This is a genomic window from Streptomyces sp. NPDC058665 (genome assembly GCF_042714995.1).
In the GTDB taxonomy this organism is placed as follows: Bacteria; Actinomycetota; Actinomycetes; order Streptomycetales; family Streptomycetaceae; genus Streptomyces.
Genome location: NZ_JBHXRX010000005.1, coordinates 172283 through 213215, shown reverse-complemented (window position 1 = coordinate 213215; position 40933 = coordinate 172283). Strand labels below are relative to the sequence as shown.

40 protein-coding genes, 2 pseudogenes and 1 riboswitch (1 of these 43 only partly in view) are annotated in these 40933 nt (G+C 70.0%); of the genes and pseudogenes, 22 read left to right on the top strand and 20 right to left on the bottom strand.

Going from position 1 to position 40933, the window contains the following annotated elements; translation table 11 throughout:
- Window positions 1–89 precede the first annotated feature (89 nt).
- The 8 genes from ACFWV8_RS05065 to ACFWV8_RS05030 form a co-directional block, all read right to left on the bottom strand.
- A complete protein-coding gene (locus tag ACFWV8_RS05065; protein WP_384198063.1) occupies window positions 90–1370 on the bottom strand; it encodes an MFS transporter in 1281 nt (426 codons plus the stop codon).
- A gap of 108 nt (window positions 1371–1478) precedes the next feature.
- On the bottom strand, window positions 1479–1709 hold the full coding sequence (locus tag ACFWV8_RS05060; protein WP_384198061.1) for a Scr1 family TA system antitoxin-like transcriptional regulator: 231 nt from the start codon (window positions 1707–1709) through the stop codon (window positions 1479–1481).
- 58 nt (window positions 1710–1767) lie between these two features.
- The gene (locus tag ACFWV8_RS05055) at window positions 1768–2787 is read right to left on the bottom strand and encodes a ribonucleotide-diphosphate reductase subunit beta (protein ID WP_329381813.1); all 1020 of its coding nucleotides are present in this window, start codon (window positions 2785–2787) and stop codon (window positions 1768–1770) included.
- Window positions 2787–5183, bottom strand: a complete 2397-nt coding sequence (locus tag ACFWV8_RS05050; protein ID WP_384198059.1) for a ribonucleoside-diphosphate reductase subunit alpha — start codon at window positions 5181–5183, stop codon at window positions 2787–2789. Before ACFWV8_RS05050 ends, ACFWV8_RS05055 begins: the two co-directional genes overlap by 1 nt.
- Window positions 5184–5328: 145 nt before the next feature.
- Window positions 5329–5461: riboswitch (cobalamin riboswitch) on the bottom strand.
- A 51-nt stretch (window positions 5462–5512) separates the two neighbouring features.
- Window positions 5513–6034 carry a GNAT family N-acetyltransferase gene (locus ACFWV8_RS05045; protein WP_384198058.1) on the bottom strand — a complete coding sequence of 174 codons (522 nt, stop codon included), beginning with the start codon at window positions 6032–6034 and terminating at the stop codon, window positions 5513–5515.
- Between the two features lie 103 nt (window positions 6035–6137).
- Window positions 6138–6344 carry a YbdD/YjiX family protein gene (locus tag ACFWV8_RS05040; RefSeq protein WP_384198056.1) on the bottom strand — a complete coding sequence of 69 codons (207 nt, stop codon included), beginning with the start codon at window positions 6342–6344 and terminating at the stop codon, window positions 6138–6140.
- Complete coding sequence (locus ACFWV8_RS05035; RefSeq protein WP_384198054.1) at window positions 6341–8596, bottom strand: carbon starvation CstA family protein; 2256 nt, start codon at window positions 8594–8596, stop codon at window positions 6341–6343. Before ACFWV8_RS05035 ends, ACFWV8_RS05040 begins: the two co-directional genes overlap by 4 nt.
- Before the next feature lie 165 nt (window positions 8597–8761).
- The gene (locus tag ACFWV8_RS05030; RefSeq protein WP_329392262.1) at window positions 8762–9526 is read right to left on the bottom strand and encodes a GntR family transcriptional regulator; all 765 of its coding nucleotides are present in this window, start codon (window positions 9524–9526) and stop codon (window positions 8762–8764) included.
- A 280-nt stretch (window positions 9527–9806) separates the two neighbouring features.
- On the opposite strand from ACFWV8_RS05030, the gene ACFWV8_RS05025 reads away from it, so the two are divergent.
- The 4 genes from ACFWV8_RS05025 to ACFWV8_RS05010 all read left to right on the top strand — a co-directional run bounded on the left by ACFWV8_RS05025 (window position 9807) and on the right by ACFWV8_RS05010 (window position 14728).
- Window positions 9807–11108: a sugar ABC transporter substrate-binding protein gene (locus tag ACFWV8_RS05025; protein WP_384198052.1), complete on the top strand. Its 1302-nt coding sequence runs from the start codon at window positions 9807–9809 to the stop codon at window positions 11106–11108.
- Between the two features lie 165 nt (window positions 11109–11273).
- Window positions 11274–12293, top strand: coding sequence for a carbohydrate ABC transporter permease (locus tag ACFWV8_RS05020; protein WP_384198050.1), 1020 nt, complete (start codon window positions 11274–11276; stop codon window positions 12291–12293).
- Window positions 12290–13189: a carbohydrate ABC transporter permease gene (locus ACFWV8_RS05015; protein ID WP_329381791.1), complete on the top strand. Its 900-nt coding sequence runs from the start codon at window positions 12290–12292 to the stop codon at window positions 13187–13189. Before ACFWV8_RS05020 ends, ACFWV8_RS05015 begins: the two co-directional genes overlap by 4 nt.
- A gap of 6 nt (window positions 13190–13195) precedes the next feature.
- The gene (locus ACFWV8_RS05010; protein WP_384198048.1) at window positions 13196–14728 is read left to right on the top strand and encodes a glycoside hydrolase family 3 protein; all 1533 of its coding nucleotides are present in this window, start codon (window positions 13196–13198) and stop codon (window positions 14726–14728) included.
- Window positions 14729–14806: 78 nt separating this feature from the next.
- On the opposite strand, the gene nagB is transcribed toward ACFWV8_RS05010, so the two are convergent.
- A complete protein-coding gene (gene nagB / locus ACFWV8_RS05005; RefSeq protein WP_384198046.1) occupies window positions 14807–15589 on the bottom strand; it encodes a glucosamine-6-phosphate deaminase in 783 nt (260 codons plus the stop codon).
- A 180-nt stretch (window positions 15590–15769) separates the two neighbouring features.
- On the opposite strand from nagB, the pseudogene ACFWV8_RS05000 reads away from it, so the two are divergent.
- Together ACFWV8_RS05000 and ACFWV8_RS04995 are read left to right on the top strand one after the other, a co-directional pair.
- Window positions 15770–16390, top strand: a pseudogene (locus tag ACFWV8_RS05000) (SIS domain-containing protein); the annotation flags it as partial.
- Window positions 16391–16724: 334 nt separating this feature from the next.
- Window positions 16725–18218: a histidine kinase N-terminal domain-containing protein gene (locus ACFWV8_RS04995; protein WP_329392261.1), complete on the top strand. Its 1494-nt coding sequence runs from the start codon at window positions 16725–16727 to the stop codon at window positions 18216–18218.
- A 173-nt stretch (window positions 18219–18391) separates the two neighbouring features.
- On the opposite strand, the gene ACFWV8_RS04990 is transcribed toward ACFWV8_RS04995, so the two are convergent.
- Window positions 18392–18649: a WhiB family transcriptional regulator gene (locus ACFWV8_RS04990; RefSeq protein ID WP_004937597.1), complete on the bottom strand. Its 258-nt coding sequence runs from the start codon at window positions 18647–18649 to the stop codon at window positions 18392–18394.
- A gap of 317 nt (window positions 18650–18966) precedes the next feature.
- Window positions 18967–19935 carry a diacylglycerol kinase family protein gene (locus ACFWV8_RS04985; protein WP_329381783.1) on the bottom strand — a complete coding sequence of 323 codons (969 nt, stop codon included), beginning with the start codon at window positions 19933–19935 and terminating at the stop codon, window positions 18967–18969.
- Window positions 19936–20038: 103 nt separating this feature from the next.
- Between ACFWV8_RS04985 and ACFWV8_RS04980 the strand changes: the two genes are divergently transcribed.
- The gene (locus ACFWV8_RS04980) at window positions 20039–20467 is read left to right on the top strand and encodes a hypothetical protein (protein ID WP_384198044.1); all 429 of its coding nucleotides are present in this window, start codon (window positions 20039–20041) and stop codon (window positions 20465–20467) included.
- A 74-nt stretch (window positions 20468–20541) separates the two neighbouring features.
- On the opposite strand, the gene ACFWV8_RS04975 is transcribed toward ACFWV8_RS04980, so the two are convergent.
- The 3 genes from ACFWV8_RS04975 to ACFWV8_RS04965 all read right to left on the bottom strand — a co-directional run bounded on the left by ACFWV8_RS04975 (window position 20542) and on the right by ACFWV8_RS04965 (window position 22437).
- Window positions 20542–21516, bottom strand: coding sequence for an RNA polymerase sigma factor SigF (locus ACFWV8_RS04975; protein WP_384198042.1), 975 nt, complete (start codon window positions 21514–21516; stop codon window positions 20542–20544).
- Entirely contained in the window at window positions 21513–21926 is a 414-nt protein-coding gene (locus ACFWV8_RS04970) for an anti-sigma regulatory factor (RefSeq protein ID WP_023538758.1), read from the bottom strand. The genes ACFWV8_RS04975 and ACFWV8_RS04970 overlap by 4 nt, the downstream gene beginning before the upstream one ends.
- 250 nt (window positions 21927–22176) lie before the next feature.
- Window positions 22177–22437, bottom strand: a complete 261-nt coding sequence (locus tag ACFWV8_RS04965) for a UBP-type zinc finger domain-containing protein (RefSeq protein WP_329381774.1) — start codon at window positions 22435–22437, stop codon at window positions 22177–22179.
- 36 nt (window positions 22438–22473) lie between these two features.
- Between ACFWV8_RS04965 and ACFWV8_RS04960 the strand changes: the two genes are divergently transcribed.
- Window positions 22474–24072: a Na+/H+ antiporter gene (locus ACFWV8_RS04960; protein ID WP_384198040.1), complete on the top strand. Its 1599-nt coding sequence runs from the start codon at window positions 22474–22476 to the stop codon at window positions 24070–24072.
- On the opposite strand, the gene ACFWV8_RS04955 is transcribed toward ACFWV8_RS04960, so the two are convergent.
- Together ACFWV8_RS04955 and ACFWV8_RS04950 are read right to left on the bottom strand one after the other, a co-directional pair.
- Window positions 24051–25031 carry a 1-aminocyclopropane-1-carboxylate deaminase/D-cysteine desulfhydrase gene (locus ACFWV8_RS04955; protein WP_384198038.1) on the bottom strand — a complete coding sequence of 327 codons (981 nt, stop codon included), beginning with the start codon at window positions 25029–25031 and terminating at the stop codon, window positions 24051–24053. The genes ACFWV8_RS04960 and ACFWV8_RS04955 overlap by 22 nt on opposite strands.
- A gap of 40 nt (window positions 25032–25071) precedes the next feature.
- Window positions 25072–25662, bottom strand: coding sequence for an N-acetylmuramoyl-L-alanine amidase (locus ACFWV8_RS04950; protein WP_384198036.1), 591 nt, complete (start codon window positions 25660–25662; stop codon window positions 25072–25074).
- A gap of 257 nt (window positions 25663–25919) precedes the next feature.
- Between ACFWV8_RS04950 and ACFWV8_RS04945 the strand changes: the two genes are divergently transcribed.
- The 6 genes from ACFWV8_RS04945 to ACFWV8_RS04920 all read left to right on the top strand — a co-directional run bounded on the left by ACFWV8_RS04945 (window position 25920) and on the right by ACFWV8_RS04920 (window position 31262).
- Window positions 25920–27326 (top strand): family 2B encapsulin nanocompartment shell protein, encoded by a 1407-nt coding sequence (locus ACFWV8_RS04945; RefSeq protein WP_384198034.1) that lies wholly within the window; start codon window positions 25920–25922, stop codon window positions 27324–27326.
- Between the two features lie 136 nt (window positions 27327–27462).
- Window positions 27463–28503, top strand: a complete 1041-nt coding sequence (locus ACFWV8_RS04940; RefSeq protein WP_384198032.1) for a family 2 encapsulin nanocompartment cargo protein polyprenyl transferase — start codon at window positions 27463–27465, stop codon at window positions 28501–28503.
- A gap of 158 nt (window positions 28504–28661) precedes the next feature.
- Window positions 28662–29240 carry a dihydrofolate reductase family protein gene (locus ACFWV8_RS04935; RefSeq protein ID WP_329381754.1) on the top strand — a complete coding sequence of 193 codons (579 nt, stop codon included), beginning with the start codon at window positions 28662–28664 and terminating at the stop codon, window positions 29238–29240.
- Window positions 29241–29341: 101 nt separating this feature from the next.
- On the top strand, window positions 29342–29782 hold the full coding sequence (locus tag ACFWV8_RS04930; protein WP_384198030.1) for a DUF6304 family protein: 441 nt from the start codon (window positions 29342–29344) through the stop codon (window positions 29780–29782).
- A 153-nt stretch (window positions 29783–29935) separates the two neighbouring features.
- Window positions 29936–30901, top strand: a complete 966-nt coding sequence (locus ACFWV8_RS04925) for a DUF1648 domain-containing protein (RefSeq protein ID WP_384198028.1) — start codon at window positions 29936–29938, stop codon at window positions 30899–30901.
- Window position 30902: 1 nt separating this feature from the next.
- Window positions 30903–31262 carry a GntR family transcriptional regulator gene (locus tag ACFWV8_RS04920; RefSeq protein WP_384198026.1) on the top strand — a complete coding sequence of 120 codons (360 nt, stop codon included), beginning with the start codon at window positions 30903–30905 and terminating at the stop codon, window positions 31260–31262.
- A gap of 162 nt (window positions 31263–31424) precedes the next feature.
- Here ACFWV8_RS04920 and snpA read toward each other — a convergent pair whose 3' ends face one another.
- Window positions 31425–32084 carry a snapalysin gene (gene snpA / locus ACFWV8_RS04915; protein WP_384198024.1) on the bottom strand — a complete coding sequence of 220 codons (660 nt, stop codon included), beginning with the start codon at window positions 32082–32084 and terminating at the stop codon, window positions 31425–31427.
- 203 nt (window positions 32085–32287) lie between these two features.
- On the opposite strand from snpA, the gene ACFWV8_RS04910 reads away from it, so the two are divergent.
- Together ACFWV8_RS04910 and ACFWV8_RS04905 are read left to right on the top strand one after the other, a co-directional pair.
- Window positions 32288–33313 carry a LysR family transcriptional regulator gene (locus ACFWV8_RS04910; protein ID WP_384198022.1) on the top strand — a complete coding sequence of 342 codons (1026 nt, stop codon included), beginning with the start codon at window positions 32288–32290 and terminating at the stop codon, window positions 33311–33313.
- 157 nt (window positions 33314–33470) lie between these two features.
- Window positions 33471–33605 (top strand): annotated as a pseudogene (locus ACFWV8_RS04905) (hypothetical protein); the annotation flags it as partial.
- A gap of 186 nt (window positions 33606–33791) precedes the next feature.
- Here the strand turns inward: ACFWV8_RS04905 and ACFWV8_RS04900 are convergent.
- Window positions 33792–34481 carry a TetR/AcrR family transcriptional regulator gene (locus tag ACFWV8_RS04900; RefSeq protein WP_384198020.1) on the bottom strand — a complete coding sequence of 230 codons (690 nt, stop codon included), beginning with the start codon at window positions 34479–34481 and terminating at the stop codon, window positions 33792–33794.
- Window positions 34482–34566: 85 nt separating this feature from the next.
- Between ACFWV8_RS04900 and ACFWV8_RS04895 the strand changes: the two genes are divergently transcribed.
- From ACFWV8_RS04895 to ACFWV8_RS04880, 4 genes are all read left to right on the top strand, one after another.
- Window positions 34567–35529: a DMT family transporter gene (locus ACFWV8_RS04895; RefSeq protein WP_384198019.1), complete on the top strand. Its 963-nt coding sequence runs from the start codon at window positions 34567–34569 to the stop codon at window positions 35527–35529.
- 37 nt (window positions 35530–35566) lie between these two features.
- Window positions 35567–36019, top strand: coding sequence for a RidA family protein (locus ACFWV8_RS04890; RefSeq protein WP_384198017.1), 453 nt, complete (start codon window positions 35567–35569; stop codon window positions 36017–36019).
- Window positions 36016–36984 (top strand): hypothetical protein, encoded by a 969-nt coding sequence (locus tag ACFWV8_RS04885; protein ID WP_384198015.1) that lies wholly within the window; start codon window positions 36016–36018, stop codon window positions 36982–36984. The genes ACFWV8_RS04890 and ACFWV8_RS04885 overlap by 4 nt, the downstream gene beginning before the upstream one ends.
- Before the next feature lie 73 nt (window positions 36985–37057).
- Window positions 37058–37471: a hypothetical protein gene (locus ACFWV8_RS04880; protein ID WP_384198013.1), complete on the top strand. Its 414-nt coding sequence runs from the start codon at window positions 37058–37060 to the stop codon at window positions 37469–37471.
- A 42-nt stretch (window positions 37472–37513) separates the two neighbouring features.
- Here ACFWV8_RS04880 and ACFWV8_RS04875 read toward each other — a convergent pair whose 3' ends face one another.
- Both ACFWV8_RS04875 and ACFWV8_RS04870 read right to left on the bottom strand, forming a co-directional pair.
- A complete protein-coding gene (locus ACFWV8_RS04875) occupies window positions 37514–38218 on the bottom strand; it encodes a response regulator (RefSeq protein WP_384198012.1) in 705 nt (234 codons plus the stop codon).
- Window positions 38215–39486, bottom strand: coding sequence for a sensor histidine kinase (locus tag ACFWV8_RS04870; protein WP_384198010.1), 1272 nt, complete (start codon window positions 39484–39486; stop codon window positions 38215–38217). The genes ACFWV8_RS04875 and ACFWV8_RS04870 overlap by 4 nt, the downstream gene beginning before the upstream one ends.
- Before the next feature lie 132 nt (window positions 39487–39618).
- Between ACFWV8_RS04870 and ACFWV8_RS04865 the strand changes: the two genes are divergently transcribed.
- A complete protein-coding gene (locus tag ACFWV8_RS04865) occupies window positions 39619–40563 on the top strand; it encodes an ATP-binding cassette domain-containing protein (RefSeq protein WP_384198008.1) in 945 nt (314 codons plus the stop codon).
- Window positions 40560–40933: the 5' portion of an ABC transporter permease gene (locus tag ACFWV8_RS04860; RefSeq protein WP_384198006.1), read on the top strand. The gene runs 487 nt beyond the window's last position; 374 of the gene's 861 nt are visible here — the first part of the coding sequence; its start codon is at window positions 40560–40562; its stop codon lies beyond the right edge, outside the window. Before ACFWV8_RS04865 ends, ACFWV8_RS04860 begins: the two co-directional genes overlap by 4 nt.

The window sequence follows — 40933 nt, the reverse complement described above, 5'->3', positions numbered from 1 at the left end:
CTCGTACTGGACGTACTTGAGCGACTCCGACAACGCCGCGAGCGCGCGTGCCAGGCGTCGCGGGCCAGGCGGGACTTTGAAGACACCCCCTAGGGGGTGTCTTCAACTGTCACGCCCACATCAGGGGCGACCGCCTGGCGTTCTACGCTCTTCAGGCCGCGCACAGCCGGGATCGCCAGCAGCAGTGCGCATGCGACGAGGGCCATGGACGCGGACACGTACAGCAGCGGCACGGTCCCCGCGACGAGCGCGAGCGGCCCGGCCGCCGCCTGCCCGACCGGCTTCATCACCAGCGAGCCGGCCGCGTCGTACGCGTGTACCCGGCCGAGGACATCCTGCGGGATGTGGGTCTGCACGCTCGTGTGGAACATGACGATCCAGAACGCCATGCCCACGCCGCTCACCCCGTAGCATCCGGCGATGAGCGGCGCGGGAAGGTCGAGCGCGACACCCAACGGCATGAACGCCCAAAGGATCATGGAGAGGGCGCCGGCCCGGAGAGGACGCCGCGGGCGGAGCCTGATCGCGACGAGCCCGCCCAGCACACTTCCCACTCCGAGTGACGACATGACCAGGCCGAACACCGATGCTCCGTGGTCGGTGACGAGCGTGCTGTTGCCCAGGGTCATAGCGGGGCCGGCTCCGGCCAGTTGCCAGAGCATGAAGACGACGATGACGCTCCACAACCAGGTCCTGGCCCGGAACTCGCGCCATCCCTCTACGAGATCGGCCCGGAACGAGGATGCGCCGGCCCGCTCGGCCGGGCCCATCGGGACCGAGCGAAGCCGGAGCAGACAGGCGCCACTGGCCGCATAGGTCAAAGCGTCGAGAGCGACCACCGCCGCAGGCGAGGAGACCGCCAGCAGCAGACCGGCCAGAGACGGTCCGATGATGACGGCGACGGACTCCGAGATACGGAGAGTGGCGTTGGCCTTCTGTACGTCCTGGGCTATGAGCGGGGTGATGCTGGCGACTCCCGGCTGGAAGATCGCGCTGCCCGCCCCGATCAGGGCCAGCAGCAACAGGATCTGCCACAACTGCGGCGTACCGAGCAGGAACAGCAGCGCGAGCACTCCCTGAGAGCACAGCCGGGCTGTGTCCGAAACGACCATCAGCCGCCGAGCACCGAAGCGGTCGGACATCACCCCGCCAAAGATGATCAGCGCTGCGAACGGCGCCACGAGCGCGGCAAGCGCATAGCCCACCCCACTCGCCCCGTACCCCGCCCGGATTACGGCGGCCGTGATCGCGACGGGGAGCATCGTGTCGCCCAGCAAAGAGGTCGTGCGGGCGGTGAAGAACAGCCGGAAATCCGCTGTCCACAGAGGCGGATCAGACGAGGTCTCCTTGACTTGCAGGTCACGGGTCATGTCCGAGCCAGCCACCGCTCACCGCCCCACTATGCCGTTGATTCCGACCAAGGCGACGATCTCACGCCTTGAGTGTCCTCGGTCAACGCCATTTTTTGGTCGGCACGTTCAGCGCGTGCGCGCGCTTGAAGACACCGCCTGGTGCAAGGGGTCAAGAACCTGCTTGCCGGCGACAGTCAGGCAGTGCGCCGAGAACAGTGCCCGCGCGTACTCCTCGGTCTGGAGCGACCCGGGAATGAGCAGGGGCCCGTAGCACATCCGGCTGATCGCCTCCGCCTCGATTCGAGCGAGTAGCCAACCGCCTCCGCGAGGGCCTCTTGCGTCAGGCCCACCATCCAACGCGGGCCGTGACCTCCCGGTCCCGGCCCGCGGGCCGTACAAGCCGCACCCGTACGGGTCAGAAGTCGTCGTCGAAGCCGACCGTTCCCTCCACCGCCACCTGGTACGCCGACGGGCGGCGTTCGAAGAAGTTCGTCAGTTCCTGGACGCCTTGCAACTCCATGAACGAGAACGGGTTCTCGGAGCCGTACACCGGCGCGAAGCCCAGGCGTTGGAGGCGCTGGTCCGCGACGCACTGGAGGTATTCGCGCATCGACTCCGTGTTCATGCCCGGCAGGCCGTCCCCGCACAGGTCGCGGCCGAACTGGAGCTCCGCCTCGACCGCCTCCTTCAGCATGTCGGTGACCTGCCGCTGGAGCGCGTCGTCGAAGAGGTCCGGCTCCTCCTTGCGGACGGTGTCCACGACCTCGAAGGCGAAGTTCATGTGCATCGTCTCGTCGCGGAACACCCAGTTGGTGCCGGTGGCCAGCCCGTGCAGGAGGCCCCGGGAGCGGAACCAGTAGACGTACGCGAACGCACCGTAGAAGAACAGGCCCTCGATACAGGCCGCGAAGCAGATCAGGTTCAGCAGGAAGCGGCGCCGGTCCGCCGCCGACTCCAGGCGGTCGATCTTCTCGACCGAGTCCATCCACTTGAAGCAGAACTGGGCCTTCTCGCGGATCGACGGGATCTCCTCGACCGCGTCGAACGCCGCCGCGCGGTCCGCCGGATCGGGCAGGTAGGTGTCGAGCAGCGTCAGATAGAACTGGACGTGCACGGCCTCCTCGAAGAGCTGGCGGGAGAGGTAGAGCCGTGCCTCGGGGGAGTTGATGTGCTTGTAGAGCGTCAGCACCAGATTGTTCGAGACGATCGAGTCGCCCGTCGCGAAGAACGCGACCAGCCGGCCGATCATGTGCTGTTCGCCGGGGGAGAGTTTCGCGAGGTCGGCGACGTCGGAGTGGAGGTCGACCTCCTCCACCGTCCAGGTGTTCTTGATCGCGTCGCGGTAGCGCTCGTAGAAGTCCGGATAGCGCATGGGGCGCAGCGTCAGTTCGAAGCCCGGGTCGAGCAGGTTCTTCTCAAGAGGGGTGGAGCTCATTACTGGCAGGCCTCGCAGGACTCGGGATTTTCCAGGGAACAGGCGATCGCCTCGGGGGCCGGCGTCGGCGCTGGAGCCGACCGCGCCGCGCGGGCGATCCGGGTCGCCGGGCGCGAGCGCAGGTAGTACGTGGTCTTCAGACCCTTCTTCCAGGCGTACGCGTACATCGAGCTGAGCTTCCCGATGGTCGGCGTCTGAAGGAACAGGTTCAGCGACTGGCTCTGGTCGAGGAACGGCGTGCGCGCCGCCGCCATGTCGATCAGGCCGCGCTGCGGGATCTCCCACGCCGTGCGGTACAGCTCGCGCACCTCGGCCGGGATCCAACTGAAGCCCGCCACCGAGCCGTTGGACTCGCGCAGCGCCTCGCGGGACTGCGCGTCCCATACGCCGAGGCGCTTCAGCTCCGCCACCAGATAGGCGTTGACCTGGAGGAACTCACCCGACAGCGTCTCGCGCTTGAAGAGGTTGGAGACCTGCGGCTCGATGCACTCGTAGACGCCCGCGATGGAGGCGATCGTCGCGGTGGGAGCGATGGCGAGCAGCAGGGAGTTGCGCATGCCGCTCTTCGCGACGCGCGCCCTGAGCGCGTCCCAGCGCTCCGGCCAGTTGAGCGACACGTCGTAGTGGTCGGGGTGCAGTACGCCGCGCGCCGCGCGGGTCCGCTCCCAGGCCGGCAGCGGGCCCTCGCGCTCGGCGAGGTCGCAGGACGCCTCGTACGCGGCGAGCATGATCCGCTCGGCGATCCGCGTGGAGAGCGCGGCGGCCTCGGGGGAGTCGAAGGGCAGCCGCTTCTTGAAGAAGACGTCCTGGAGGCCCATCACACCCAGGCCCACGGGGCGCCACTTGGCGTTGGAGCGGCCGGCCTGTTCGGTCGGGTAGAAGTTGATGTCCACGACCCGGTCGAGGAAGGTCACGGCGGTGCGGACGCTGTCGTCCAGCCGCTCCCAGTCCAGTTCGCCTCCCGGCTCGCTTCCCGGCTCGCCCGAATCGGTCACGAACGCGCCGACGTTGACCGAGCCTAGGTTGCAGACGGCCGTCTCACCGTCGTCCGTGACCTCCAGGATCTCGGTGCAGAGGTTCGAGGAGTGCACCACGGTGCCGGGCTCGGCGGTCTGGTTCGCCGTACGGTTCGAGGCGTCCTTGAAGGTCATCCAGCCGTTGCCGGTCTGCGCGAGGGTGCGCATCATGCGGCCGTACAGCTCGCGCGCCGGGATCGTTCTGCGGGCCTTGCCCGCCGCCTCTGCCGCCCGGTACGCGGCGTCGAAGTCGTCGCCCCACAGATCGACCAGCTCGGGCACGTCGGAGGGCGAGAAGAGCGACCAGACGCCGTCCGCGTCGACCCGGCGCATGAACTCGTCGGGGATCCAGTGCGCCAGGTTCAGATTGTGCGTACGGCGGGCGTCCTCGCCGGTGTTGTCGCGCAGCTCCAGGAACTCCTCGATGTCCGCGTGCCACGTCTCCAGATAGACGCAGGCCGCGCCCTTGCGCCGGCCGCCCTGGTTGACGGCTGCGACCGAGGAGTCCAGCGTCCGCAGGAACGGCACGATGCCGTTGGAGTGCCCGTTCGTGCCGCGGATCAGCGAACCGCGGGCGCGGATACGGGAGTACGAGAGGCCGATGCCGCCCGCGTGCTTCGAGAGGCGGGCCACCTGGTGGTAACGGTCGTAGATCGAGTCCAGCTCGTCCAGTGGGGAGTCCAGCAGATAGCAGGACGACATCTGGGGGTGGCGGGTGCCGGAGTTGAAGAGGGTGGGGGAGGAGGGCAGATAGTCGAGCCGGCTCATCAGGCCGTACAGCGCGGCCACTTCGTCCACGGCGGCCGGGGAGTCGTCCTTGGCGAGCCCGGAGGCGACGCGCAGCATGAAGTACTGCGGCGTCTCGATGACATCGCGGGTGATCGGGTGCCGGAGCAGATAGCGGCTGAAGAGCGTGCGCAGGCCGAAGTAGCCGAACCGGTCGTCGGCGGCGGGGTCGATCAGCGCGTCGAGGCGGGCGGCGTGGCGGGTGACGAACGCGGCCGTACGGTCGGCGATCAGGCCCTCCGCGTGGCCCACGGCGACCGAGGAGGAGAACGAGACGGCGCCCTGCCCCGCTGCCTCGTCCGCGATGGTGCGGGTGAGGAGGCGGGCGGCGAGGCGGGAGTACGCGGGGTCCTCGGAGATCAGCCCGGCCGCGGCCTCGGTGGCGAGTGCGCGCAACTCGGCGTCGTCCGAGGCGGCGTTGCGGCCACGGAGCGCGGCGGCGGCGACCTTGCCGGGGTCGGTGTCGGCCAGATCGGCGGTGAGGTCCGTGAGGACCCGCAGAAGGCCCGCCCCGGGGCCGTCGGCCGGCCCGGTGGTGTCTCGTTCCCGCTTCTCCCCGATCGCTGAAACCGGATCGGCTGGCGCGATGGTCACGTGGTGCTCTCCCTCGCTCGGCTCCGGGCCAGGGGGAGGGCATGACGGCGCACGCCCGCGTACGCCGGCCCGGAACCGGGCGGCGAGCGGTGCGGCGTCCGCCGGCCCAGCCTCGGAGCCCGGACGTCTCGGCACCCGGACCGGTCGATCCGGGTGCGCCGTCGGCAGGTGCTCGGACTCACGGGCACGACAAAGCGCACCACAGCACACCGTTGCGGGACAGTTCCGGATTCACACCGGATTCTCCTGCGGCGACAGCAGACTTGAGCATACATCTGGGGTTGGTTGGGAGCGCCACCCCCCACATGTTGTGTCGGGGATGACTCGGCTCAGATCTCCAGGCTGTACGTGAGCAGTGCAAGTTCCGGATACGGCGCCCAGTCCCGCTCCGGCGTCCGTACGAAGCCCAGCCGCTCGTAGATCCGGTGGGCGGACAGCATCCTCTTCTGGGTGGAGAGCCGCACCCGTACGCGTCCGGTGGCCCGCGCGCGGTCCACACACGCCCGCACGAGCGCCCCACCGACCCCGCGCCCCCGGCCGCCGGGCGCGACGGCCAGCATGCGGAACTCGGCCTCCCCGTCCACCGCGAGTTCGGCCCAGACCGACCCGGCACCGACGTAGGCGACCCCACCGAGCAGAGCCCCCTCACCGTCGACGGCCACGAACACCTCGCACCCGACGGCACGCGCCGCGACGTCGCGCAGGGTTTCCAGATAGGGATCGTCGGCCCCGAAGTCCAGCAGCCCGTCGTCCAGATAGGCGCGGGCGGTTATCTCCCCGAGCCCCTCGTACTCCGAGGGCTCGGCCGCTCTGATCGTGAAGTCGCTCTCCGACCGTGTCGTCTGATCCATGACAGCAGTGTGCAACACGGCACGGCCGGCCCCAGGCACAGGCCACCCCGGACAGCGAAGGGCCCGCCGCTCCCCGTGCGGGAACGGCGGGCCCTTCACCCTCTCAGCAGCAGCGGAAGCCCTCCCTCGGGTCCGCCTCCCTCGCGTCTGTCCGTTCGCGTTCGAAGGCGCGGCGGGTCAGTGGTTGTGCCGTCGGGTCGCAGGCGCGGGTGTGGGCCACGTAGTGGTCGTATGCCGACTCGCCCGTCAACTCCCGTACGTACCAACGGATCCGGCCCACCGCGTGGCGCACCTTCGACGTCGGCGTCACGACGGACCCGCCCCGCTGGAGCTGGGCGCCTTCGGATCCGGCGCGCCCGCGCCCGCGCCCGCACCCGCACCCGCCGCCGCGGCGGCCAGTTCCGCCTTCTCCTCCTTCGTGGGGATCAGCCCCGCCGGTGCCACGATCTCCGACTTCACGTACGGCGTCTCCGACAGCTTCACGCTCTCCGGGTGGCGGATCGCCTGGTAGCAGACCCGCCCCGCGTCGGCGATGACCACGATGATCAGGATCGCGAACAGCGCCGAAAGCACCCCGTCCACCGTTGAGTTGGTGACGACCGTGTGCATGTCGTCCATCGTCTTCGCCGGCGGGATCACCTCGCCGCTGTCGATGCCCGCCTGGTAGACGTCGCGCTGGGTGAAGAAACCGACCTTCGGGTCGTCCGAGAAGATCTTCTGCCAGCTCGCGGTGAGCGTGACCGCCGCGTCCCAGGCCAGCGGAACCGCCGTCACCCAGGCCCATTTGAGCCGCCCGGACTTCACCAGCAGCGTCGTGCACACGGCGAGCGCCACCGCCGCCAGGAGCTGGTTCGCGATGCCGAACAGCGGGAAGAGCTGGTTGATGCCGCCCAGCGGGTCGTGCACGCCGACCCACAGGAAGTAGCCCCACGCGCCCACGACCACGGCGCTGGCGAACCAGACACCGGGCTTCCAGCTCACCTGGCGCATCGGCTTGTAGACGTTGCCGAGCATGTCCTGGAGCATGAAGCGCCCGACGCGCGTCCCCGCGTCCACCGTCGTCAGGATGAACAGCGCCTCGAACATGATGGCGAAGTGGTACCAGAACGCCTTCAGCCCCGCGCCGCCGATGACGGACGAGAAGATGTCCGACATCCCGAGCGCGAAGGTCGGCGCGCCGCCCGTGCGCGACAGCAGGCTCGACTCCTCGACGTCCTTGGCCGCCTGGGCGAGCTGGTCGGGCGAGATCGTGAAGCCGAGGTTGGCGACCGCCTGGGAGGCGGATTCGACCGTGCCGCCGATGACACCGGCAGGGGAGTTGACCGCGAAGTACAGACCCGGGTCGATGATGCACGCCGTGATCATCGCCATGATGGCGACGAACGACTCGGTGAGCATCGCCCCGTATCCGATCATCCGGATCTGGGTCTCCTTCTGCACCATCTTCGGCGTGGTGCCCGAGGAGATCAGTGAGTGGAAACCGGACAGCGCGCCGCACGCGATCGTGATGAAGACGAACGGGAACATCGAACCGGCGAAGACCGGACCGTCACCACGGCTCGCGAACTCCGTGACCGCGTCCATCTTCATCGTCGGAAGCGCGACGACGACACCGATGGCCAGCAGCGCGATCGTGCCGACCTTCATGAAGGTCGACAGATAGTCGCGCGGCGCCAGCAGCATCCAGACCGGCAGTACGGACGCGAGGAAGCCGTACACGATCATCCAGATGACCAGCGTGCCGGCCTCCAGCGTGAAGGTGTCCGCCAGCGAGGACTCGGCGACCCAGCCGCCGGCCACGATCGCGAGCAGCAGCAGCGCCACCCCGATGAGTGAGACCTCGCTGACCCTGCCCGGCCGCAGCACCCGCAGATACACGCCCATGAAGAGCGCGATCGGGATGGTCATCGCGATGGAGAAGACACCCCACGGCGAGTCGGCCAGCGCGTTGACGATGACCAGCGCCAGCACCGCCAGCAGGATGATCATGATCAGGAAGACCGCGATCAGCGCGGCGGCGCCGCCGAACGGGCCGATCTCGTCACGGGCGATCTGACCGAGCGAACGCCCGTCGCGGCGCGTGGAGAAGAAGAGCGTGACCATGTCCTGGACCGCGCCCGCGAAGATGACGCCCGCGACGATCCAGATGGTGCCCGGCAGATAGCCCATCTGCGCGGCCAGCACCGGCCCCACGAGCGGCCCCGCGCCCGCGACGGCCGCGAAGTGGTGGCCGAAGAGCACACGCCGGTCGGTGGGGTGGAAGTCGACACCGTTGTCGAGCCGTTCGGCGGGCGTGGCCCGCGTCTTGTCGACCTTCAGCACCCGCCGCGCGATGAATCTTGAGTAGAAGCGGTAGGCGATCGCGTACGAACCGAGTGCCGCCGCCAGCATCCAGGCGGCGGAGATCTCCTCTCCGCGCGACAGCGCGAGGACACCCCAGCCGACCGCGCCCACCAGGGCGACGAGCGCCCAGATCGCGATCGATCTCGGCGTCAGACGCCCGGACGAGTTCGTCGAACCCGATGAGTTCTGCGCGGAACTTGCTGGTGCCGGCTCTGGCATGGCGAGTCGTCCCCTCACTGGTCACCTGCTGAAACTCGCAGGAAATCTAAGGGACCTTCTCGGCACGCGTCACCCCCCGGCCGCGTTTCGGTAGGACAACGTTGTACGTGCCCCACGCGCGCGCCGGTTACTCAACGCCCAACCTGGCGTGGGCTGTTGCCGGACTCAGTCGGTGGGCCGCCGCAGCCGCGCCACGAACTTGTACCGGTCGCCCCGGTACACCGAGCGCACCCACTCCACCGGCTCCCCCGCGGTGTCGATCGAGTGCCGCGAGAGCATCAGCATCGGCAGGCCCACGTCCGTACCGAGCAGCCCCGCCTCGCGCGGTGTCGCCAGCGACGTCTCGATCGTCTCCTCGGCCTCCGCCAGATGGACTCCGTACACCTCAGCCAACGCCGTGTAGAGCGACGTGTACTTGACGAGCGAGCGCCGTAGCGCGGGGAAACGTTTGGCCGAAAGGTGTGTGGTCTCGATGGCCATCGGCTCGCCGCTCGCCAGCCGCAGGCGCTCGATGCGCAGCACGCGTCCGCCGGCGGTGATGTCGAGCAGTCCCGCGAGCGTGTCGTCGGCGGTGACGTAACCGATGTCGAGCAGCTGGGAGGTCGGCTCCAGGCCCTGCGCGCGCATGTCCTCGGTGTACGAGGTGAGCTGGAGAGCCTGCGACACCTTGGGCTTGGCCACGAACGTGCCCTTGCCCTGGATCCGCTCCAGCCGCCCCTCGACGACCAGCTCCTGGAGCGCCTGGCGCACCGTGGTGCGCGAGGTGTCGAACTCGGCGGCCAGGGTGCGCTCGGGCGGTACGGGCGTGCCCGGGGGAAGCGTTTCGGTCATATCGAGCAAGTGCCGCTTCAGCCGGTAGTACTTGGGTACGCGTGCGGTACGGGTGGCTGCCCCGTTCTCGCTCTCGGTGCCGCCCCCTTCCGTGGCCATGGTCTGCCTTCCCGAGTCCTGCGCTGCTGCCGTCACCGGCTCCTCCGTCTGTCGCGGCTCACATGGTGGCACGGTCCGGTCGCGGGTCGTCTCCCCGATCCAGGTGTCGGTCCGATAACGGACACGACAGCCCTCTTATACACCCTTGACACCCCTAAAGGTCTAGGCCAAGCTCCCCGTACTGGTCTAAACCATTAAAGACCAGGTCCCAGCCCCGGTGGTACTCGTCGTAAGTCTTCGCGGTGGGGAGGGGGTTGCAGGAATCCCTGAGGAGGGTGGCGTGAAGCGCAAGCTCATCGCGGCGATCGGCGTCGCGGGCATGATGTTCTCGGTCGCGGCGTGTGGATCCGACGACAGTGACTCGGCGAAGGACCCGAAGGACCGCAAGGACACAGTCACCGTCTGGCTGATGGTGGACGCGCAGAGCACCTGGCCGGAACTGGTCAAGGACGTCAACGCGCAGTTCAAGGAGAAGTACCCGAACGTCAAGGTCGACGTCCAGTACCAGCAGTGGGCGGACAAGGCCAAGAAGCTCGACACCGCGCTCGGTGGTGACAAGTTCCCGGACGTGGTCGAGCTCGGCAACACCGAGACGATGCAGTACATCCTCAACGGCGCCGTGGCCGAGGTGGATCCCAAGAAGTATGACAACTCGGACACTTGGATCCAGGGCCTCAAGGACACCTGCACCTTCGAGGGCAAGCAGTACTGCGTGCCGTACTACGCCGGTGCGCGCGTGGCCATCTACAACACGGACATGCTCAAGAAGGGCGCCGGCCTCGACACGCTGCCGGAGACCGAGGACGAGATGCTCGCGGCCATGGACAAGGTCGCGAAGGAGAACGGCAAGAAGGACAAGCGCTCCTCCAGCCTCTACCTCCCGGGCCGTTACTGGTACGCCGCCATGTCCTACGTCGCCGCGTACGACGGCAAGATCGCCGAGTACGACGAGGGCGCGAAGGAGTGGAAGGGCACGCTCTCCTCGCCCGAGGCGCAGAAGGGCATCCAGCACTTCATCGACCTGGTCAAGAAGTACAACAAGGCCGACCTGACGAAGGACGAGCAGGACCACGCCAATGTGATGGCCAACGAGAAGGCGGCCCTCATCTACGGCAACGGCTGGGAGTCCGGCTCCGTCATCGACGGCGAGAACAACGGCAACCCGAAGCTTGAGGGCAAGATCCTCACCGCGGGAATGCCCGGCCCGAACGGCAAGGCGCTGCCCTCCTTCATCGGCGGCTCCGACCTCGCCATCACCAGCAAGTCCAAGGTCCAGGACCTGGCCGAGGACTGGGTCTCGATGTTCACCAGCGAGAAGTCCATGAACGTCCTCGCCGGCAAGAACATCCTCCCGAACAACGAGAAGCAGCTGGAGCCGCTGAAGGCGAAGCCGGAGACGGCGCCGATCGCCAACGCCGTGCCCGACGCGTGGTTCACCCCGATCGCGCCCGGCTGGACCTCCATCGAGAAGGAGGAGGTCCTGGAGAACATGCTCCTGTCGATCCTCAAGGGTGACTCCGTGGCCGACGCCACGAAGACGGCCGACTCGAAGATCAACGAACTGATCAACGAAGAGTCCTGACCCCCAGGGTCCTGACCTCAGGACCTGGGGCCTCCGGCGCCCCCGCCCCCGGAGGCCCCGTCGGCTCAACGGCGGGCGGGCGGGGGTCCGGTCACCACCGGGCTCCCGCTCCCCGCCCTTTCGGGCGCGGAATCGGTGCAGAGAATGAAACGGAAGGTCAGTCACGTGACTGCTGCCGACACGCAGGAGGCCGCCGGACCGCCGGCGCCCCCGGTACCGCGTGACCCGAAAGGGACAGCCGGCCGGCCGGGCCCGGCGAAGGAGACGGCCGGGGCACCCGGGAAGAGACGCCGCAAGAAGGGCGAACTCCTTCCCTTCCTGCTGATCCTCCCGGCGATCGTCGCCATCGCCGCCGTCTACGCCTTCCCGCTCGCCAAGACCGTGATCATGTCCTTCCAGGACATGGGCCGGCGCGAGCTGTGGACCGGCGAATCACCGCCCTGGGTCGGCTTCGAGCAGTTCACCAACATCCTCGGTGACTCCGAATTCTGGTCCGTCACCGGCCGTACCGTCCTCTTCATGGTCGTCTGCGTCGGCCTCACCATGGCGCTCGGCCTGCTGGTCGCCATGATGATGACGCGGCTCTCCACCTGGGTGCGCCTGACGCTGACCGCGGCGCTGATCGCCGCCTGGTCGATGCCCCTGATGGTCGCCGCCTCGATCTTCCGCTGGCTGTCGGACTCCGACTACGGCCTGCTGAACACCCTGATAGCCAAGGTCGCCGGCGACGACTTCCTCGGCCACAACTGGTTCCTCGACCCCTGGCAGGGCTTCGGGATCATCACGCTGCTGGTGGTCTGGGGCGCCGTCCCGTTCGTCGTGATCACGCTGTACGCGGCCCTCACCCAGGTCCCCCGTGAGCTGGAGGAGGCGGCGGCCCTCGACGGCGCCAACGTCCGCGGCGTGTTCCGCTTCGTGACCTGGCCCGTCATCCGCCCGGTCTTCGTCATGGTCACCACGCTCTCGGTCATCTGGGACTTCAACGTATTCGGCCAGATCTGGCTGTTGCGCGGCAACAAGCCCGAACCTGAGTACGAGACCCTCGGCCTCTACTCCTTCTCCAAGGCCTTCGAGTCCACCTCCTTCAGCCAGGGCACCGCGATCGCCCTGATCACCGTCCTTCTGCTCTCCGGCGTGGCCGTGTTCTACCTGCGTCAGCTGATGAAGACAGGAGAGGTCGAATGAGCACCTCAACCTCCACCGCTCCCGCGCCCGTCCCGGCCACGCCCCCGGTCGCCAAGCAGAAGCTGCGTCCGGACCGCAAGAAGACCCGCGGCGTCTACGACGTACTGGGCCTCCTCTTCGCCGTCGTCATGGCGTTCCCGGTGTACTGGCTGGTCATCAGCTCGCTGCGGCCCAACCACGAGATCCGGTCCTACGACCAGACGCTGTGGCCGTCGTCGATCACCTTCGACAACTTCGCCCGCGCGGTCGACCAGCCGAACTTCGCCACCGCCGTCCAGTCCAGCCTGATCGTCTCGGTCACGGCGGTCGTCGGCGGCATGATCATCGCGACCCTGGCGGCCCTCGCCATCGGCCGGTTCCGGTTCTTCGGCCGCCGTGCGCTGCTGATGGTGCTGATCCTCGTCCAGATGCTGCCGCCGACGGCGATGCTGATTCCGATCTACGCCCAGCTCAACGCGATCGGGGGCCTGGACGAGTACTGGGGCCTGATCATCGTCTACCTGGTGTCGACCCTGCCGTTCGCGATCATCATGATCCGCGGCTTCGTCGTGAACATCCCGGTGGAGCTGGAGGAGTCGGCCATGGTCGACGGCTGTACGCGGATGGGCGCCTTCCGGCGGGTGATCTTCCCGCTGCTTGCCCCGGGCCTCGCGGCGGCGTCGATCTTCGCGCTGGTCAACGCGTGGAACGAGTACCTCTTCGCGTACATCCTGATCAACGACAACTCCAAGTACACGCTCAATGTGTGGCTCATGACGTTCACCACCGAACGCGGCACCGACTACGGGGCGCTGATGGCGTCCTCGACTCTGATCGCGCTGCCTGTGGTCGTGTTCTTCATGATCATTCAGAAGAAGATGGCGACCGGTCTGACATCCGGCGCGGTAAAGGGATAGCGCCGGATGACCACTCTCACGCACAGCTCGGACACGCTGACCCGCGACGCCCTCGCGGTCCTCCAGCCCGGCTTCCGCGGCACGACGGCCCCGGACTGGGTGCTGCGGCGCATCGGCGAAGGTCTCGCGTCCGTCGGCCTGTTCGGCCGCAACGTCAGCTCACCGGACCAAGTGGCCGCGCTCACCGCCCAGTTGAGGGCCGAGCGGGACGACATCCTCGTCGCCATCGACGAGGAGAGCGGCGACGTCACCCGTCTCGAAGTACGGGACGGGTCGTCCTTCCCCGGCAACTACGCGCTCGGCTCCGTCGACGACGTCGACCTCACCCGGGCGGTCGCGCACGAGCTGGGCGGCAGGCTCGCCGCGTGCGGCGTCAACTTCAACTGGGCGCCGTGCGCCGACGTCAACTCCGACGTCAACAACCCGGTCATCGGCGTCCGCTCCTTCGGAGCGGATCCCGCGCTCGTCTCCCGTCACACGGCCGCCTATGTGGATGGACTCCAGTCCGCCGGGGTCGCGGCCTGCACCAAGCACTTCCCCGGACACGGCGACACGGCGGTCGACTCGCACCACGCGATGCCGCGCATCGATGTCGACTCCGACACACTGCACGCCCGTGAGCTGGCACCTTTCCGGTCGGCGATCGCCGCGGGTTCCAAATCGGTGATGAGCGCGCATATCCTGCTCTCCGCCCTCGACCCGGACCGCCCCGCGACTCTCAGCCCGCGGATCCTCACCGGGCTCCTCCGTGAGGAGCTGGGCTTCGACGGGCTGATCGTCACCGACGGCATCGACATGCGGGCCATCGTGTCGGCGTACGGCATGGAGCGCGGCTCCGTCCTCGCGATCGCCGCGGGCGTCGACGCGATCTGTGTCGGCGGCGGCCCGTCCGACGAGGGGACCGTCCTGCGGCTGCGCGACGCGTTGGTCGCCGCGGTGCGGGAAGGCGAACTGCCCGAGGAGCGACTGGCCGACGCGGCGGCGCGGGTACGCGCCCTCGCCGACTGGACGCTCCGGGTGAGGGGGGCTTCGGGGCCGGGCGCGGCAGCACAGGAGGGGACCGCGCCCGGCATCGGCGGTACCGCCGTGGCCGGGGGAGCCGGCATCGGCCTGGTCGCCGCGCGCCGTGCCGTACGGGTGACGGGGACGATCGAACCTCTCAAGGAGGCGCCGTACGTCGCCTCCTTCGCGCCCGCCAGGAACATCGCCGTCGGTGACGAGACCCCCTGGGGTGTCGCGGCCGAACTGGCGGCGCTGCTGCCGGGCACCGAGTCCGGTACGTACGACAGCGGGAGCGGCGCGGCCGAGGTGCTGGCCGCGGCCGGGGAGCGCGGGATCGTCGCCGTCGTACGCGACGTGCACCGGCACTCCTGGATGGCGGACATCCTGGACGGCATCCTCGCGGCCCGCCCCGGCACGGCCGTCGTGGAGATGGGCGTCAACCATGCCGAGCCCATCGGAAGCCCGCACATCGCCACGTACGGCGCCGCGCGTGTCTGCGGCCGGGCGGCGGCGGAAACCCTGACGGGCCGCGCCTGAGCGCGCGCCCACACGCACGACGGAGGCCGGGGACCTTGGGGGGTCCCCGGCCTCCGTCGTACGTATGCGGCGTGGTGACTAGATGCCCTGCCAGTCCGGCTTGGCGGCGTAGGTGTCGCGGAAGTAGTCCGCGAGCTTCAGCTTGGACGCGGCGGCCTCGTCGACCACGACCGTGGCGTGGGGGTGCAGTTGCAGCGCGGACGCCGGTACGACGGCGGCCACCGGCCCCTCCACGGTCTGCGCCACCGCCTCGGCCTTGCCCTCGCCCGTGGCCAGCAGCACGAGGTGCCGGGCCTCCAGGATCGTGCCGATGCCCTGGGTGATGACGTGGTGCGGGACCTCGTCCGGGCTGTCGAAGAACCGGGCGTTGTCCTGCCGGGTCTGCCGGGTGAGCGTCTTGATGCGGGTGCGCGAGGCGAGCGACGAGCACGGCTCGTTGAAGCCGATGTGCCCGTCGGTCCCTATGCCCAGCAGCTGGAGGTCCACCCCGCCGGCCTCGGCGAGCGCTCGGTCGTACGCCTCGCACGCCGCCTGTACGTCATCGGCGGCGCCGTCAGGACCCATGAAGGCGCTCTCGTCGAGCCCGAGCGGCTCGACGACCTCGCGCAGGACCACGGAGCGGTACGACTCCGGGTGCCCGGCCGGCAGGCCGACGTACTCGTCCAGCTGCGCGATACGGGCGCCCGACGCGTCCACATCGCCGGCCCGGACCTTGGCCGTCAGCGCCTGGTAGATCGGCAGGGGAGTCGACCCTGTGGCCACCCCGAGCAGCGCGTCGCGCTTACGGCGCAGCAGACCCGCGATGGTCTCCGCGATGAGTTCGCCGCCCGCGTCGGCGTCCTGGACGATGACAACTTCCACGCTGCTCCTGCCGATCTGGTGAAGGGTCCTCCGACAAATGTGGTATAGACCAATCTAGCAGAGGGTGCGACGTCGGCGGGGCCCGTTCCGCCGGCGGGAGAACGGGTTCCCGTGGTCGACTTGTCCGGGCCCTCCGGGCGCCGTCCCCCGGTCATCTTCAGCCATCTGGAGGCACCCGGCATGTCCGCGACGAATTCCTCCGCAGCGGCCGCGCGGCTCGCGCGGACCGAACCGCCGGGCCGGATGATGGCCACCGAGATCGCCGAACAGCCGGCGATCCTGCGCCGCCTCCTTGAGGAGGGCGCGCCGCGCATCCGTACCGCGGCCGCCGAGACCGCCGCCCGCGGACCCCGTTCAGTCCGGGGGCTCGCCCGACCTGGTGGACTCCACCCGGGCCGCGCGTGCGGCGGGGGCGACCACCCTCTCCGTCACCAACAACCCCGACTCGTCCCTGGCCGCCGTCTCCGAGTTCCACATCGACATCCTGGCCGGCCCGGAGAAGGCCCTCCCGGCGACGAAGACGTACACGGCCTCCCTCCTCTCGCTCCTCCTCTTCGTCGAGGTCTGGACGGCGGTGACGGGTCCGCCGCGAACGTCGTGCCCGACCTCGCGGAGCGGATCCTGGACCGCGCGGACGAGGTCCGCACCCTCGCCTCCCGCTACCGCTTCGCGGAACGGATGGTCATCACCTCGCGCGGCTACGGCCACCCGACGGCCAAGGAGGCGGCGCTCCAGCCGGTCCTGGAACGGCTGCGCGGGCGGGGCGCCGACCTGTGCGTCGTCGGGCCGGTGTCCGAGGTCGCCGAGACCCGCTGAGCGCTGACCCGTAGGCCCCCGGAAACACCCACGGGCCGCGGCGCCAGGACGGGACCCTCAGCCCGTCCGGCACCGCAGCCCGGAGTTGCAACGGCCACGAAGGCCGTGAGAGAGGTATCGACGCAGTCAGGGCAGAGAGCGCCGGTTACCCCGTTTCCGTCCTCCTGTGCGGGGAGGGCGGAAGCTTTACCCAAGCATTGTGGACTAGACCATTCCCGTCTGTCCATCGATCGGGGCAGACATTTTCCAGCCCTTCCATGACCACGCCGAACGGGCCGTCCCGGTTCACCCCACGGGTACGCTCGCACCTGTGCCCTCCATGAACGACCTCGTACGCCAGCACACCGCCCTGACCGAGTCCGATCTCGAATGGCTCCATCTGCTGGTCTCGGAGTGGCAACTGCTCTCCGACCTGTCCTTCGCCGACCTGGTCCTCTGGGTCCCCACCCGCGACGGCGCCCGTTACGTCTCCGTGGCCCAGATGCGCCCCAACACGGGCCCCACGTCCTACCAGGACGACATGGTCGGCCACCTCGTCCCCCGGGGCCGCAGACCGCTCCTGGACGCCGCGCTGGACGAGGGCCGGATCGTGCGGGAGGGGGACCCGGAGTGGCGCGAGGAGGTCCCGGTGCGGGTCGAGTCCATCCCCGTACGCCGTGAGGGCCGCGTCCTCGGCGTCATCGCCCGCAACACCAACCTCCTCACGGTCCGCACCCCGAGCCGGCTGGAGCTCACCTATCTCCAGTCGGCCTCCGACCTCGCGCAGATGATCGCCGCCGGATCGTTTCCCTTCCCCGGCCAGCAGGTCGACATGGACGCCTCGCCCCGTGTCGGAGACGGCCTGATCCGCCTCGACGCCGACGGCCTCGTCCAGTACGCGAGCCCCAACGCCCTCTCCGCGTATCACCGGCTGGGACTCGCGTCCGACCTGGTGGGACACCACCTCGGACAGACCACCGACGAACTGGCCCCGGTGCGCGGCCCGGTGGACGAGGCCCTGGTCAAACTGGCCAGCGGCTACGCCCCGCGCGAGACCGAGGTGGAGAGCACGGGCGGCGTCATCCAGCTCCGCGCCATCCCGCTCAAGCCGAAGGGCGTCCGGATCGGCTCGCTGATCCTGTGCCGGGACGTCACCGAACTGCGGCGGCGTGAGCGCGAGTTGATAACGAAGGACGCCACGATCCGGGAGATCCACCACCGGGTGAAGAACAACCTCCAGACGGTCGCGGCGCTGCTCAGGCTCCAGGCCCGCCGGATGGACTCGGAACAGGGCCGCGAGGCCCTCAACGAGGCGGTGCGGAGGGTCGGTTCCATCGCCATCGTCCATGAGACGCTGTCCCAGAATCTGGACGAACGGGTCGAGTTCGACGAGATCGCGGACCGGGTGCTCTCGATGGTCTCGGAGATCTCACCCGGCAAGACGGTCCGCCGGACGGGCAGGTTCGGCATCCTGGACGCCGAAGTGGCCACGCCGCTCTCGATGGTCCTCACCGAGATCCTGCAGAACGCGCTGGAGCACGCGTTCGCGACGGGAGAGCAGGGCACGGTCGAGGTGCTCGCCGTGCGCGGCGGCGGAAGCGGCCCCAAACGCCCCGGCGACGGCGGCCGTTCGGACGCCCGGCTGCTCATCACCGTCCAGGACGACGGCCGCGGACTGCCCGAGGGCTTCGACCCCCGGCGGGCCGGCAATCTGGGTCTGCAGATCGTACGGACGCTGGTGGAGGGCGAGTTGGGCGGTGGATTCGACATGCTGCCCGGCCAGGAGCGGGGCACGCGCGTGATCCTCGACATCCCGGTGGAGCCGCACAAGTGACCGACGCCTGAACGTCTTTCACAGCAACGAGCCCCGGACCGTGGTGACGGTCCGGGGCTCGGCCTCAAGCTCTATGACGTTTGCGCATCGGGGGGTACTGCGCGCTGCGGCTCGGGGGCGGGGTTATGCGTACACGCTGTACGCGCCGCCTAGCTCAAGGTCGGTGCGGGGGCTCAGGCGGTCGCGTTACGCGCCCGGTTGCGAGCGGCACGGCGCTTCATCGCGCGGCGCTCGTCCTCGCTGAGGCCACCCCAGACACCCGAGTCCTGACCGGACTCGAGCGCCCACTGCAGGCACTGCTCCATGACGGGGCAGCGACGGCAGACGGCCTTGGCTTCCTCGATCTGCAGCAGCGCAGGACCGGTGTTGCCGATGGGGAAGAAGAGCTCGGGGTCTTCCTCGCGGCAAACGGCGTTGTGACGCCAGTCCATGGCTGCTACCTCTCTGGGTGTTACGTGCGGATTGCTTGTGAATGTGAACGCTTTCACGAATCCCCCCGCAAGGGAAGGGCTGACTCCCAGATGAACTGGTGTCGTCCTGGTTTGAGGAGGGGGTTCCGGAGCTCAGCGGAGGCCGGTGTTGCGGGCCGTCCCGAGCGCCATGTAGAGATTCGCAAACCTCGGCGGCGGATACAACCCCTTCCGGAAAGTTTTTTTTGATTCCTCGGTGTCGACTCGGTCACAGCCGTACTTCCATGGGGTGGAGGCTGGCCTAAACGTTCGAGTGAAAGGACTTTCCCTACTTCCACTCACACAATCACACGCAGTGCACGGCGTACGCCTGTGAACGTCACGCTCGTTCGCAGTCCCAGGTGGTCGCCATCCATCTGGAAGGGCAGGGGGACCTTCGATTGCAAGGTGAAGTCGGTCAGGTCGTGAAGTGAGACCGCGTGCTTGCCGTGCGGCCCCCGTTCGGGGGTCGAATTGAGCAACTGCGTCGCATAACGCGCCACCGCCGGAGTCGACAACTTGCTCAGTCCGAGCACGTCCAGAGCGGTGTCGAACGAGGCGGCCGGAGACGCGTACAGCGGACGATTGCCCAGGTAGGACCAGGGGGCGGTGTTGCAGACTATCGACAGGACGAGATCATCGACCGGCTTCTCACCGGGCCGTTCGAGAGTGATCATGCCGCGCCCGCGATGGGGTTCGTCGAGGAACTGCCGTACCACTTGGCGGACATAGAGCGCGTGCGTCGAACGCTTACCGCGCTCCCGCTGTTGTTCGACCCGGCCGACCACTCCCGCGTCGAATCCGAATCCCGCGCAGAAAGTGAACCAGCGCGAAGGAACTGATTCGTCGTCGGTTCCGGGAGTCCCGGCCGCCAGTCCCAGGCCGACAGTGCGTTCGCTGTCGTTACTCAGCGCGTCCAGAATGGCGCCGGTGGCCTCCACGGCGTCATTGGGCAGCCCCAGCGCGCGGGCGAAGACATTCGTCGAACCGCCGGGCACGACCGCGAGCCGCGGCAGTTGGTCGGGGTCGGGGCCGCCGTGCAGAAGGCCGTTGACGACCTCGTTGACCGTGCCGTCGCCGCCCAGGGCCACGACCAGCTCGATGTCGTCGGAGTCGGCCGCGCGCCGCCCGAGATCGCGGGCGTGCCCCCGGTACTCGGTCGTCACGGCCTCCAGCTTCATCTCGCTGGCGAGCGCGTGGATGAGTACGTCGCGTGTGCGGGCACTGGTGGTGGTTGCTGCCGGATTGACCACAAGGAGTGCGCGCATACCGAGGAGATTACCGGCCACGGACCCCTGCCCCCTCCCCGGGCGGTCCGCGCCCCGCCCGGGGGCACGCCGCCCGCCGGGCACCGGCCGCTACGCTGCTGGGGTGAGCAGCTCAGACCAGAACACCGCAGACCCGAGCCCGCGACCCGGCCGGCTGACCGCCGCCGCCGTCTGCGCGGGGCTCGAAGCCCTCGCGCTCGTCGCCGGCGGCGGGTACCTGCTCGTGATGGGTCTGCTCGGGCGGCCCGACAGCCCCCGGCAGGCCGAGATGGGCGGTCTCACCCTCATCGCCCTCGGCCTCATCCCGCTGCTCGCCGCCCGCGGACTGCTGCTGCGGCGCGCCTGGAGCCGCGGCCCCGCCGTCGCCACCCAGATCATGGCGCTGCCGGTCGCCTGGACGCTGCTGACCTCCGACGGTGCGCTGATTCCCGCGGGGATCGCGCTCGCGGTGACCGCCGTGTCCGCGCTGGTCCTGCTCGTCAGCCCGACGACCACGGAAGCGCTCGGCATCAGCGGCCCGGACCGGGCGTAGGCCCCGTCCGGGCGATCCTGGCCGGACGCGGCGATCGCCGGACGCTACTGAGCGGTCCGGCGATCGAGGGCGGTTCACTCCTCCACGAGGAGCTTCTCGCGCAGCTGCGCCAGCGTCCGTGCCAGCAGTCGTGAGACATGCATCTGGGAGATGCCGACCTCCTGCGCGATCTGCGACTGCGTCATGTTGCCGAAGAACCGCAGCAGCAGAATCCGCTTCTCCCGAGGCGGCAGATCCTCCAACAGAGGCTTCAGCGACTCGCGGTACTCGACGCTCTCCAGCGCCTCGTCCTCCGAGCCGAGCGTGTCCGCCACCGCCGGGGACTCGTCGTCCGTGTCCGGCACGTCCAGTGACAGCGTGCTGTACGCGTTGGCCGACTCCAGCCCTTCGAGGACCTCTTCCTCGGAGATGCCGAGACGGTCCGCCAGCTCGTGCACCGTCGGCGAACGCCCGTGCTGCTGCGAGAGTTCGGCGGTCGCCGTCGTCAGCGACAGCCGCAGCTCCTGGAGGCGGCGCGGCACCCGCACCGCCCAGCCCTTGTCACGGAAGTGCCGCTTGATCTCGCCGACGACCGTGGGCGTGGCGTACGTCGAGAACTCGACACCCCGCTCCGGGTCGAACCGGTCCACCGACTTGATCAGGCCGATCGTCGCGACCTGCGTCAGATCGTCCAGCGGCTCGCCGCGGTTGCGGAACCGGCGGGCCAGATGCTCCACGAGCGGCAGATGCATCCGCACCAGCTGATTGCGCAGCAGCGCCCGTTCGGGCGAGTCCTCGGGCAGCTTGCGCAGCTCGATGAACATCGCCCGCGCCCCGCTGCGGTCATGTGGATCGTGTTGCCTGTGCTCGCTCATCGTGGCCGCCCGCTCTGCCTGCGCCTGCTCCGCCCCGGCCGTGTGGCCGTCAGGCCCGTCCACCGGATGGGGCCGGGCCTGCTGCTCCGGAATGCCCGACGGCACGAGCGCCGGATCCGCCGGAACCTCATGCCCATCGCGCGGATCCTGTGGGACCCGCTCCTCGTCACGCACCGGACCGTCCCCGTTCCTCACGCCGGCCCGGGTCCCGCGCCGCGCTGTTTGTACAGGCTGATGGCGACCGTACGGTCGTCCGCGACCGTCGCGTCGACCTTGCCCGCGAGCGCCGAGAGCACCGTCCACGCGAACGTGTCCCGCTCCGGCGCGCGCCCGTCGGTCGTCGGTGCCGAGACGGTCACCTCAAGGGAGTCGTCGATCAGCCGGAACACACAGCTGAGGACGGAGCCCGGTACGGCCTGTTGCAGCAGGATCGCGCAGGCCTCGTCGACCGCGATGCGCAGGTCCTCGATCTCGTCGAGGGTGAAGTCCAAGCGCGCTGCCAGTCCGGCCGTGGCCGTACGGAGCACGGACAGGTAGGCACCCGCAGCGGGCAGCCGGACTTCCACGAAGTCCTGGGTCCCGGGCTCGCCTGCGATCTGGGACACCCTCACCTCCAAGGTGGCACAAGCTTCTCAGGGCTCCGGGAAGGGAAACCCGAAGCCTTGCGGTACGTAGTCGGTACGCAGCCGGTCTGGACTGGCGACGCTATCGCGATCCATGGTCCCGTGTCGCAGGGACCCCCGGGCCAGGGCCGAGCTGTCAGTTACTCATAGTAGGCACATGTGCACGGACAGTGGCTAGAGGTGTGCGGCAATCAATTGCGAAGAACGGGCGGATGGTTGACGTACCCAGGCGTCAGACGATCGAACCGTCGACAAAGCACCATCGCCATGTCTCGCCCTCTTCGAAGGTACGCATCACAGGGTGGCCCGTGTCCCTGAAATGCTGCGAGGCGTGTCGGTGTTGCGACGAGTCGCAGCACCCGACGTGTCCGCAGACCAGACAGAGCCGCAGCTGTACGTGGTGGCTTCCCGACTTCAGACACTCCTGGCACGTGTCGTTCAGCGGCACGGTCTCGGGGCGTGGGAGGTCGGCAACGTGCTGGCACTCACTCATGATGGCCAGATTACGACGCAAGTGGAGGACCGTGCGATGGACCCGTTGCAGCTGATCGCCCTGGTGGCGGCGAGCGCGGTGATCGCCGCGGCCGCGAGACGGACGCCCGTGCCGGCTCCGCTGCTGCTCGTCACGGCGGGACTTGGCGCCGCCTACGTGCCGGGCCTGCCCAGCTACGTACTCGACCCGCACATCGTCCTGCCCCTGCTGCTGCCGCCCCTGCTGCACATGGCCGCCGTGGACAGCTCGTACCTGGACCTGCGGGCCAACGCGCGGCCCGTCGGTCTGCTCTCCGTCGGCTATGTCCTCTTCGCGACGCTCGTCGTCGGCTATCTCGCGTATCTCTTCATCCCCGACCTGCCGCTGACCGCCGCGCTGGTGCTCGGCGCGGTCATCGCGCCGCCCGACGCGGTGGCCGCCACCGCGATCGCCAGGAAGCTGGGGCTGCCGAGCCGGATAACGACCATCCTGCAGGGTGAGTCGCTCGTGAACGACGCGACGGCGATCACCGCGTTCAAGGTGGCACTCGCCGCGGCCGTCGGGGAAGGCGCGAGCTGGGCCGGCGGGATCGGCGAGTTCGCGCTGGCCTCCTTGGGAGGCATCGGCGTCGGCCTCGTGCTGATGGTGCCGATCCACTGGCTCCGTACGCACCTCCGTGAGGCACTGCTCCAGAACACCCTCTCGCTGCTCATCCCCTTCGTCGCCTACGCGGCGGCCGAACAGGTCGGCGCGTCCGGTGTGCTGGCCGTCGTCGTGGTCGGGCTCTACCTCGGACACCGGTCCTGGCAGGTCGACTTCGCCACCCGGCTCCAGGAGGACGCGGTGTGGCGAATGGTCTCCTTCGTCCTGGAGTCCGTCGTCTTCGCGCTGATCGGGCTCCAACTGCCCTATGTACTGGAGGGGCTCGGCTCCTACGGAGCCATGGAGGTGGCCGGCTACGCCGTGGGGGTCTTCGTCACCGTCGTCCTGGTCCGCTACCTCTGGGTCTATCCGGCCACCTTCGTGCCGCGCTGGCTGTCGCGGCGGATCAGGGAACGTGAACCGGACACCGACTGGAAGGCGCCGCTCATCATCGGGTGGGCGGGCATGCGCGGCGTGGTCTCGCTGGCCATCGCCTTCTCCATCCCCCTGACCGTGCACGACGGCGACGACTTCCCCGCCCGTAACCTCGTCCTCTTCCTGACGTTCACGACCGTCATCGGCACCCTCGTCATCCAGGGCCTCACGCTGCCCGTACTGATCAGAAAGGTGAAGCTGCCGGGGCGTGACCAGTACGCCGAGACGCTGGCCGAGGCGCAGGCGCAGAGCCGGGCGTCGCTCGCGGCGGAGCGGCGGCTGGACGAACTGCTCTCCGACGAACGCAACGCCCTGGCCGAGCCGCTCGTGGAAAGGCTCCGCACCGTGCTGGAGCGGCGGCGCAACTCCGTGTGGGAACGGCTCGGCACGGTCAACGAGATCACCGGCGAATCCGCCGACCACACCTACCGGCGGCTGTCGAGGGAGATGATCGGGGCCGAACGCGATGTCTTCGTGACGCTGCGCGACGAGCGGCGGATCGACGACGAGATGCTCCGTACGCTGCTGCGCCGGCTGGACCTGGAGGAGGCGGCGGCCTACCGGGAGGAATCCGACTGACGCTCGCTGTCGGGCCGGCCGTCGGCGCCCGGCTCCGGCCGTCCGGTGATCACCGCGGCCACTGTGCTGCCCGGCGGGAAGGCGCCCTCCTCGGCCAGGGTGGTCAGCCCATGGAGTGCCTTGGCCACGTAGAGGCGCTCGACCGGGAAGCCGTGCCGGTCCTCGAAGCCGGCGGCGAAGGCGTCGAGAGCGGGTGTCGTACGGGCGTAGCCGCCGCCGTGGAAGCGTTCGTCGAGATACCAGTCGCCCCGGGGGCCGCCGAAGGCCGCCAGCTGGAGCGCGCGCACCTCACCGGCCAGGAAGCCGCCCTTCAGTACCGGGAAGCCGACGGCGCGCTGCCTGGGGGCGAGACCGGCGGCCAGGCCCGCGAGCGTGCCGCCGGTGCCACAGGCGACACCCACCACGTCCGCCACGCCGCGCAGCTCGTGCCCCAGGGCCGTACAGCCGTGCGCGGCAAGGGAGTTGCTGCCGCCCTCGGGGACGACGTACACCCGCTCACGGGGCACGGGGAAGCCGTCGGCGGCGGCGGTCACCAGCGCCCTCAGTACGGAGGGCTCCGCCTTGCGGCGGTAGGTCGCCCGGTCGACGAAGCGCAGTCGCATGCCGTCGGCCACGCACCGGGCGAGCGACGGATTCAGCGGGCGGTCGGCCAGCTCGTCGCCCCGTACGACGCCGACCGTCGCGAAGCCCAGCAGCCGGCCCGCGGCGGCGGTGGCGCGCAGATGGTTGGAGTACGCGCCGCCGAAGGTCAGCAGGACGCGGTGGCCACCGTCGGCGGCGGCCCGCAGATTGGGTTCGAGTTTCCGCCATTTGTTGCCCGGCAGCGCGGGATGGATCAGATCGTCCCGCTTCAGCAGCAGCCGTACGCCGCGACGGGTGAAGCGCTCGTCCTCGACCGCCCGCAGGGGTGACGGCAGTCGTGGCCGCAGGGCGGCGAGGTCGAGCGCTTCCGGAGTCACACATCCATTGTCGGCCGGGCGATCACCCCTGGGGAGTGCCCTAGCTCAGCCGCTCGTCGATACGACGGCGCAGACCGGCCATGGAGACACCGCGGGGGTCGATCTTTCCCGGCTGCCACTCCAGGTGGCCGATGACCGAGGGCGCGTTCCACTTGTGGACACGGCAGACGGCCGCCGCCGCGGCCTCCATCGCCTCGACCTGGACGGCGGGCCAGGGGTCCTTGCCGTCGCCGAGGTTCTCGCACTCGAAGCCGTAGAAGTGCCTGTTGCCGTCCGTGTTGGCCTCGTTGTCCGGCGGCAGGGCCTTCTCGGCGATCACGGCGCGCAGGACGTCGTCGTCGCCGCTGCCGGCGTGGTTGGCCCGGCCGTAGCCGACCAGATGGACCTTGCCGTCCTTGGCGATGACGCCGTGGCAGAGCGGCCCGGGAAGCCCCGAGTAGCCGTCACGGCAGATGCGCACGGTGTTCGCGGTGCCCTTGGTGACCGTGTGGTGGATCATCACGCCGTGGACCGGGCCCCAGGGCCCGACGTGGTTGCGGTTGTGCGTACGCCAGTCGCCGACCTCGACGACGGTCAGACCCTCGTCCTTCAGCGCGCGGATGAAACTGCTCGCGGACATGGGTGTGGCCATGTCGCCTCCTTGACGGGTGGATGTGGAGCGTTCTCGTATCGCTGGCTATTCCCCGAACACCGTGGAGTGGACCACCAATTCGCACGCTGTACGAGCCGTTCCGGTCACTTTCGGCCGTGCCTGACCGTCGATGACAGGAACAGCAAATGTGCCCCGACGACCGTGATCCAGTCCCACTCATTTGTGTGATGGCGTGCCGACCGAGCGTGGTGAAAGGCTTGTTCACGCAGGTCAGCCCATGATCGAGAGGGAGACTCATGTCGGTTGGTGACGAGGTCCGTACGGTGGAGCCGCCTTCCCAGCAGAGCCTGGGGACGGCCGCGGCGCGGAACCTGGCGACCACCACGAAGTCGGCTCCGCAGATGCAGGAGATCAGCTCGCGGTGGCTGCTGCGGATGCTGCCGTGGGTGCAGGTACAGGGGGGTACGTACCGGGTGAACCGGCGGCTCAGCTATGCCGTCGGAGACGGGCGCGTGACGTTCGTGCAGACGGGCGGGCGGGTGGCGGTGGTCCCGGCGGAGCTGGCCGAGCTGCCGCCGCTGCGTGATTTCGCGGACGAGGAGGTCCTGGCCGAGCTGGCGAACCGCTGCGAACAGCAGGAGTTCGCCGCGGGCCAGACCGTGGCAGCCTCCGGCGCCCCGGCGGACCGGGTGTATCTGCTGGCCCACGGCAAGGTGGAGAAGGTGGGGGAGGGGCCCTACGGGGACGAGACGGTGCTCGGCCTCCTCGCCGACGGGGCGTATTTCGGGGAGCAGGCCCTGGTCGACGGTGAGGCCACCTGGCGGTACACGGCACGCGCGGCGACGGCCTGCACGGTGCTGGTGCTGACCCGGCAGGACGTGCTCAACCTCGCGGAGCGGGCGCAACCGCTGCGCAGGCATCTGGACGGGCTCGCGTCCATCCCGCAGCAGCGGACCAACAAGTACGGCGAGGCTGCGATCGACCTGTCCGCCGGCCATGTCGGCGAGGCGGTCGTGCCTCATACGTTCGTGGACTACGAGGCGGCGCCGAGGGAGTACGAGCTGAGTGTCGCGCAGACCGTGCTGAAGGTCCACAGCAGGGTCGCCGACCTCTACAACCAGCCGATGAACCAGACCGAGCAGCAGTTGCGGCTCACGGTCGAGGCGCTGCGGGAGCGCCAGGAGTACGAGCTGGTGAACAACGGGGAGTTCGGCCTGCTGAAGAACTGCGACTACGGGCAGCGCCTCCAGCCGCACGACGGCGCGCCCACCCCCGACGACATGGACGAGCTGCTGTCGCGCCGCCGTGGCTCGAAAATGTTCCTCGCGCATCCGCGGGCGATCGCCGCCTTCGGGCGCGAGTGCAACAAGAGGGGGCTCAATCCGGCCACGGTGGAGGTCGCGGGCACGCATGTGCCGGCCTGGCGCGGGGTGCCGATCTTCCCCTGCGACAAGATCCCGGTCTCCGACGCCCGGACGACCTCGATCATCTGTATGCGTACGGGTGAGCCCGAGCAGGGAGTCGTCGGGCTTCAGCAGAGCGGCATCCCGGACGAGATCGAGCCCAGCATGTCGGTCCGGTTCATGGGCATCGACGAACAGGCGATCATCTCCTACCTGGTCACGGCCTACTACTCGGCCGCCGTCCTCGTACCGGACGCCCTCGGCGTGCTGGAGAACGTGGAAGTGGGCCGCTGGGGATAGGAGTTCGCCGGGGCGCGGGCGGGGCCGGGGCGTGTTCGCCCGTACGGCCGGGGCCTGCCCGCGCGCCCGCCGGGTCCGGCCAGGACCCGGCTCCCGCCCTGGTCCCCAGTCCGCCGCAGAGGAAGTGACCCCGACCATGACCAGCACGGATGCCGCCACAGATGGTCACGAGGCCGTGGCGCTCCTGGAGCGTTCGCGTAGCGTCGTCCAGCCCGAACTGCGCGCGGCCGTCCAGTCGTTGCCCCCTGCGTTGCGCCGCGTCGCGAGATACCACTTCGGCTGGCAGGAGGCCGACGGCTCACCCGTCGCGAGCGGCGTGGGCAAGGCGATCAGGCCCGCCCTGGTCCTCGCGGCGACGCGGGCCCTCGGCGGGGAGCCGCACCGCGCGGTTCCGGCCGCGGTCGCCGTGGAGCTGGCCCACAACTTCACCCTGCTGCACGACGACGTCATCGACGAGGACCCGACGCGCAGGCACCGGCCCACGGCCTGGACGGTCTTCGGCACCACCGACGCGATCATCGTCGGCGACGCCCTGCACGCGCTGGCGCTGCGGCTGCTGGCCGAGGACCGCCATCCGGCCTCGTCCCAGGCCGCCGGGCGGCTCACCGCCTGCATCATCGAGCTCTGCGCCGGACAGCAGACGGACTGCGCGCTGGAGCTGCGCGGGCCCAACGACGTCTCGCTGGACGAGTGTCTGACGATGGCGATGGCCAAGACCGGTGCGTTGCTGGGCACTTCGTGTGCTCTAGGCGCGCTCTACGCGGACGCGGACGACGAGGCGGTGGCCGCGCTCGACGCCTTCGGCCGGGAGGCGGGGCTGGCCTTCCAGCTGATCGACGATCTCATCGGGATCTGGGGCGATCCCGACCGCACCGGCAAGCCGGCAGGTGCCGATCTGGTCGCCCACAAGAAGTCACTGCCGGTTGTGGCCGCGCTGGTCTCGGGGCATCCGGCCGCAGAGGAACTGGCGGATCTCTACCGGCGGCCGATGGACGACATCGCCGTCGCACGGGCGACGTCGGCGGTCGAGCGGGCCGGCGGCCGTGACTGGGCACAGGCCCAGGCGGCCGACCGGATGGCCCGCGCGGTCCACCAACTGTCCCTGGTCGTACCGGATGTGGCGACGGGGGGTGATCTGCTGTCCCTGGCCGAGTACGTCACACGGCGCACCTACTAGGGCCATGCCAGGACCCCCTCTTCGACGGGAGAAAAGAGCTTGCCTAACCACTACGTGTGAAGCACTATGGGTGAAGTGGTTCGGCTGCGCGCTCCGGACGGACTCCGGGGTGCGCGGGCCGTCACACCTTCTGTCGCCCATCGCAAAAGAGGACCGGCTTGCGCAAGCTCACGTATTTCATCGCCGCGTCGATCGACGGTTTCATCGGCGACCCCAGCGGTGAGGCGGACTTCTTCACCCGCTTCGTCGACGAGGAGTTCTTCGACTTCCTCAAGGAGGAGTATCCGGAGACACTGCCGACCCCCGGCCGTCAGCCGCTGGGCATCGACCACCTGGCGAACAAGCGGTTCGACACGGTCATCCAGGGCAGGCGTTCGTACGCCGTGGCCCTGGACATGGGCATCACCAGTCCGTACGCGCATCTGCGCCAGCTCGTCGCCTCGCGGACGCTCACCGGCACCGACCCCGCGGTGGAGATCGTCTCCGGGGACGTCGCCGCCAGGGTCAGGGAGCTGAAGAAGGAGGACGGTCTCGGGATCTACCTCTGCGGCGGCGCGAACCTCGCCGCCCAACTGATCGACGAGGTGGACGAGTTGGTCGTCAAGTCGTACCCGCTCATCCTCGGCTCCGGAATGCCCATGTTCGGCACGCCGTTCGCCCAGGCCGAGTTCGCCCTGGAATCCAACCGTACCTTCGGCAACGGAGTGGTCGTCAGGACGTACGGCCGCGAGCGGTGAAGCGGCGAAGCGGATGAACACGGCGAATCCGGGTGGCCGGGAAACGCTCAAGCGGTGACCCACGCGGCGGCGGAGCGTCCCGTACCGCTACAGTCCGCGCCATGACAGCGGAGTCGACGGAGTCATGGGCGGGTTGGTATCGGGACCGCCGCGGTGCGGAACCCATCGCGATCATCGCGGACGGACGACAAGTCCGCACCCGCATAAGGGGAGTTGCTTACGAGGGGGCGGACTTCTCCGTGCTCGAAGCCGCGGAGGCGGGCGGGGTGCTGTCCTCCTGTGTGCTGGAGTGGGACATACCCATGCCCGTGAACGCGGGCGGCACGGTCCAACAGGCCACGCTCAGCTGCCTGCTGACGCTCGGTGAGCGCCCCTCCGGCACGCCGTCGGGCCGCGCCGAGCTGAGCCTCACCCTCCGCTGCGGCGGTGCGGCGTACGAGTCGGGCATCCTCGGCGCGGGCTTCCGCGACGCCCTGGACCGGATCAAGCGACAGCTCCCGGACGACACGGAGTTCGGAAGCAAGATCCTGGTGAACGCCTGACCTTTGCCGTGGCGGCCGTACCTCACGGGCCGAGGAGACCCCGTACGAGCCGCCCCGCGCTCCCCTGACAGCAGAGGACCAACTCTCCCTCCTGCCTGTTGGTTGCTTTCTGCCCGGTTCATTGTTCTAGTAGTATGCGAACAAGGAGGTTTTATGAACCGGGCTCGTCTGCGCCTCGCGACCGTCACCGTCGCTCCGTTCGTGCTGGCGCTCGCCGTCCATCTGGCCGTTCTCCTCGTCGTCGGGGACCGGCTTCCCGACTCGCTCGCCACCCACTTCGACCTCTCCGGCGACGCCGACCGCGATCCCATGTCCCGTACCGCGGCCCTCGTCGGCGGCGCGCTGCTCCTCGTCGGGGTCGGCGCCCTGTGGGCCGTGTCGGCGCTCGGCAGCCCGCTCAGCCCGCGTGGGGCGCGGCGGCTGATGGCGGGGGGCTGGGGACTCTCCGGGTTTCTGGGGTACGCGCTGACCGCGACGCTCTTCGCCAACCTCGACGCGACCGACAGCTCCGCCGTCCGCTTCCCGCCGTGGCAGCTCGGCGTCGCCGCAGCGGTCGCTGTGGCGGCGGCCGGCGTGGGCCTGCTGCTCTCCCGCTTCGTCCCCGATTCCGCGCGCGAACCCGCCGGGGACGACGGCACGGCCAGGATCGACCTGAAGGACGGCGAGATGGCCGGCTGGTCCCGGCGTACGGGCTCCGGCGCGCTGCTCGCGGTGGGGCTCGCGACGCTGGTCGCCGGGGTGTTCGTCGCGGTCGCCATCAGCTGGCGGTACGGTCCTTTCGTGTTCGTCATCGGTCTGCTGGCCCTGTGTTTCGCCTCCGCGCGCGTGTCGGTCGACCGGCACGGACTCACCGTCGACATGGGCGCGCTGTCCTGGCCCCGGGTGCGGGTCCCGCTGGACCACGTCGACACGGCGAGCAGCCGCCGGATCAACGCCGTCGCCGACTTCGGCGGATGGGGCTACCGGGTCCGCCACCGGCGCACCGGCCTCGTGCTGCGCTCGGGGGAGGCGATCGTCGTACGCCGCACCGACGGCCGGGAGTTCGCCGTCACGGTGGACGATTCGGCGACGGCGGCCGCGCTGCTCAACACGCTCGCCGAACGGCGGAGGAGGATCTGACGTGCTCTTCCGGGTGGACCCGGCGTCCTCGGTGCCGCTGGGCGACCAGATCGCGGGGTCGGTGCGCGGCGCCATCGCCGACGGCACGGTGAACCCCGGCGACCGCCTCCCGGCGGCGCGGTCGCTGGCCGACTCGCTCGGCGTCAACGTCCATACCGTGCTGCGTGGTTACCAGCGGCTGCGGGAGGAGGGCCTGATCGAACTCCGCAGGGGCCGGGGCGCCGTGGTGGTGCCGGGACCGGTCTCGCCGGGCCGCGCCCAGCTTCTGGAGCGGGTACGCGAACTGGTCGCCGAGGCACGCGAGTTGGGGATGTCGGAGGAGGAGCTGGTCTCCATGGTCCGGCTGGGTCTGACCACGTGACGGCCCGTCACGGTCGGGAGCCCGGCCGGTGGTTGTCACGCGAGAGAGATGGAACGCACTCCGGGCGCACCGGTACTCGACGTTGAGTACCGGCACGCCCGGCAGGTGCCCGATCCGGTGGGGGGTTCGCGATCTGCCGATCAGCGGCGGATCAGCGACGGATCAGGAGGCCTTGGCCAGCGCGGCGGCGAAGCCGTTCGCCCAGAGGCTGTTGACCTGGCTGCGCTCGGCGGCGTCCGGCTGCGAGTTGGTGCAGCTCGGGCCGGGGCCGCCGCCCGACATCAGCTTGCTGCAGGGGGCCGTGTAGTTGTCCGGGAGGCCGAGGACGTGCCCGGTCTCGTGGGCGGTCACGCGGGTGGAGTCGTACACCTGGTTCTGCGCGTAGTCCAGGAAGATGAAGCCGCGGCCGTGCCCGTCGGTGCTCGCGTACGAGCCGCGCGGGTCGTTGCCCTCTTCGTAGGTGAAGTCGGCGTTGCCGCCCTGCTGGAGCTGCACGTTGGAGACGGCGCTGTTCCAGATCTGGGTGCTGCTGGCTATCTGGCCGGCGAACGACGGGGCACCGGAGGCGTCGTAGACGACGGTGACGGCACGGGCGCCGGGGTTGGCGGCGCGCTTCTCGGCGACCGACTTCATGACGGCCTGGTAGAAGGCCTTGGTCGCGGCGGCGTCTTCCTGCGAGCCCTCGTAAGCGGCGTACGAGGACGCGGTGGTGGGCGCGGCGCTGGTGGGGTCAGCGGCGGCGGCCGGGGTGGCGGTGAGGGCGGTCGCGAAGGCGAGGGACAGGCCGGCTATCGCGGAAAGGGCCGTCTTGGGGTATCTCATGTGGGGGGCTCCTACTCGTCCGATGAACGGGTTCGGTAGGGAGAGTGTCGTGCCTCACACGGCACTGTGGATGATGCCGAAGGGCGATAGGACCAGAGCATCACCCCCCCCGAGTCGGCTCGCCCAATTTTCTTCGAATGGCTGCCAATTGCCGCCTTTTGGGTCCCTGGCGTGAGGCAAAAGGCGGGCCTACTCTTCGGTACATGGAGCTGGAGGTCAGGCATCTACGCGCGCTGTGCGCCATAGCCGACGCGGGAAGTCTCCACAAAGCGGCCCGGCAGCTCGGTATGAGCCAGCCGTCCCTGACGACGCAGCTGCGGCGCATCGAGAACTCGCTCGGCGCCGAGCTGTTCTCCCGTGAACGCACCGGCTGCCGCCCGACGTTGCTCGGTCACTCCGTGCTCAGCCGCGCGCGTCCCCTGGTCGCCGGAATGGCCGCGCTCGTCAGCGAGGCGAGAGCCGCCGCCGACCGCTCCGCCGGACCCCGGCTGCGCATCGGCTCGACCGCGAGCCGCGCCCTGGCGGGCTGGCTGCGCCGACTGCGCGAGCGGCTGCCGGGCACGGACATCTCGCTCCAGATGGACGTCTCGGCGAACGCGCTGCTGCGCCAAGTCGCCGCCGGCGGGCTCGATGTGGCGTTCGTGCACGAGGTGGAGGGCTGTCCACTGCGGGTGCCGCCGGGGCTCGATAGGCGCGTACTGGTTGAGCGGGAGCCGCAGTTCATCTCGCTGGCCCGGGACCATCCGGCGGCGGGGCGGCAGATCGTCGAGCTGGCCGACCTCGCCGGCGACCGGTGGATGATCGACCCGACCGTGGACGGCGAGTGGGACGGTCTGCGCCGCGTCCTGGGCGAGGCCGGGCTCAACCCGCCCGTCCTGCACGGGGATTACCTCACCGCGGCGTCGCTGATCGCGGTCGGCGAGGCGATAGCGCCCTGCCAGCCGACCTCGGTCCCGCGCGAGGACATGGTCGTACGGCCGCTGCGGGACGACCCGTTGGGGGTACGGCTGCTGCTGTTCTCGCGGCCGGGGGCGTACGAGGGCGCGGGTATCGCGGGTCCGGATACCGACAGCGACAGGGGCGGTGACGGTCCCGGCGACGGCCCCGGCGGCGCCGAGGTCTACACGGACCTGGAAGCGGCCTACCGCGAGGCGGCGTTGCAGGCCGTCGTGTACCGCCAGTGGCTGATGCGCAACAAGAGCCCTCTGCTCCACGCGCCCGCGGCCTGAGCCGGGCAATTCCCTCCGCTCTCCAACCCTCACCGGCTGCGTGTCGTCGCGGCTCTGAGTCCGTCGCCGGCTGGTCGCGGTCTTCCAGGGAGGTCGGCTGGAGTCGCTGCTCGGCTTCAACGCCTATGGGGGCGTGGTGAGTTGGCTGCCGCTGTTCATGTTCGTGATCCTCTTCGGGCTGAGCATGGACTACCACATCTTCATCCTCAGCCGGATCCGCGAACGGTGGGCCGGTTCGCGGGGCCCGGACGGCGGGCGCGAGGCGATCGTCGGCGGCATCGCGGCGAGCGCGGGCGTCGTGACCAGCGCCGCCGCCATCATGGTCGGCGTCTTCTCGGTGTTCACGACGCTGTCCGCGATCGAGTACAAGATGCTCGGTACGGGGCGTACTGCTCCCGGTGGCGCTCGCGCTGCTGGGGGACCGGGCGTGGACGTTTCCGGGGCGTGCGGGGAGCTCGGACCGTCACGACTTGGACCGTCAGGAGTACGGCCCGAGCGCGACCCGCGCCTGATCGCGGGCGAGCCCGAGCGCGTCGGGGAAGATCCCCAGGCCATGGGCGACGAGCGCTCCCTCGTGAAGGAGCATGAGCGTGCGGGCGAGGCGGTCGGCCGTCTCCGACGAGGCCGCCTCGCCCGGCGCCGTGATCTCCCGTGCGAGGGAGGTGAACAGCTCCAGCATCCATGTCTTCTGGCCGACGATGACCGCGTACGCCGGATGCTCCGGGTCGTCGATCTCGGCGTGCGCGTTGACCATGGCGCAGCCCCGTGAGCTGTTCGCCTCCGCCCAGGCGCGAGAGGCGTCGAAGACCGCGAGGACGTGCTCGGCGGGTGACGGGGGCACGGCGGCCAGCCGCTCGTCCAGGAAGGCCCGCCAGCGCTCGTCGCGGCCGGCCAGATACTCGACGACGATCTGCTCCTTCGAGCCGAACCGGTCGTAGAGCGTCTTCTTGGTGACCCCGGCCTCGGCGGCGATGAGGTCGACACCGACGGCGTGGATGCCGTGCTCGTAGAACAGCCGGGACGCGGCGTCGAGCGCGCGTCGCGCGCCGGGAGTCACGACGATCCGGTGCGGTTGGCGCCGGGAGTGCACGGCGGGGCTGGAGGGGTTGGCGGGCGCGGCGGGTAGTCCCGGGGAGCCGCTCGCGCTCTTGCCTCTCTTCACGCTCATACCCAAAAGTATACCGCTCTGTATAGTGGGGAGGGTAAGTAAACAGATCGGTCTACTTGTCTCCAGTCACGGGTGGTGTCCTGCCGTGAATCTCCTGCTCTCCGCCGCGTTCGTCGTCTGCTGGAGCTCCGGTTTCATCGGAGCCAAGCTCGGCGCCGGCAGCGCCGACGCCGTCACCGTCCTGATGTGGCGCTTCCTGCCCCTGGCACTGGTCCTCGGGGCGGTCGCCGTCGTCCGCGCCCGCGCGGCCTGGCGCGGGCTGACGGCGCGGGATCTGCTGCGGCAGTGCGTGATCGGCGCGCTGTCGCAGAGCGGCTACCTCCTCACCGTCTACTACGCGATCCAGCTCGGCGTCTCCAGCGGTACGACCGCGCTGATCGACGGGACACAGCCGCTCGTCGCCGGCGCGCTCGCCGGACCCTTGCTGCGGAGTCACGTCTCCGGGCGCCAGTGGCTGGGCCTGTGCCTCGGCGTGACGGGAGTACTCGTCGTGACGTCGGCCGACGCGGCGGCGGTTGAGGGCGTGGCGCCGTGGGCGTACGCCGTGCCGTTCCTCGGCATGCTGTCGCTGGTCGCCGCCACGTTCCTGGAGAGCCGCTCGCGGCGCCCGGTCGCGCCGTCCGTGGCGATGACGATCCACTGCGGCACGAGCGCCGTCGTCTTCACCGTCCTGGCCGCCGTCGCCGGTGCGGCGGTGCCGCCCGCCGAGACGTCCTTCTGGTTCGCGGTCGGCTGGCTGGTGGTCCTGGCGACGTTCGGCGGATACGGCCTGTACTGGCTGGTCCTGCGCCGCTCCGGGGTGCTGCGGGTGAACACCCTGATGTTCCTGATGGCACCGGTCACGGCAGTATGGGGCGCGATCATGTTCGGCGAACCCTTCGGCCCGCAGACCGCCGCCGGACTCGCCGTCGCGCTGCTGGCGGTGGCGGTGGTACGAGGCGGTGCCGCAGACCCGGCGGACGGCGGAAACCCCGGTGACGTGCCGGGCCGTCACGCCGACAATGACACCCGGGCCGGGGCGCGCGCTCTTCGACAGCAGCCCCGATGACACCGGATGACGACAACCGACAGCAAGGAGCGACCCCATGGCGCGGCGTACGACCGTCCCGACCCTCTTCCCGCCGCCCGGCTACGCGCACGCGGCCGTGGTCGAGACCGGCAGCCGACTGGCGTTCATGGCCGGTTCCGTGCCGCTCGACAAGGACGGCACGCTCGTCGGACCCGGCGACTTCGTCGCGCAGACCGAGCAGGTCCTGGCCAATCTGGAGACGGCGCTGGGCGCCGTCGGCAGCGATCTGAGCCGGGTGATATCCACCGACGTGTACGTGGTGGCGTCGGACCCGGCGGATCTGAGCCGGGTCTGGGACGTCGTCCACGCCTCGGGCCTCACCACCGGGCCGCACACCTCCACCCTCCTCGGAGTGGCGTGCCTGGGGTACACGGGGCAGTTGGTGGAGATCACGGCGGTCGCCGAAGTCTCAGAGGTCGCCGAAGTCGCCGAGGCCGGCGTCGGCGGAGCGAAGGGCTCGGGCGCGTGAGGGGCACGTCCCCGGTCGCCGTGGGCGCCGCGTTCGCGGCCGTCGTCGCCCTGGCCGGGTGTGGGACCGGCTCTGCGGACCCCGGCGGGAGCGACACCTCCGCGTACACCGACGGCAGCCGCGTGCCGAAGGTGGAGAACGAGGACGACATCCCCGAACTGCCGCTCGCCCGCTACGAGTTCAGCGACAGCGACACCGAGCGCTTCACCCAGGCGCAGGCGCGCGCCGCGCAGCGCTGCATGGCGGACTTCGGCTTCACCGACTTCCCTCTCGACCCTGCCCTGCCCGGCTCGGTGAACATGGTCGGAGGGGCCGCCGGCATGCTGGTGGCGGTGGCGATGCCGACTCCGTTCGGCGAGCTCGACCTCGACGAGGCCCGGCGCTTCGGCTACGGCTGGGACCCGAAGGCCGCCGACGGCGGGCAGGTGAAGAAGGCCCGCGCGATGACCGACGCGGAGTACCGGGTGTTCTACAACGCCGACCGAACTCCCGGCCTCACCGTCAAGGGCCGTGAGGTCCCCGGGACCGGCTGTTACGGCAAGGCCGCCACCGGGCTCACCAAGGGCGTCGGGAACACCACCCGGATGTGGACCTACACGTCCGGCTGGGCCGGGGCGTTGGCGAAGAAGGCGCTGAAGGACCCGGAGGTGAGCGAGGCGCTGCGCACCTGGTCGACATGTGTCGAGGACAAGGGCTCCGCACGGTACGAGGACCGCGAGGCCGCCTTCCGCGACAAGGCGTGGCACCGTGGCGACGACGGCAACACCCCCCGTACGCAGAGGGAACGGGACACGGCGGTCGCCGACATCGAGTGCGCGCGCGAGCACAACACGGTCGGGGAGTGGTGGGCCGGCTCGGCACGAAGCCAAACCGCGGATATCGCCAGCCACCGGGCGGAGTACGAGGCGGTACGGCGCGACCAGGATGTCGTACGGGCCAGCGTCCGCCGCGTACTGCGGGATTGAGCCTCTCAACCCTTATCTCACCTTTTTCGGTTTCTTCCCGGGACGGCGGTCCCGGTAAGAGGAGCGAGCTGACTTGCGATCACGACGGCACAGGACGACGCGTACGGGTGTGGTGGGGCTCGCGGTCGCGGCATTGGCCGCCACCGCGTTCACGGTGCCCGCCCAGGCATCCTCGGGCGGTAGCGGCGGTAATGGCGGTAGCGGACAGACGGCGGGCCGTCCCGCCGGGCAACAGCTCGCCCCGAAGCAGCTGAAGGCGATGAAGACGACGGTCTTCGACTCCGGCTACGGCCTCGGCATCGAACAGCTCACGGCGAGCTGCGGGACCGAGGTGTGGGGCCATGGCGGCGGCTGGATCGGCTCGCTCTCGTACGCGGCGACGACCGGCGACGGCGGTCATGCCTTCGCCGTCAACCTCAACGGGGACTGGAGGTCCGACGGGGTGGGGGCGGTGATGGAGGCGGAGTTCTGCGGCGCCGCCGACTGACGGGCGCTCACGCGTGGGGCGGTGGGGAGGCGGGTCCGTGGGTCAGCCGGGCGGGCCTACGAGTCCCGTCTCGTAGGCCAGGATGACGAGTTGGACCCGGTCGCGGGCGTCGAGTTTGGCCAGCAGGCGGGTCAGATACGTCTTGGCGGTGGCGACGCTGATGGACAGCTCGGCAGCGATCTCGGTGTTGGACAGACCGCTGCCGACAAGGACCAGGACCTCGCGCTCGCGGTCGGTGATGCCGGTGATCGTCCGCCGGGCCGGGGCGGACACGGGGCGGCCCGCGAACTCCTTGATCAGCCGGCGGGTGACGCTCGGGGCGATCAGGCCGTCGCCGCTCGCAACCACCCGGATCGCGGCGAGGATGTCGTCCAGCGCCATGTCCTTGACGAGGAAACCGGCGGCTCCGGCGCGCAGCGCCCCGTAGACGTAGTCGTCCTCGTCGAATGTCGTCAGGACGATCACATGTGTGCTGCCGGGACCGGCGGTGATCTGCCGGGTGGCCAGGATGCCGTCCGTGCCGGGCATCCGGATGTCCATCACCACGACGTCGGGGGCGAGTTCGGCGACCAGGCGGACCGCATCGGCGCCGGTGCCGGCCTCGCCGACGACGTCGAGGTCGGGCGCGTCGGTGATGACCATGCGCAGCGCGGCGCGTACGAGCGGCTGGTCGTCGGCGAGTACGACGCGTACGACCCGTACGGGGGCCGGGCCGCCCGGGGCCGCCGCCGTGCTCTCGTCGGTCACAGGACCCCCGCGGGCAGAGACAGGGGCGGCGCCGGCACCGGCAGCGTCGCCGTCACCCGGAAGCCACCCTCGGGGCGCGGTCCGGCCGAGAAGTCGCCGTGCAGCAGCGCCGCGCGCTCGCGCATACCGACCAGGCCCCAGCCCGTGCCCGTACCGCCGCGTGGGCCGCCGTGCCCGTCGTCCGTGATCTCGATGGACAGCCCGCCGCCGGTCCGGCGGTCGACGGTGACGCGGCAGGAGGGCGTGCCCGCGTGCCTTACGACGTTGGTGACCGCCTCCTGGATGATTCGGTACGCCGAGATGTCGATCTCCGGCGGGAGCGGGCGCGGTTCGCCGAGCCACCGCACGTCGACACGGACCCCGGCGGCGGTGGTCGTAGCGGCCAGCCGGTCGACGTCGGCGAGACCGAGCGCGGGGTCGAGGGGGGCGGGGTCGAGCGGCGGGGGATCGAGCGGCGCGGAGCCGGAGGGCGGCGCGACGTCCTCCGGCTCCGCCTGGCGCAGCGCCCCGAGCATCCGGCGCAGCCCCGCCAGCGTCTCGCGCCCGGCGGCCTCGATGCTGCTCAGCGCCTCACGCGCCGCGACGGGCTGCGTCTCGATGACGCGCGCCGCCGCGCCCGCCTGGAGGGCGATGATGCCCATGCTGTGCGCGACCGTGTCGTGCATCTCGCGTGCGATCCGCAGCCGTTCGGCGGTGACCGCCCGCGCCGCCGCCTGGACGCGGGACTTCTCCGCGTACTCCCGTGCCTGGTACGTGGAGTTGCCGATGAGCCAGGCGATGACCGCCGTCATACCCACGGCGATCTCGGCCGACGTGCCCACATTCCATCCGTGCAGCAGCCGCAGGCCCAGAAAGCCGGCCAGTGTGCCCAGTGCCATGGCGAGAGCCACGACCCCGGTCCTGCGCGGCCGGGTCGAGGCGACGAAGAACAGCGCGAGATCGACCGCCAGGAACTGCGCGAGCGGGATCTCGCCCACGCTCAGTGTCGTCGTCGCGAGGGCGGAGGCGAAGAGCAGCTGCGCCATGGCCGTCAGCGGCCGGCGCGGCAGTCGTCGCCCGCCCACGACCGCCAGGACGGTGGCGAGGGCCAGCGTGATCAGCCCGTCCCACCGGTAGAGGAGGACGCCCGGCTGCACGGCGGGATCCTGCTCGCCCGGCAGCCTGATGCGGATGAGGAAGGTGAACACCGCGCCCGCCGCCCACACGAGGGCGATCCAGACGCTCGGCTGTACCCGCTTGAGCAGGGGCATCGGCGGCATGGCGTGCATACGCCGATCGTAACGACGCGGGCCGGGCCGGTCGTCGGACCGTGGTTGTACGACCCTGGCCGACTGCCCGATGCGGGATTGTCGGCGCCGGTCCGACGACGGACGGGGGAGCGCGCCGCCACCGTTGGGCGGGTGATCGAAGTCAACGAACTGACCAAACGCTACGGCGCGACCACCGCCGTCAAAGACCTCAGCTTCACGGTCCGCCCAGGGCTCGTCACGGGGTTCCTCGGGCCCAACGGAGCCGGCAAGAGCACCACCCTGCGGATGATCCTCGGCCTGAACGAGCCCACCGGCGGATCGGTCACCATCGACGGACGTTCCTTCCGGGAGCGCCCGCGCGGGCTGCGCCATGTCGGCGCGCTGCTCGACGCGGGCGACGTGCACGGCGGGCGCACCGCCGCCGCGCACCTCGCGGCGCTGGCCCGCGGCAACCGCATCCCGCGGGCGCGGGTCGACGAGGCGCTGCGGGAGGTCGGGCTCACCGGGGCCGCCCGGCGCCGGATCGGCGGGTTCTCGCTCGGGATGAAGCAGCGCCTCGGCATCGCGGGCACCCTGCTCGGCGATCCGCCGGTGCTGCTCTTCGACGAGCCGCTGAACGGACTCGACCCGGAGGGGGTGAAGTGGGTGCGGGGGCTGTTCCGGCGGCTGGCCGGGGAGGGGCGCACGGTGTTCGTCTCCAGCCATCTGATGACCGAGATGGAGAGCACGGCGGACGAGTTGGTCGTCATCGGCCGGGGTGAGCTGATCGCGGCGGAGGGCCTGGCGGAGTTCGCGGCCCGTGGCACGCGGTCGAGCGTGCGCGTAGGGACCCGGCAGGGCGCCGAGCTGACGGAACTGCTGACGGCCGAGGGTGCGGACGTCACCCCGGCGGGCGGCGACGGGCGGGGTGAACTGCTCGCCGTGACCGGCCTGAGCAGCGAGCGCGTCGCCGAGGTCGCCTTCCAACACCGGATCATGCTGGGTGAGTTGACCGCCGGCCGGTCCTCCCTGGAGGAGGCGTTCATGGAACTCACCGCCGACAGCGTCGAGTACGGCGCGCGGCCCGCCACCCCGGAACCGGGGACGACGCGATGACCACGGTGTCCACGCCGCCAGCCGCCCGCGCGACGGCCGCCGAACCCCCCGCCCGTTTCCGGGACCTCCTCGCCTCCGAGTGGCTCAAACTGTGGTCCCTGCGCTCGACGGTGCGGGCGTACGTGCTCGGCACGCTCGTCGTCCTCGCGTTCAACGTGGGTGCCACGTACGACCGTTACCGCTACTGGACCGAGCACAACGCGGCCGACCGCGCCGACTTTGTCGCCGGCGGGATCGCGCTCGCGTACGCCTACACCACCAACGCGGGCACCCTCATGATGCTCACCGCCGGTGCCATCGGGGCCGTGGCGATCACCGGTGAGTACAGCACCGGCCTGATCCGTACGACGTTCGCCGCCGTCCCCGCCCG

Excerpts from the sequence above, each read along its gene's own strand:
- ACFWV8_RS04965 (WP_329381774.1), bottom strand. The coding sequence starts at position 22,437 with ATGAGTGAGTGCCAGCACGTTGCCGACCTCCCACGCCCCGAGACCGTG.
- ACFWV8_RS04995 (WP_329392261.1), top strand. The coding sequence starts at position 16,725 with ATGAACGACCTCGTACGCCAGCACACCGCCCTGACCGAGTCCGATCTC.
- ACFWV8_RS04900 (WP_384198020.1), bottom strand. The coding sequence starts at position 34,481 with ATGAGCGTGAAGAGAGGCAAGAGCGCGAGCGGCTCCCCGGGACTACCC.
- ACFWV8_RS05030 (WP_329392262.1), bottom strand. The coding sequence starts at position 9,526 with ATGGCCACGGAAGGGGGCGGCACCGAGAGCGAGAACGGGGCAGCCACC.
- ACFWV8_RS04940 (WP_384198032.1), top strand. The coding sequence starts at position 27,463 with ATGACCAGCACGGATGCCGCCACAGATGGTCACGAGGCCGTGGCGCTC.
- ACFWV8_RS04890 (WP_384198017.1), top strand. The coding sequence starts at position 35,567 with ATGGCGCGGCGTACGACCGTCCCGACCCTCTTCCCGCCGCCCGGCTAC.
- ACFWV8_RS05045 (WP_384198058.1), bottom strand. The coding sequence starts at position 6,034 with ATGGATCAGACGACACGGTCGGAGAGCGACTTCACGATCAGAGCGGCC.
- ACFWV8_RS05065 (WP_384198063.1), bottom strand. The coding sequence starts at position 1,370 with ATGACCCGTGACCTGCAAGTCAAGGAGACCTCGTCTGATCCGCCTCTG.
- ACFWV8_RS04945 (WP_384198034.1), top strand. The coding sequence starts at position 25,920 with ATGTCGGTTGGTGACGAGGTCCGTACGGTGGAGCCGCCTTCCCAGCAG.
- ACFWV8_RS04910 (WP_384198022.1), top strand. The coding sequence starts at position 32,288 with ATGGAGCTGGAGGTCAGGCATCTACGCGCGCTGTGCGCCATAGCCGAC.
- ACFWV8_RS04870 (WP_384198010.1), bottom strand. The coding sequence starts at position 39,486 with ATGCACGCCATGCCGCCGATGCCCCTGCTCAAGCGGGTACAGCCGAGC.
- ACFWV8_RS05010 (WP_384198048.1), top strand. The coding sequence starts at position 13,196 with ATGACCACTCTCACGCACAGCTCGGACACGCTGACCCGCGACGCCCTC.
- ACFWV8_RS04950 (WP_384198036.1), bottom strand. The coding sequence starts at position 25,662 with ATGGCCACACCCATGTCCGCGAGCAGTTTCATCCGCGCGCTGAAGGAC.
- ACFWV8_RS04990 (WP_004937597.1), bottom strand. The coding sequence starts at position 18,649 with ATGGACTGGCGTCACAACGCCGTTTGCCGCGAGGAAGACCCCGAGCTC.
- ACFWV8_RS04985 (WP_329381783.1), bottom strand. The coding sequence starts at position 19,935 with ATGCGCGCACTCCTTGTGGTCAATCCGGCAGCAACCACCACCAGTGCC.
- ACFWV8_RS04930 (WP_384198030.1), top strand. The coding sequence starts at position 29,342 with ATGACAGCGGAGTCGACGGAGTCATGGGCGGGTTGGTATCGGGACCGC.
- ACFWV8_RS05055 (WP_329381813.1), bottom strand. The coding sequence starts at position 2,787 with ATGAGCTCCACCCCTCTTGAGAAGAACCTGCTCGACCCGGGCTTCGAA.
- snpA (WP_384198024.1), bottom strand. The coding sequence starts at position 32,084 with ATGAGATACCCCAAGACGGCCCTTTCCGCGATAGCCGGCCTGTCCCTC.
- ACFWV8_RS04925 (WP_384198028.1), top strand. The coding sequence starts at position 29,936 with ATGAACCGGGCTCGTCTGCGCCTCGCGACCGTCACCGTCGCTCCGTTC.
- ACFWV8_RS05015 (WP_329381791.1), top strand. The coding sequence starts at position 12,290 with ATGAGCACCTCAACCTCCACCGCTCCCGCGCCCGTCCCGGCCACGCCC.
- ACFWV8_RS04960 (WP_384198040.1), top strand. The coding sequence starts at position 22,474 with ATGGACCCGTTGCAGCTGATCGCCCTGGTGGCGGCGAGCGCGGTGATC.
- ACFWV8_RS05035 (WP_384198054.1), bottom strand. The coding sequence starts at position 8,596 with ATGCCAGAGCCGGCACCAGCAAGTTCCGCGCAGAACTCATCGGGTTCG.